Genomic DNA, 52,007 nt, shown 5'->3' with positions numbered 1-52,007 from the left:
ATATAATAAAATTGGCTGTAAATCAGAAAAATAAACCAATAGATAACAAAAAAGAATCGGAATCCAAAAATCTTTTTAAGATTTTCGAATTTCGATTCTTTTATTTAAGAACTGTAACTACTTATGTTACAGCCTCGCTTTTTTTATTTCTTCTGTAATGGCACTAAAAGCTCAGTCACAAAGTCGTTAATATTAGTTGTTGACCAATAATCAACAACATATCTTTCGAATGAACCTTCTTCAAGAGCATAGTCATTTTCATCTGCCCATGTTTGAATCATTTCATATTTTTCATTAATAGTTTTAGGATCACCAATATGATACAAAGAAGCATACATGGTGTAATTGATTTCTTGACACGGTATGGTTTTGCTTAATTGCCCTACAGGTTGTTGGATGATATTTGCTTGGGTGATGGTACCAGCCATTTTCTCTTGAAAAGAGGAGAAATTGAGAATCACAGGTCCAGTTATTTCACAGTTGTTTTTTTCTAAGTAATTAACCCAAGGTATATTAATAACAGATTCTTGGTATTGATAATCAAAAGGTTGCTCTAAATAATAGTATTTAGTAGGAGGTAAAAATTTGATATTGATATGTGTTAAGTTGTTTTTAATCACCATTGAAGCTTCTCTTAATAGATTGTACCAATCGTTGATTGCTGTATGGCAGTCAACGATTCTTTGTTTTTCAATCGTTAACTCATCTAGTTTTGAAATGAAGTTTTGTTCGTGGTAAAAATAAGTTTTATTATTTTGAACACCATGCATTTCTTGGAGCTTAAAACCGATTTGTTTGTAGTATTTAATAACAGGAATTAAGTTCATAGTATCACGGGTATAATAACGATAGCCATTAACAGGACAAATTCTATCTGGAATGACAACACCGATTTCTTCATAAAAACGAAGGGCTTTTTTTGATATGTGACATTCTCTTGAAACTTGACCAATCGTAAAAAGTTGGCGTTTACACAATTGACAGTACTCTTCAGCTTCTTTAGGAGCTAGTTTATCTTTTAAACACATTTCCACGCCGACATGAGTCATTTTAATGTTCCTCCCCTTAGGTAATCCCTTTCAAAATAAGTAACTAATTAAATGTAAATCATACTATCTAGTAGTTATAAAAAAATGTATTTCTATCTTCTATTGAAAACTTAAGTCTATTCTAACCCATCAATATAGGCTTTTGCAAGATGAGAAGGTAACTGTGACGTTAAGGGGACAGTTTTATTTATGTTATTTTATATAACTGTAAACGCTTGCTTTTAACGTGTTTTTTATAGATAGCGTTATTTAATAAAATAAAAATTTTTATAAAAGCTGTTTTTGTGACTAAAAAGAGAATACTTTTTAAAAATAAAATCAAAAGTAAGTGATCCAAAGAGTAAAAAAGACTGTGTTATCGTTGAAAGTGAAGTTTTTAACAAATAAATAATGATTGTTGTTGACCTTCCATCTAAGGGGATGATGTAAAGTAACATTATAAATTAAATAACCAAAAAGATGGAGGAAAAAAAGATGGCTTATGATGCTTTAGGAATGGTGGAAACAAAAGGTTTAATCGGATCTATTGAAGCGGCAGATGCAATGGTAAAAGCAGCAAATGTTTCTTTAGTAGGTAAAGAAGTAATTGGTGGAGGCTTAGTAACTGTTTTAGTACGTGGTGATGTTGGTGCGGTAAAAGCAGCTACTGATGCTGGAGCAGCTGCAGCTCAACGTGTTGGGGAATTAGTATCTGTTCATGTCATTCCAAGACCACACGGCGAAGTTGAAACTATTTTACCGAAAAAATAAGAACATCATCAAAAGGAGAACAGCATGGAAAGTAAAAAAACAGATGTAAGAATGTCATCTAAACCAGTGTCATATGGAACTGCAGATGACAAAATGAAAGCGCTGAACAAAAAATTTAGAAGAACAGGGATTTCCAATGGTTTAATCTCAGGTTTGACTTACGGAATTTATTCAACCTTAGTAATGGTGGCTAGTGGTTATGATCCATTAGTTAGTGCAGCGGGAATTTTAGCAGCACCTTTTATATGCTCAGGTTTAAATGATTTATTTGCAGGTATTTTCTTACTCTTTTTCAATGCTAAAAAAGGACGCCTTAAAGAAATGCGTCGTACATTAAAAACGAAACCAGGTAAGTTATTAGTTTTAGGATTTTTATTAGGAGGTCCAATTGCTAATGGAGCTTACCTAATTGGGTTAGCTTTAGCAGGTGTATATGCTATTCCAATCTCAGCGACTTGTGCTTTATTTGGAGCTTTGTTTGCTTGGATTTTCTTAAAACAACGTCCAACAGCTCGAGTAATTGTCGGAATGCTTATCTGTGTGGTAGGTGCAATTGTTATTAACTGGACCAAACCAGAAGGAGCTGAAAACTTCACATTAGGTATTATTTTTGCTTTAGTAGCAGCTATTTGTTGGGGATTAGAAGGCGTGTTATCAAGTTTTGGTGGAGCTATGATTGATACAGACGTTGCGGTAAATATGCGTGAATTAATTTCAGGATTAGTTGTTTTAGTATTAATTGTTCCAGCAGTTGGGGCATTTCCATTATTAGGAGAGACATTTTTAGCGATTAAACCTGTTTATTGGTTAATCCTTTCAGGACTTAGCGCAGCTGTTTCATTCTTAACTTGGTATAAAGCTAATTCAACAGTTGGGACTGCTATTGGTATGTCACTTAATGTTACCTATGCTTTCTGGGGTGTCTTATTCTGCGTCCTATTCTTAAATCAACCATTAACAACAACAATTGTTGTCGGTTCAATTGTCATTGTGTCTGGAGCTATTTTAGTAACAATGAATCCACTAGATCTTTTAAAAAAGGAGAGTGAATAACATGTTACTACCAACAAGAATGGCCGTTTTAAATCACTTAGAAAAAGTAGAGATAGCTAATTTAGATGAAGTAATGGCTAGTTTGAAATCTGATTATGGTTCAGAAAAACAGTTCAACAAAGAATTGTATTTAGATCATTTAATGGCTCTTGAAGCAAATGGCTATCTTTCTTTAAAAAATTACAAATTAGGTACTGATGATGAGTTGGTTTTATCTTTTGAAATAACGGATGATGGTCGAGCTGCAGTGGACAAGTATGTCCCTCAAGCTTACCGATAAGATAATGGAGGTTAAGCGATGAAATATCATGGTGAAGAAGCTCTTGGGCTAATTGAAACAATAGGATTAGTACCAGCTTTAGATGCAGCAGATAAAATGCTTAAAGCATCTAATGTGGAATTAGTTTCTTATGAAAATATAGGATCAACCCTTGTGACAATTATGGTTAAAGGTGATGTAGCCGCTGTTGAAGCCGCTGTTGAAGCTGGGGCTCAAGCAGCCTCAGCAATTGGAACACTTACAGCAAGAAATGTTATGCCAAGACCAATTCCAGCAGTTGGAGAAATCGTTTCAATTTATGATGTGGATATCGAGGAGTAAGGAGAAAACTATATGAGAAGTTATGAAGCAATTGGTGCGATCGAAACATTTGGTATTGTTTTTGTACTAGAAGCAGCTGATGCGATGTGCAAATCAGCTGACGTTGAGTTATTAGGATTTGAAAACGTGGCTTCAGGGTATATCTCAGTTATTGTACGTGGAGATGTAGCAGCTTGTAAGCAAGCCGTTGAAACAGGCGTAAAAGCAGTGGAAGCAATGGGAGCTGAAGTTTATAGTTCAGTGGTTATTCCTAGTCCTCATTTAGATTTAAGAAAAATAATTGATCGTTACCAGTTAACAACAGAGCTTTAAGAAATGAGGGAATGAGATGTCTTTTGAAGATAAGGATTTGCAATCCATTCAAGAAGCTAGAATTTTAGTTGAGAGGGCAAAAGTAGCTCAAGAAACCCTAAAAGAATATGAACAATCTTACTTAGATAAATTGGTAATAGGTTTGATTGACTGCTTCAATTCAGAATCAACTAAAGTTATTAAACAAATAAATGAGTCTCTTCGATTAGGAAATGAGAAAGATGAAATCGAATTATACCAACGATTCATTAATAGTTTTAAAGAAGACTACGAGTTAAAACAATATGTTGGTTTATTACATTTTGACAAGTCAAATAATCCAACAGAAGTTGGTATTCCACTAGGTGTTATTGGCGTTAAATTACCAGCAACTAATTTGGTTCTAAATTTAATGTATACAACATTAATTTGTCTTAAAACGGGGAATTCACTAGTTGTAATACCGGACAAACAGGCTGTTGAGGAAACAAGTCAGTTAGTCCATATGATAAGTCAACTTATTACTAAAGTTCATGGACCAAATAATGTTATTAGTTGCATGCAAAGTGTCTCTAAACTTGGGATAAGAGAGTTATGTAATCATGAGTTTCTTGATTTATTTATCAATATTGGATCGACAGATTGTATTGAAGTTATTGAAACAAGTAAAACACCATACATTTTTGGTGGTGTTGGTTCTTCACCTGTTTTTATTGAAAGAAGTGCCAATATTAATCAAGCTTGTCAGAGTATTATTACAAGTCGTTCTTTAAATAATGGTTTATTACCTGGAGCTGAACAGTATGTGATTGTCGAAAATACGATCGCAGAATTAGTAAAACAGCAACTGATTTCTGAAGGTGCTTATTTTATGAATCAAGAAGAGGAAGGACTACTCTTAAATCTAATTTTCCCAAATCACGATAAGTTAGCCTCCAATTACATTGGAAAAACGGCTATTTATTTGGCTCAAAAAGCGGGATTTAATGTTCCTAGTACCACAAGAGTATTAGTTTCTGAACAGCCTTATATCAATGATGAAAATCCATACGCTGAAGATTTACCCATTCCTTTATTAACTTACTATCTTGAACCGGACTGGTTAAGAGCATGTGAAAAGTGTATTGCCTTATTAGAGTATAAAAAGAATGGTCATACTTTAGTAATTCATTCAGAAAATGAACAGGTTATTACAGAATTCATTTTAAAAAAACCAGTGGGTCGTGTCATTGTTAATGGATTAGGTGGATTAAATAGCATTGGAATCGATTCTAAATTGGCAACGTCAATGATCTTAGGTGGCTTAACAACTAATAAAGGTTTTTCAGCAGAAAATGTGACACCAAAAGACTTAACTTACCGACGTCGTGTCGCTTATCAAAATGGAAATCATTTAAGTCAATCAAAAGAAACGACTGAAAAAGTGATTGATGGTTTAGATGAGTTGAACGTATTTGCAGATTTATTAAAAGAAATAATCAATTAAAAGAAAAGCGAGGGACTTTAATGGATATCAAAGAGTTTTCAGAAAAGTTAGCTGAAGCAACTAAAGAGCTTGGCGTAGATGAAAGAGAAGCTTTATTAAAAATGTTTTCTTCTGTAACACGAGAAATCGAACAAGAAGAAGCAAGTGGTGTTTATGTAGGTGATGGTGGTCAAACTGAGTTACCTGAAGGCATTACAGATCGTTTACAAGCCTTAAAGGACAACTATTTAACAAAAGTACCTACCATTACAACTCATAGAGCACGTGCAATTACTAAAATTGCCAAAGAAAATCCTGGTATGCCTAAGAGTGTTCTTAGAGCGAAATGTTTTAAATATTGTTGTGAAACAGCACCATTAGTGATTCAAGAAAATGAATTAATTGTCGGGGCACCAAATGGAGCGCCTAGAGCTGGAGCTTTCTCACCTGATATTGCATGGCGATGGATGGAAGAAGAGTTAGAAACAATCGGAAGTCGTCCGCAAGATCCATTCTTCATTTCAGAAGAAGACAAAAAAATCATGCGTGAAGAGTTATTCCCATTTTGGAAAGGTCAATCAGTTGATGAATATTGTGAAGACCAATTCCGTGATGCAGGTGTTTGGGAATTATCTGGTGAATCATTTGTATCAGATTGTTCTTATCACCAATTAAATGGTGGTGGGGACTCAAACCCAGGATACGATGTCATTTTAATGGGTAAAGGGATGTTAGACATCCAAAACGAAGCGAAAGAATATTTGGAAAATTTAGACTATGAGAACCCAGATGATATTGAGAAAATCTACTTCTATAAATCAATCATTGATACGACTGAAGGGGTAATGATTTATGCGCAACGTTTATCTGACTATGCTTTAGAATTAGCCAATAAAGAAAGTAATCCAAAACGTAAAGCTGAACTTAAAGAAATTGCTAGAATCAACGCAACAGTACCTAAATACAAACCATCTTCATATTGGGAAGCGATCCAAGCAGTTTGGACAATTGAATCATTACTTGTTGTTGAAGAAAATCAAACAGGTATGTCAATTGGACGTGTGGACCAATACATGTATCCATTCTTTAAAGCTGATATGGAATCAGGTCGTATGAATGAATTCCAAGCATTTGAATTATCAGGTTGTATGTTAATTAAAATGTCTGAAATGATGTGGATTACAAGTGAAGGTGGCTCTAAATTCTTCGCTGGTTACCAACCATTTGTCAATATGTGTGTTGGTGGTGTGAATCGTCAAGGAATAGATGCAACTAATGAATTAACTTATCTATTAATGGATGCTGTTCGCCACGTAAAAGTCTATCAACCGTCATTAGCCTGTCGTATTCATAATAAATCACCTCGTGAATACTTGAAAAAAATCGTGTCAGTGGTTCGTGCGGGTCTAGGTTTCCCTGCTTGTCACTTTGATGATACGCATATCAAGATGATGCTTTCTAAAGGCGTTAGTATTGAAGACGCTAGAGATTATTGTTTAATGGGTTGTGTAGAACCTCAAAAATCTGGCCGTTTATACCAATGGACTTCAACAGCCTATACACAATGGCCAATTTGTATTGAGCTAGTTCTTAACCAAGGTGTGCCATTATGGTACGGCAAACAAGTGACACCAAACTTTGGTGGAATTAATGATTTCAAAACTTATGAAGAGTTTGAACATGCTGTTAAAGAACAAATTAAACATGTTACTAAATGGTCTTCAGTTGCAACTGTTATTACTCAACGTGTGCACCGTGATTTAGCACCAAAACCATTAATGTCATTAATGTATGAAGGCTGTATGGAAAGTGGTAAAGATGTGTCTGCAGGTGGAGCGATGTATAACTTTGGACCAGGTGTAGTTTGGTCAGGTTTAGCAACTTATGCTGATTCAATGGCAGCAATCAAAAAATTAGTTTTTGAAGATAAAAAATACACTTTAGCTGAGTTAAACGAAGCTTTAAAAGCTGATTTTGTTGGTTACGATCAAATCCGTACGGATTGCTTAAATGCACCTAAATTTGGTAATGATGATGATTATGCTGACTTAATTGCTTCAGACTTAATTCACTTTACTGAAACAGAACACCGTAAATTTAAAACATTATACTCAGTTTTAAGTCACGGAACATTATCTATCTCAAACAACACACCTTTAGGTCAACTAACAGGTGCATCTGCCAATGGACGTAGCGCTTGGACGCCTTTATCAGATGGTATCAGTCCAACTCAAGGTGCAGACTATAAAGGACCTACAGCGATTATTAAATCTATTTCAAAAATGTCAAATGACACAATGAATATTGGTATGGTTCATAACTTTAAAATTATGTCTGGACTTTTAGATACGCCTCAAGGTGAAGAAGGCTTAATTACGTTATTAAGAACAGCAAGTATTTTAGGAAACGGCGAAATGCAGTTTAACTACTTAGATAACGAAACGTTAATCGATGCCCAAGCTCATCCTGAAAGATACCGTGATTTAATTGTTAGGGTAGCAGGCTACAGTGCCTTCTTCGTTGAGCTATGTAAAGACGTTCAGGATGAAATCATCAGTAGAACAATGTTAACAAAAATTTAGTACATCATATATAAGGAGTTGAAACAAGTGGTAAATGAAAAAGCAAGCGCAATCGAAAGACAAGCGATGGTGTTTAATATTCAAAAATACAATATTTATGATGGACCAGGTATTCGTACCATTGTGTTTTTAAAGGGCTGTCCTCTTAAATGCCAGTGGTGTTCGAATCCAGAGGGAATCTCTCAAAAGTATGAAGTAATGTATAAACAAAATAATTGTATTGATTGTCATGCTTGCGTAGATGTTTGTCCACTAGGAATTCACTATATTGATGAAGAGGGGCATCATCAAGTCAGAAGAGATATTACTTGTAATGGCTGTAAAGCCTGTGTTGCTGTCTGTCCCAAAGCAGCGCTAAACATTACAGGTGAAGCTAAAACAATTTCTGAGTTAATGGAAGTTGTTCATGAAGATGATGCTTTTTATGAAATGTCAGGTGGTGGTATTACACTCAGTGGTGGTGAGTGTACTGCCCAACCTGAAGTAGCTTTAGCGTTACTAAAAGCGTGTAAAGAAGACGGAATAAATACAGCCATTGAGACATGTGGTTATACTCGAATGAAAAAAATGTTTGAAATTGCTGAATATGTAGATTTATTCTTGTTTGATTTAAAACATATGGACCCAGTTCGCCATAATGAGTTAACAGGTGTTAGTAATGAGCGTATCTTAAAAAATTTACAAGAGTTATTAAGACTTGGCTACGACATTCAAATTAGAATGCCAATGTTGAAGCAAGTGAACTGTAGTAAGGAAGAAATTAAAGCCGTTATTGATTTTTTATTACCTTATAAAGATTATGAAAACTTTAAAGGAATTGATTTATTACCTTATCACAAAATGGGTGTAGCTAAGTATGGTCAACTAGGACTTGAATATCCAGTTGAAGGAGATCCAAGTCTAAGTGATCAAGAATTAGACCAGATCGAAGAATGGATTAAAGAATATGATTTTCCAGTACAAGTCGTTAGACATTAGGAAGGAGGAGTTAGGATGGCCAATATAGAGCGAATCATTCAAGAATCTGTCCCAGGTAAACAAGTTACAATGTTACATGTTATCGCCTCCCCAATCGAAGATATCTATGAAGCTTTAGGGATTGATTCAGATGGTGCTATTGGTATTTTAACTCTCTCTCCTTATGAATCAGCAATAATTGCAGCAGATATTGCTACTAAATCAGCAGATGTTTCTATTGGTTTTTTAGATCGTTTTACAGGTTCAGTTGTTATTAGTGGTGATGTTCAAAGTGTTGAAATTTCTTTACAAGCTGTTTCAGATTTTCTAGCGAGAACTTTAAATTTTACAGTTTGTGACGTTACAGTTTCATGAAGGACAAAAAAATATTACTGATTGGACCAAGGAATAGCGGGAAAACAACATTAGCCCACTTCTTAGAAGAACTTGATAAGCCAATCAGAAAGCAAGCCCATATTGTCTATGGGAAAAAAACAATAGATACACCTAGTACTTATTTAGAAAGTCCCTGGATGAGACAGCATATTATATCTTTACAACAAAATGCTTCGTTAGCTCTTTTTCTATATCCCTTAAATAATCAAAGGAAAAGTTATCCGCCAGGCTTTACGCAGGTGTTTAGAATTCCAGTGTACGGAGTTGTTACTTATACTCACAAAGATTGTTTAAATCTAGAAGTAAAAGAAGACGTTGTAAAAAAATTAAAAGAAGTAGGTCAGTTTGAAGAAATTATTTTTATCAATGTAGAGAATCAAGATGAGATGGCAAGAAAATTAAAAATTATCAAGAAAGGAGGTAAATAAATGAATTATTTTCAAATGGGAACACAAATTATATCTGGAAATGGTGCATTAAACGCATTAAAAGATATGGATATGACATCTGTTTTAATCATTTGTGATCCTTATATGGTTGAATCAAACAAAGTAGAGGATATTACAACTATTTTAGCTGAAAAAGGAGTTACATTTAATATTTTTTCAGATATTATTCCAGATCCGACAATTGAGGTCGTGGTTCAAGGTGTTGGAGCAATTTCATCATGTCAAGCAGACACAATTATCGCTTTTGGTGGTGGTTCTGCTATTGACTCAGCAAAAGCAATTAAAGAAGTTTATAGTCAGTCTTCGACTCAAAGAATTCAATTAATAGCGATACCAACAACTAGTGGAACAGGAAGTGAAGTAACAGCTTTCTCAGTTATTTCAGATAGTCAAAAAGCAGAAAAATACGCTTTAGTAGATGCAAGTATGATTCCTGACATTGCTATATTAGAACCGAAATTAACGGAAACTGTTCCAAGTCACATTACAGCCGATACTGGGGTTGATGTGATGACTCACTGTTTTGAAGCTTATGTTTCCTTAAAGGCAACAGACTTTACTGATGCTTGTGCTGAAAAAGGATTAAGAATTGCTTGGGAAAATTTGGTTCAAGTTGTAGAACATGGTGAAGATTCATTAGGACGAGAAAAATTATTAAATGCTTCTTGTTTGGCAGGTATTGCTTTTAATGAAGCCTCACTGGGAATTTGTCATAGCTTGGCTCATGCTTTAGGAGCTAAGTTTCATATTCCACATGGGAGAGCCAATGCTTTATTACTTCCCCATGTTATTGCATATAACGCAGGAATGGACTTGAATCAAGAAACAGAAACTCTATTAAAATATGAAGCAATGGCTAAGTTATTAGGCATTCAATCAGGCACTAAAAGAGGGACTGTTCAAAGTATGATTGCTCAATTAAATCGTCAAACAAAAAGAATGGGTATCCCTAAATATGTGACAGATTGTGGCGTTGACAAAGAAGTTTTTGTTAATGAAATTCCTGAAATGGCAAGACTTGCTATGGCAGATACATGTACACTAACTAACCCTAGAATTCCTACAAGTAAAGAATTAGAGCAAATTTACTTACAGCTATGTCAGGGGGGCTATTGATGAAATTTATTACTGAAATTGATTTACGAAATGAGTATCGTCAACGCCCTTTTGAAACTTACCAGTTAGGAAAGTTGGATAGATTAACTTCGGAAGCTAAGCAATTTTTACAGGATAGACAAGTAGAGATAATTAGAGAGGATCACTCAGCAGCTTCTAAAGTGATTAATGAAATGAACGAGGAGAAGCAGTGTTTAGACAAGTCTTTTTACTTAAAAGCACAGTTACTTTATATATCAACTCTTCAGGTCATTCTATTAGCTAAAAATTATCATTCAGACATTTGTGAAGAGCTTTACTCAATTAGCTTGATTATTAAACAACTAGCTAGTGATAAAAATCAAGAATTTAGTTTACAAATGCCAAATGATAATCAGTTACCAAAGCAAGATAATATCACTTTAGATAAGCTATTTAGTCAAGAAGGAGAGCTTCTAGTTATGCTTTTTAATCTCGATACGAAGCTTAATCTGTTTATGTTAGAGCATGAAGATTGTTTCACTGAGGAGCAACAAAAACAATTAGACATAATTAGTTTAAGAGTAAAACATTTAACGGCACACTTAATAGGAGAATAGGCATGAAAAAATCCCACTATGATATATCTCAATCCAATCAATTCATTAATGAATTTGAAGAAGTCATGGTTAAACCTAAATTAAATACATCAACAACCTACTTTACTGGAGTTGATTTAGGAACAGCTTGTGTAGTATTAGCAGTTCTTGATGAATCAGGGAAACCAGTGGCTGGAGCTTATGAATACGCAGATGTGGTCAGAGATGGGATGGTTGTCGATTATTTAGGAGCCATTGAAATTGTGACAAGGTTAAAAAATAAAATCGAAGCAAATTTAGGTTGTGAGCTACTTTATGCTGCATCTGCTATTCCACCAGGCACGCACGCTCTTGATTCAGGAGCTATTAAAAATGTGATTGAAGCATCTGGATTTGAGCTTGTAAGTGTTTTAGATGAACCCACAGCTGCTAACCAATTATTAAATATTAAGAATGGTGCAGTTGTTGATATTGGTGGTGGTACAACAGGAATTTCTATTCTAGTTGATGGCGAAGTGATAGATGTTTCAGATGAAGCAACAGGAGGGACTCATTTTTCTCTTGTGGTATCTGGTTCTTACGGAATACCTTTTGAAGAAGCAGAAATTTACAAACGAAATCCCAAAAATCATCAAGAGCTTACAACTACTTTAAAGCCAGTGATTGAAAAAATAGCATCTATTATCAAAAGGCAAGTGTCTAGTTATCCAGTAGATGAGGTTTATTTGGTCGGAGGAACGGCTTGCTTAACTGGAATGGAAGATATTATTGAAAGTTACTTAGGTATTCCAACTCATAAACCAATTAATCCCATGTTTGTGACGCCACTGGGAATTGCTAAAAATTGTTATAACGAACAAAACAAATAAAGGAGGTTGCTATCTATGGATTGTCGCATTATTAAAGCTCCTGGAGAAAATACTCTAGCTATACTAAATAGAAGAAAAGGTTCCAGAGGAGATATCGAAAATCCAGGTGCTGTCGGTTTAGTACAAGGAAAACTAATTGAAATGGTCTGTGCTTCTGATATTGCTGAGAAGGCAGTAGGTGTCACAGTTGAAGATATTAGAGGAACTTGTCCACAAAATATGATAATGTTGGCTATTTTTGGAGATGTAGCTTCTGTAACAGCAGCAATTGAACAAATTAAGTTGAGGGAGAAGAAAAGAGAATGGTTATAGCAGAATTAATAGATACTGTTTGGGCTACTCGAAAATCTGATCAACTTAACGGCATAAAGTTTATGTTAGCAGAAATTAAGGGTGGCACAAAAGAAGGTGAACGCCTAGTAGTTTGTGATGTGATTGGGGCAGGGATAGGTGATAGAGTCCTTGTTACTTTTGGATCAAGTGCTAGAAGAATGTTAGAAAATGACTTAATACCTGTTGATGCTGCAGTTATTGGCATTATTGATGAGAGTTGTGAATCAGTTTAAGGATTAAGAAAAGAGGATGTCCATGAAAAGATTAATTTGTTGTGCAGACATTGAAACAGCGCATAAACAAGGTGAAACCTATCTAATCATAAATGAAGAAACGATTGTGACACCTTTAGCAAAAGATTTAATGGAAGAATACCAAATTGAAATTCAACACGAAAGCGATTGTATTCAACAGAACCTACGTGAAGGAGAAGATATGGGTTTAAGTTTTTCTAAGGAATCATTGATTGCTTTACTTAGAAAGGTTTTAACCGAAGGAAATGCTCCTACAAGTTACTTTGAAGCAAAAACTCACAAAAATGGGTTGAAAGTAGTTAATGGTGAAACAGTTAAATTATCTAAATTTGAAACAGGCAAAGAAGGAGATAAAGTTTTTTATCAAGAGCTTATCGGAAAAAAAGAAATGTCTGTTAACGCGGGTATGTTAGAAATAACAGACACAACCTTTGATTTGGAATTAACTGAAAATGAAATTAATTACGTTATTTCAGGTTCACTATTGATTATTATCGACGGTATAGAATTTCATGCTAAAGCAGGTGATACACTCTTCATTCCAAATCAATCAAAAATTACATGGTGTGTTAAAGATCACGCAAAACTATTTTACGTGACTGGGCCTACTAAGTGAAGCAAGGAGTAGAAGATGAGAGAATCAATAGGATTAATCGAAACGATGGGAATAGTAGCAGCAATTGAAGCTAGTGATGTCATGCTAAAAACATCTAATGTAAGGCTCCTTAACAAAGAAATTGTTAAAGGCGGCTTAGTGACGGTTATGATTACAGGTGATGTTAGCGCAGTTAAAACAGCAGTTGATTCTGCAGTCGTAGCTGTTAATCGCTTAGGTGAAGGTCTATTAGTTAGTTCGCATGTTATCGCTAGACCAGACAAAAGCATTGATTGTTTGCTTCCTAAAGTAAATCAGAAAACTAGTGTGGATCTAAAAGAAGTAGAAGAGATTGTAGTCGAACAAACAGTGGAAGTTATTACTTTGAGTGATGAATCAGAAGAAATAGAGATAGACTTACAAAGTGAGTTATCTCAAGAAGATATAAAAAACTTATTAGATAACAGTCAAAAGGAAGCAGCAAGAAATTATTTACTAGATAAAACAGTTGCTCAACTAAGAGAAATGGCTAAGCAACATAGTGATTTTGTTATTGAGAGAAAAGAGTTGTATCGTACCAATAAATCTGATTTGGTAGATGGCATTATTGACTATTTAAGTAACAAATCATAAATGAAATGAGGAAGTGTGAATGGTGAAGTTAGATAAAGATTTGTGTTCAATTCAAGAAGCACGAAACTTAGCTGAAAATGGGAAAAAAGCAGCCAATGAATTAGCTGATTTTTCAAATGAACAAATAGATAAGATTTTAAAAAATATGAGAGATGCCATTGAGAAACAAGCTTTATCACTAGCTAAATGGGCAGTTAAAGAAACAGGTTTTGGTAAAGTTGAAGATAAAGCTTATAAAAATCATGCGGCATCTACACTTTTGTATGAAGAAATCAAAGATCAAAAAACAATTGGAATTATAAATGAAGATAAAGAAAAAGGAACATTCGATGTAGCAGAGCAGGTTGGACTAGTTCTAGGAATTGTTCCATCAACTAACCCAACATCAACAGTTATTTTTAAATCAATGATTGCAATTAAATCACGAAATGCGATTTGCTTTGCACCACATCCAACAGCTGCTGAATGTACTAAGATGGCAGCAGATATATTAAATCGTGCAGCAATTGAAGCGGGAGCTCCTGAGAACGTGATTGGTTGTGTGTCTACACCGACAATGGCTTCCACTAATGAATTACTACATTCACCGCATATTTCACTTATTATTGCAACTGGTGGACCAGGGATGGTAAAAGCAGCTTATAGTTCTGGAAAACCAGCAATTGGTGTAGGAGCAGGTAACTCACCAGCTTATATTGAATCAACTGCAGATATTAAAAAGGCAGTTGCTACTATTATGGCAAGTAAAACTTTTGATAATGGAACCATTTGCGCCTCAGAACAATCGATCATTTGTGAAAGAAAAAATGAATTAGAAGTTGTTAAAGAGTTTGAGTCGCAAGGCGGTTATTTCATGTCTGAAGATGAAACTAGTCGTGTGTGTCAGCTATTATTTAAAGCTGGAAATGCAATGAATGCTAAATTTGTTGGTCGAGATGCTCACGTGATTGCTGAAGCTGCGGGAATTACTATTCCAAAAGATACAAAAGTATTACTTGGTAGACAAGGTGGAGTAGGAGCACAATATCCGTTATCATTTGAAAAATTAACAACTGTTTTAGCCTTTTATGTGGTAGATGATTGGGAAGAAGCGTGTCAGTTAAGCATTGATTTATTACAAAACGGTATTGGGCATACGATGAGTATTCACACAAATAATCGTGATATTGTCTTGAAATTTGCGGCAAAACCAGCGTCAAGAATTTTAGTAAATACTGGTGGTAGTCAAGGTGGTACTGGTATTAGTACAGGTTTACCAATCTCCTTCACATTAGGTTGTGGTACAAGTGGTGGTAGCTCTGTCTCTGATAATGTTAGTCCTAAAAATTTATTAAATGTCAAAAAAGTCGCATATGGATTAAAAGATGTGACGACACTAGTCCAAGATGACAAGACTTTTAATATTGGTCAAAAAGAAACGGTAACACCATCGACTTGTTCAGCAAAAACATCAAGTTATCTGAATGAATCAATTGATATGGATGAATTAACGAAAGTAGTAAGAAATGTCCTAATGGGAATGAAAGATTAGTAAAGAGGTAAAATGATGGCCAATTATGAGGAATTATTAGAATGTATCATGAATGAAATCAAGAATACAGCAAGTAAACAAATGGTACCTGTAGGGATTTCTAATCGACATATTCATTTGTCTAAAGAAGCTGTCACCAAATTGTTTGGTGAAGGTTATGAGTTAACCGAGTTAAAACCCTTATCTCAAACGGGCCAGTTTGCTTGTAAAGAATGTGTGACTTTATGTGGACCTAAAGGTGTTATTGAAAAAGTACGTGTTTTAGGTCCAGTTCGTTCAGAAACACAGGTAGAAATATTAATGTCAGACACCTTTAAATTAGGTGTGTCAGGTATTATTCGCTTATCAGGTGATATCCATAACACACCAGGATTGACACTTGTTGGGTCTAAAGGATCTTTAGAGTTAGAAGAGGGTGTCATTGTAGCAAGTCGACATATTCATATGTCACCGCAAGATGCTGCAAAATTTAATGTAGTAAATAATCAAGAGGTTAGTTTAAAAGTACCAGGAATTAGAAGTGGTGTATTGGAACACGTGATGATTCGGGTAGATGATAGTTTTAAATTAGAATGTCATCTTGATACAGATGAAGCAAATGCAATGGGAATAACTCCAGGATTAAACCTAGAGATAATAAAAAAATAAATTAGATAAATATTTAGGAGGAAACAATAATGAAATCAGATGCACTAGGAATGGTTGAAACTAAAGGATTAATCGGTTCAATTGAAGCAGCAGACGCAATGGTGAAAGCAGCTAATGTAACACTTGTAGGAAAAGAACTAGTTGGTGGCGGAATTGTAACTGTTATGGTACGTGGTGACGTGGGAGCTGTAAAAGCTTCTACTGATGCGGGAGCTGCAGCAGCACAACGCGTGGGCGAATTATTATCTGTTCACGTGATTCCAAGACCTCATGCTGAAGTAGAAACTATTTTACCTGAAACAAAAGCATAGTTAAAAGCTACAAGACACACTTCTATTACTTATTAAGGTAGAAGTGTGTTTTTATTAGGAGGGAAAAATATGACTAAAACAATTATTATTGGTACTAATCATTCAGGCATAGCGGCGGCAAATACAATACTTGATAATGATCCCAATCATGAAGTGGTGATGATTGATCGAAATGATCATATTAGTTACTTAGGAACAGGTTCAGCTTTATGGATTGGTCGTCAAATTGACTCATATGACCAATTGTTTTATACAACTCCAGCTGATTTTGAGAAGAAAAAAGCAACTGTTTATATGAAGACGGACGTTAAACATATTAATTTTGAGGCTAAAATAATTACTTGTTACTCAGATGAGAAGGGCGAATTTTGTGAATCTTACGACCAATTGATACTAGGTACAGGATCAAAACCAATCGAATTAAAAGTTCCAGGTAGTCAATTAGACAATATTTATTATTTGAAAACCTTTCAAGAAGCTAAAAGAATTGATAGTTTGTTAGACCAAGACGATATTGAGGTAGTAGCAGTTATTGGTGCAGGGTATATTGGTATTGAGATGGCGGAAGCTGCAAAACTTAGAAATAAAAAAGTTCTTTTATTTGATGTAGCAGATAGATCAGTACCCGCTTACTTTGATGAGTGGTTTACTAAAGATATGGATAAAGTTTTATCAGATAATGGGGTAGAGCTACATTTTAATGAGCCGGTTATGTCTATTGAAGGATTTAATAAGGTCGAGAGAATCACAACTAATAAAGGAAGTTATAAAGTTGATTTAGTTCTTAATGCGATTGGATTTTTACCCAATAGTCAATTGGCTCAAAACAAATTAGAAACTTACTCAAATGGTGCTTATTTAGTTGATAAGTATCAACGAACTAGCGAACCAGATGTTTATGCGATTGGAGATTGTGGAACAGTTTATTCTAACGCACTTAATAAATCAACCTATATTGCTTTAGCAACAAATGCGGTTCGTACGGGCATTGTTGCTGGATTAAATGCTGTTGGAATAAAAGCAAAATCAAATGGTGTTCAGGGATCCAATGGTATTTCTATTTTTGGCCTTAATATGGTGTCTACAGGTCTTTCTGTAGAATCAGCATTAAAAAATAATATGGAGATCGAGTACACAGACTTTGAAGACTTCCAAAAACCACAATTTATGAAAAAAAATAATCTTGTTAAGATTAGAATTGTTTTTGAAAAAGGAAGTAGACGAGTTGTGGGAGCTCAACTCTCATCTTTTGAAGATATTTCCTCTGTGATTCATATGTTTTCTTTAGCGATTGAAAAACAAGTCACTATTGATGAGTTAAAATTACTAGATATTTTCTTTTTACCTCATTTTAACCAGCCTTATAATTACATAACGATGGCATCTTTAGGCGCTAAGTAATAAAAAACAATTGAATATAATAGATACATAAACTTTAATTTTAAAAAGAGGGTTTTTTAATATGAAACCTTCTTTTTTGTTGTTAAGAGTCTTTTATAACTAATAGGTTGTATGAATTCATATTATGTAGTTTCGAAAAAATAGGGGGTTGATGATGTTCATTAAGCTTGTTTTTTTAAACTACTTTTATTGAAATGATTAAAATTTGATAAAAAAAAGACAGTCATTTTTCTCTTAAATCACTTGTGATAATAAAGTTTAGTTGGTAATATTATTAGTTGGGTATCATAGTTTGACTGATGGAACTTAGGTGTCAATCAAATTATGAGTTATGTTTTGAAGATTAAAAGAGAGTGTTTTGAAACGATACATATACAATAAAATGTTATTTGAACTAAAGCAGTAAATTGCTATTTTTTAACAAATAAAAGATTAGGTTGAAATGTAGTATCCAATCACTTGGAAAGGATTATAAATTGAAAAAGTATTATCACGGATTAGATGGTTTGAGAGCATTTGCTATTATTAGCGTTATTCTCTATCATTTATTACCAAATGTTTTTAGAGGTGGTTTTTTAGGAGTACCACTATTTTTTGCTATTTCAGGATTTTTGATTGTATCTCCATTAGTCACTGAAAAATTTGAAACAGGTAAACTTGATTTTAAAAAGTTCTATCTTAAACGATTAAAACGAATATATCCTTCCCTTATAATAATGGTATTAGTAGTAGGTATAGTCGGTTTTGGTTTTTATGGAGATAAAGATTATTTGAAAGAGAGTTTAAGTGGCCTTTTAGGGGTTAATAATTATTGGCAACTGTCTAATCAAGTTTCTTATTTTGATCAATTTAAAGATGTCAGGTTGTTAAAACATCTCTGGTCATTATCTGTAGAGCTTCAATTTTATTTACTAATTCCATTTTTTATTAACTGGCTGATTGTTGGGAAAAGATATTCCATTATGAAATTAAAAGAAGTGTTTGTTTTATTATCACTTGCTTCATGGTTATTGATGATGGTTGTCTTTTTATTTAAAGGCCCTTCTGTGGTCTATTATTTATTTACGACTCGATTCTTTTCTTTTTCTTTAGGTATGTTAGCTAGCTATTTTTGCTTTTATGAAAAAAAGAAATTACCAGAAAAAGTTGGTATTGCAGCTGTAGCTTTAATGTTATTAATGACTTTTACAGTTAGGGATTATCAAGTGAGTACCTATATGTTTTGGATTTTTCTTTATAGCTGTTTAGGAAGTCTATCAATTTGGGCAATTGTTACGAATAAACGATTAAACAGTTATTTATCAGTTATCCCTTTAAGAGTCATTGGTGTAAGAAGTTACGATATTTTCTTATGGTACTATCCAGTGATTACTATTTATCAAAAATTCTTTAAATGGGATGGCAGTTTGCCAGTTTTTCATATTTTACTTCAATGCACGATTATTTTTCTTTTGAGTCATGTCAGTTTTCATTTGTCGCGGGTTATTACTGGTAAAAGAACAAAAGCTGAATATTTTAGATTATTGATTGCTTGTGAAGGCGTTTTGTTGATGGGTGTTTCAATAGCTGTTTATCAAGTGGTAGACGCTAAAATTATTAACCCTCCGTTGACTACAGCGGTAGAATCTACAGTACCTTCTGAAACTAAGAATAATGTCAATGATGCTACAACTAAGGAAACTAAAGAGACAACAGAAGAGACAGTTGAGGAAGTCAAAAAAGAAATTCCAGCGATTACTGAGGATGTGTTATTTATTGGGGATTCGGTGATACTTGGTACAGAGCATTATGTTTATCAAGAATTCACGGGACCTAATACTTATGTGAGAGCTAAAGTTGGTAAGCAACCTTATGAAATATGGGATGACTTTAATGCAATTAACTTGTCACTTTATAAAAAGGTAGTCATTGCTTTAGGTAACAATGGTTTAATGGAGAAATCAGATTTTGATCAGATAATGACATATCTAAAAGATAAAGAAGTTATTTTTGTGAATACTGCAGTGAGTAGACCGTGGAAGAAATCTAATAATGATTTAATTGATTCTTATGTTAAAAAATATGACAATGTCCATTTAGCAGATTGGGATAAAAAAATAGGCAATGTAGATGAAAGTACTCTTTTAGTAGAAGATGGTGTTCATCTGTCTGAAGAAGGCTGTCAAGAATATACGTATTTATTAAAAGAAGCAGTGTTTAATTTACAATAAAAAAACAGGATTAGGAGTCTTTTGAACAGACTTCTAATCCTCTTTTTTATTGTCATGATGGACTTCTTTTTCCCAGATACGTGATTTAAAAACAAAGGTAAAAATAGCAAAGAAGGAAATCATACTTGTTACGGTCGTAAAAGACTGCACATCTAGAGATCCAGCAAGAAGTAGTGTTGGAAAGAGGGCAACAATTAATTTTTCGCAAAATAAAACAGAACGCTCAATCATCTCTTTAGGTTGCTTAAACAAAGTTCCAATCAACCATATTAAGCCTGAAATAATAAGAAACAAGCTAAAAAATAAAATAATTAAAAAGACTCCAAGTGAAGCTAGTTCAGAAAAATCAATTTTTAATACTTCGATTAATACAGATTCATTAGAAATACGATAAATGAAGACATCAATGACTTTTTTTAGAATAAATAATAAAAAGATAATCAACAAAAAAGACAGTATCATGTGCCAAAGAGAGCGTGTTAAACGAGTGAGTTTTTTCTTCATTTTTTTCCTCCAGTAGGTATTATCTTAATTATACCGTAAACCATAATATAGGCCATAAATATGCTAAAATATAGTTTAAAGATGGTTTCAAGGAGGGACAATAAATGACTCAAACATATATGATTTTTGGTGGAAGTAAGGGCCTAGGAGATGCTTTTGCTCAAGGTTTACCTCAAAAAGGAGACAAGGTGTATATCTTATCTAGAAGCTTACCGCGCTCAATTGATTTATTAGATGATGGTGTTGAGAGAATCTGGTTACAAGCTGATTTGTCTGACTACAAAGGCATCGATGCTATTAAAGAAAGACTACAAGATGAGCCGATTGATGTCTTGATTTACAATGTTGGAATTTGGGAAGAACGTGGATTTGAAGATGATTATGATTTTTCAAAAGATAAAGCTGATGCGATTAATACATTGATTCAAACTAATATCACTTCACCTATCATCTATTTACAAGGGTTATTACCAAATGTTATTAAAAGTCAGAATAGGAAAATTATTTTGATTGGTTCAACAGATGGTTTAGAAAATAACCAGTCAACTCAAGTGTCATTTGTGGCTTCTAAGTTTAGTATGCGAGGTATAGCTCATGCCTTAAGAGAGCATTTACGTGATGATCAAGTTGCTGTGACGTGTATCAATCCAGGGAATATGGCAGCTGAAATTCCGTATGAAGAGGGCGCTGAAGTAGCCTTAAAAACGTATGATCAGGAAAGAATTCCTGTCCAAGACGTTGTAAATCTAGTAAAAGTTGTATTAACGATGTCTCCAGCAACAGCAATTAAAGAAATAAATATACCCGCTATGAAAGATACTAATATTTAAAAAGTGTGTTAAGGAGGAAGAAATGAGAACACAAGAAGAGATGTTAGAACTATTCACACAAGTTGCAAGAGAAGATGAGCGTATTCGTTTATCTGTTTTAGAAGGTTCTTTAACCAATCTAAGTATTCCAAAAGATAAGTATCAAGATTACGATGTTACTTTTTTTGTTACTGAAAAAGAATCTTATTTAAAAAATGATGATTGGTTAGCTATTTTTGGGAAAGTTGTCTATATGCAAAAACCAGAAATGATGACATTATTTCCTTCAGAATTCCCAAAGATGTTTTCTTATTTAATGTATCTAGATGATGGTGTGAAAATAGATTTGAGTTTAGTTTTAGTAGAAGATTTAGAGTGGTATTTAAGCGAGTCGGACGGTTTAGTTGAAAGTATGGTTGATAAAGATCAATTATTAACTGAAATGTCTCCAGCAACAGATAAAATCTATTGGTTAAAACAGCCAACGCAAGCAGAATTTAATGATTGCTTAAATGAATTTTGGCATGTTTCGACATACGTGGCTAAAGGGCTTGCGAGAGATGAACTGCTATTTGCAATGGATCATCTGAATGAAAATATTAGAAAAGAGCTACTCCGTATGATGTCTTGGCATGTTGGAAATCATCATGGCTATCATCAAAGTTTAGGTAAAAACTATAAGTTTATTAACAACTTTTTAACTGAAGAAGAATGGGCTGAGTTTTTACTGACTTTTGATTTATCTACGAAAGAAAAGATGGAAACCTCATTTTGGTTAACACTAGATTTATTTAAAGCATATGCTAAAAAAGTAAGCAGTGAGCTGTCTTTTGTTTATCCAAATGATGATGAAATAATAATTGATTTTATTGAGAAATACTATTTAAAAAGAAAAGAGAAGTAAAGGAATAATCCTTACTTCTCTTTTCTAAGCATTTTATTTGTTAGCATTGTAACTGGTTTATAAAGTATCGTTACAATAATAATGGCAGCAGTTGCGTTAATGACAGTTATATACAAAGTGCTGATACTTGCAGTGGTTGCAACTCCTAAAGAAGCTCCCATCATTAATTGCATCACAAGATTTTTTAAAAAGGTCATTCCGATTTTAGCTATTGCTGTAAAAATCATGATAGTTGGAATAAACCAAACCTTATCTTTGAATTTTTTGAGTTGATAAAAGCCTAGCGTTAAAACAGCACCTAAGACAAAGCTTTCTAAAATAAAATAAGGTGCTTCAATCGCAAAACCATTTAATACATCAAATATCGCAAACCCAATACCTCCAGCTAATGAACCTTTGATAAATCCTAAAGTTAAAACAGCTAAGCATAAAATAGGCATTCCAAAATGAAAAAAGGGATTTCCCATTAGTGCAGGGAGTGGTACCCGTATGCTAGTTCCTATTACTGTTAAAGCGGCAAATAATCCCATTAATACTACTTCACTGACTGCCCATTGATTTCCTTTTTGTTTATTAATTTCCATTTTTCATCCTCTTTTCTCCTTCTTGATAAGCTCCGTGCCAAACGTAGCCTGTAAAATCATTTAAATAAATACCATTTTTAATAGCGCTCAAGACATATTTTTTTGCTAGTTGAACAGCTTCTTCCACAGACAATCCTTTTCCAATTCCTGCTGTAATGGCAGCGGCAAATGAACAACCAGCGCCGTGATTTGTTGGGGTGAGTTGTTTTTGACTTTCAAACCATAAAAAATCTGAACCATTATAAAGCAAATCAATTGCTTTATCTCCTAGTAATCGATTGCCGCCTTTAACAACAACATTTTTTGCTCCTAATTGATAGATTTTTTTGGCAGCAACTTCCATATCCTCTTTTGTTGTAAGACTAGTCATATCAGCGAGAATACGAGCTTCAACTAAATTAGGTGTAATAACATCTGCTAATGGTATTAACCTGTTAATCATTTCATTTAATAACTCAGGTTGCAAGACCTCATTTCCCACTTTAACGGCCATAACTGGGTCTAGAACGATTTGTCTTTGCTTATTGTTTAACAAGTAAGATTCTATTAAAGTCACAGTTTCCGTACTTCCTAATAAACCTAGTTTAACAGCGTCAAGACTTCCACCAGAAAAAGCAGTCCTTAGTTGATTAGCCATTACATCATAAGGAATTGGAAAGATATTAGGTATTCTAGTTTGCGGATCAACACTTAACAGACTAGTAATAGAGCTTATACCAAAAGTTCCGTATTCTTGAAATGTTTTTAAATCGGCTTGAATACCTGCACCACCACCAGAATCTGACCCAGCGATTGTTAGGATTTTTTTTATCATAAAACTCACTCCAAATTTTCAATAAAGTTAGTTTAACATGTAGTTATTTAATTAAAAGAGCCAATTAAGATAAAGTGGACCCATCCAATTTGTGCTATGATAATGAAAAGAGGTGAGTCAAGATGTTTCAAATTGATAAACAAAACTCAATTCCGTTATATCGCCAGTTGATGAATGAGATTATTATTCAGATTAAAGATGAGGAATTACAAAAAGGTGAGAGATTACCTTCAGAGCGTATTTTAGCCAAAGAAGTTGGTGTCAATCGGAGTACAGTTGTTAGAACTTATGATGAGTTAGATGCACAAGGTTTTGTTGAGAGAAGGCCAAACAGTGGGACATATGTTTTAGGCACACAGAGTGAATCTTTTTCTATCAAAAAAATGAATACAACAATATTTTCATCTATCCATCAAAGTGAAAAAATAACTCAGTTTTATTCTGACATTAGAAAAGCAATTCACACTAATTCTGATAAGCTTATCGATACATACACAGGTGAGCTCCCTTCAGAATTGATTCCAAATATTGATTTACCACAATTGAAATGGCAGGAATTTTTAAATGAACGAAATGATAGTTTAGGTTATTATCCTTTGAGACAAGAAATCAGACAGCTGATGAATGAGGGAATTGAAACTGAAATCATGCTAACAGCTGGAGGACAACAAAGCTTATTTTTACTCCTTCAAGTATTATTAAAACCAGGAGATACAGTTGCTATCGAAGCACCGTCATTTTTTAATGGCTTATCTTTGCTGCAATCAATGGCAATTAACATCATTGAAATACCAGTTGATAGTGATGGAATGAAAGTCGCTTATCTTGAAGAAAAAATGGAAAAAGAAACGATTCAATTAGTTTTAACTAATCCTAATTTCCAAAATCCTACAGGTAGTTCGATGACATTAAAACGACGAAAACAGTTGGTTTCATTGTGTCAATTGTACCGAATTCCGATTATTGAAGATGATGTGTTTGGGCAATTATTTTATAAAGAAAATAGCAGCTTACCGCGCTTAAAATCATTAGCACCAAAGCAAGTTATCTACTTAGGTTCTTTATCTAAAGTTTTAGGTAAAGAAATTCAATTAGGTTGGATAGAGGCTTCAAAAAAAGTGTTGGATCAAGTGAAAAAATTAAGAGATGAATCGGAGAGTCAATTAAGTATTTTTCCGCAAGTTTTAGCTGCCCACGCTTTACAGAGTGAGACTTTTAAAGAAGAGTTAATTGAGTTGAGAACTCATTTATTGGCATTAAAAAGTCTTTTTATAGAGACTTTAGAGCAACAGTTAAAAGGAGAATTTACTTATATCAACCCTCAAGGTGGTTATTATATTTGGTTAACCTATAGAGGTAGAAAATTAATGGAAACAGATTGGTATTATTTTTTAGAAAAAGGAATATTGATTTTTCCAAGTTTTTTCATTTCAAGTGATGTACAAAGTTGTCGAATTAATCTATCTCGATTAGATAACAAGAGTATTCCGGAATTTATCAGTCGATTAAGTGAAATAGTAGAAATTTGGCAATCTGAATAGACTTATTATTTGATTTAATCTATAAGTGTCTTGTAAGAAACGAGTTACCACGCTATCATGGTATTAAATAACGAATGTTAGGAGTTTTTTTATTGAAGGAGTATGAAGAGGCTTTGTTGCTTTGTAAGAAACAAAAAAAGCAGAATAAGCAACTAATTATGTTAACAGTTTTGTTAATTGTTTTAGGAAGTATGTTTGTTTTGGTTGATATTATCAGAATTAATCCAATGGTTGTTTTTTTATTATTATTGTTGATTGTAATTGGATATGCGATAAAAACGAGAGTTACAAGTACTCAATATGATAATTTATTAAAATTTTTAAAACGTTATCAACCTGCTGTTTTAAAGAAAAAAGAAATGGTTATGTTTATTGATCAACAACTTTCTAAAAAATATGAAACAGTGGAGTTAAGAAAGTTATTAAAATCAAAAGAAGCTGATAACAAATTCATTAGCAAAATTGAAGATATGATTTTTTTATTCGATGCATTGGAAAATGGAGACATAGAGAAAGTGTCATCCAAAAAGAAATCAAGAAAGAAGAAAAGCAAAAGTAAGAAGCGAACACGAGGTAAGAAAAATGACATTTAAAAAGCAACTATTAGGTGTGATATCTTCATTTTTACTAGTTGGTACAATTGTTTCAGCATCTTCAGAATCGGCCTATCAATCTGTTTATGAAGCACATGAAAAGGAAGCTTTACGTATTGAAAAAGCAATTGACTCAGAATTTATTACGTTAACTGATAAACAAGATTTATCTAATAAAGTGTCAGAGTTTAATCAAGTGAAAAATTATAAAACGAGAGCTGAACTTAAAAAAATAATCAATTCTGAGAAACAACAAGTTGCAAAAGTTGAAGAAAAATTAGTTGAAAAAGAAAAAAAGATAGCTAGTAAAGAGTATGATTATTTAAAAATTGATATCGAAGACCTTGAAAAAAAGAGTAAAGAAGCATTTGTCTTAGGAAGTGACTCAGATGAAACAGCGCAGTTGAAAAAGGAAATCATTCGTTTAACTGATATTGAAACAGTCCATTCAATTAGAGAGTTATCAAGTCAAGTATCAGAGCTAGATAAGAAATTAGCAAATAATCAAGCCAAAGCTAAAGAATTAGTCAATCAATTAACAGAGTTAAATAAAACCAACAATAAGTTAGCAAAAAATGAATATTTACTAGCATCTGATAAAAAAGAATTAGGAAATGATCTAAAAAAGAATAGTGTTTACTTTAAAGATGCAGATGATTTAACTGTTCTTGAAGCGCGTTTTTCAGAGTCTAGTCAGGTGTTAGAAGTTGTTCAAACTAATGTTAAAGAGACAGAAAAAGACTTCAAAGAGAATAAAAGTGAAGCAACAAAATTATTGAGTCACGTGAAATTATTAGTTGAAGAAGGCGACTTAACTAAGGAAGAAATCGCTAGTATTAATAAACATATGGGGTCATTAATAGACCGTTTAGATTTGAAAAACTACCAACCTGGAGATTTAAAGAGACATCAAGCTGCATTAAAAGCTGATTATGAAGATTATGGAAAGTTAAGTAAAGAACGAATAGAAAAAGCCAGGAAAATAGCCGAAAAAGAAGCCAAAGAGCAACAAAAACGTGAGGAAGAAGCTCAAAAGAAAGCTGCACAGGAAGCGCAACGTCAAGCACAACAAAATCAAAATAATCAAAGTGTCGAGCAACCTACAACAAATGGTGAATGGACGCAAGCACCTAGTGGACATAGGTACTTAAAAGTAGAGAGTGGTAAGACATATAGGCAAGTGAAAAACCCAAATAATTTCCAGTTAATTACTGATGAAGAAGCAGCGTCGTATAGTCCAGGTCATGGTAACGGATCTGCGAAACAATGATTATTGATTGACGAAAAGAAGTTAATCTGATAATCTGTCAATAACAAATCAACTAAAAAAACGAAATGAGTGAACTTTGTGAGTGCCGTAGGTATCTAAACAAACAATAATTGAAAAAACAAAAAAACTACTAATTCAGTAGATTTATTTGTTGTACCCAATAATTAAGTTTGAGATATCTGTCATTTATAGGCACCATTTTCCATTTCTTTAAGAAGAGGTTATAATCCTGTTCTTTTTAAGAAAGGTTATTTGACTATAATTAAGAAGATAAAAAAAGCGTTTGGGTAACAATACCCGAACGCTTTTTATGTTGAGTTGATTTGTTACGGCAGACATCTCTTTATTAGAAAGAGAGACAAAATGAAAAATCAAGCAATTAAGCAAACTCAGTTTAATGAGATCAAAAATAAAATAAGTAACTATGCGACAAGTAAAACAGTAAAAAACAGAATTGAGAATTTTGAACCTTCTAGTATTTTAGAAGACGTGTTAATGTTTCAGAAAGAAACAGGAGAAGGAATCATATTAATTGAACAAGAGAAAAGTATTCCGTTCATGGCAAGTGAAGACATTGATAGAATTTTAAGAAAAATAGAAGAAGGATTTATATTAGAGCCTAAAGAATTACTAGAAATATCCGAATTTTTAGCTACTATTAGAAAAATGAAACTCTTTTTTGATACGAATAAAGAAATAGCACCAACCTTATATAGTTATTCAACACATTTAAAGAGTTACAAAGGAATTGAAGAGAAAATCAATTTGTCGATTCAACATAATCAAGTCACATCAGAGGCTTCAAGAGAGTTGAAAAAAGTACGTCAACAAATAACTCGTTATGAATCAGATATAAGGGATAAACTAAATAAATTTTTAGTTCATCCAAGTAATAAGTCTAAAATTCAAGAATTTATGACAATAGAAAGAGAAGGCGTTTTAACGATTCCACTCAAAAGCTCTTTCAAACATAGTGTTAAGGGCAGCATCATCTCAGAATCAAGTAAAGGAGCGACGGCGTTCATTCAATTAGATACAACAAAAGAATTGAATCAAAAATGGCAATTAGCTCAAGCTGAGGAAATAAGTATAATCTATCAAATTTTAGCGGAATTAACGGAAGAAATTGCTAAAGAATTAGAGGGAATCAAGAAAACAATTGAAATTGTATTTTCTTTAGAAATGATTGTAGCAAAAGCCAAGTATAGTGTTGCTATAGGTGGTCAGAAAGTATCAATTAACAATAAAGGAAAGATACATTTAATTGAGGCAAAACATCCTTTATTAGGGAAAGAAGCTGTTCCATTGACCGTTAACCTTGGTGAACAAGAACGAGGACTTATTATTACTGGATCCAATTCAGGTGGTAAAACAGTTGTTCTTAAGACAATAGGATTATTGACATTTATGACCATGATGGGAGTTTTTATTCCAGCAAATAAATCAAGTGAGATTAGCATTTTCGAACACGTGTTAGTAGACATTGGTGATTATCAAGACTTTGATAACGCCCTAAGTACGTTTTCAGGTCATATGAATAATATGGCAGAAATGCTTACTATTGCTAATAGTAACAGTTTAGTGTTGGTGGATGAAATAGGTACAGGTACTGAACCTAGCGAAGGAGCAGCTATCGCGATTGCTATTTTAGAAACATTGGTAGATAAAGGCTCTATCGTTTTAGCATCTACCCACTACGGAGAAATCAAAGAATTTGCGGTTCAAGATACTAATTTTTTAACTGCCGCAATGGCTTTTGATATGGAAACACTAGAACCGCTATATCAACTATTAATGAATCAAGTAGGAGCTAGTAATGGTTTCTTTATTGCTGACAAAATGAATTTAGGTTCAGATATCTTAGCTAAAGCTTATCAGCATTTCAATCATTTTAATGTGTCAGGAGAAAAATAATGAAAACTCTTGAGAAAATAAGAAACAATTTAGAAATCGAAGAATCAATCGAAGTGTTAAAAAAAGGTCTTGCCTGTTTATATTTAAAGAAGACAATTTCAACAAAAGAGTTAGCTAAATTAATGGAGATTCCAGTTCCACTGGCAACTGCTTTTAAAAAGGAATTGGTTAAAGTGGGGTGGCTTAAAAGGGAAAGCTTTTATTTCTTGACTGAGTTAGGACGAAATTTTGTTTTAGATAACTTACATTTTTCAGGCATAGATAAAGGGTTATATATGGAAATAGTATCATCTGAAGAATCACTCTCTGATTTTCTAATTGAGGTTTCAAAGGAATTAGAACCATATATGGAGAAACGACCTCAAGTAAAAAGAAACTTAGACCAAGCCCATGCTACAAAGGAAACTGTCATGAAGAGAGTGGCTTTATTATTAAAAGACCCACTAATATTCTCTAAAAAGATATGTTTTGTTGGAGATGATGATTTAGTGTCGGTTTTCCTATCACTCGTTTTGAAAAAATTGGGTTCTAAAAATGATAATCAAATAACTGTACTTGATATAGATCAAGAGATACTAACCTTTTGTGCAAAGAACAAATGGCATGGTTTATCCATTACAACAAAATATCAAGATGTCAGATTTATTAATCATCAGATGAATCAAGAAGTCGACATCATTATGACAGATCCACCCTATACTACAGAGGGACTATTATTATTCTTAAAAGTAGCTGACAGTTATTTGAAAGAGAATGGATATATTTATTTATCTTTTAGTCATAAATCACCTCATATCCAACGCTTTTTACAAGGCGAATTAAATGCGTTAGGTTATCATTACGTAGAAATTATTCCTAATTTTAATACTTATTTAGGTGGAGGTATAATTGGTAATGTTAGTAATTTATATATATTACAAAAAACTAAATTATCTAGATCACTTGAATCAACGACAAGTATTTATACCCAAGCCTTTAAGAAAAAAGAATCTATTAAATTAGGTTTTCACACGTTATTTGAAGTAAAAGGTTGTCAGGAGAAGAGTTTAAGAAATGTTAAACAAGTTAAGGACAAAATGAAAGCATTAGTCGATATGTATCACTTAAAAGCAGTAGACGAAACTTTTCATCAATTCAAACCATTTGGGGTTAGTGGAGTAATTGTTCTGAAAGAATCTCACTTTACTATTCATACATGGCCAGAATATGGCTATGCAGCAGTGGATTTATTTATTTGCGAGGACATTGTCAATGAAAAACAATTTGCGAATAGTTTAGTATCCATTTTTGAAGCAGAAACTTGTCTGTATCAAAAAGTTTATCGAGAAAACTAAAAAGGTAGGATGACGAATGAAGAGTCATCCTACCTTTTTAGTTATGAAGAAGTTTTTCTGAAAATTTGTCTAATCGAAAATAGCATAAAAAAATGATGACCATAAGAAAAGACCAAGAAGCATTAAAATCTTGAGTTTGTTGTGAAACCCAACCGAAAATAAGTGGCCCCAGAGAACCAATCATAAAGCCACCAGATTGCATAAAGGCAGAAAGATGAATGACTTCATTTGAATTTTTGGCAAGAATCAATGGTAGTGTTAAAGCTAATGGGAAAAGTCCGCCAGCACCAATTGCTAAAAAGATGACAAATAACCACGGAGAGACACCGAGTACCATTAAAAGAATACCAAATAATTCTGAAAAAGAACAAATAAGTAATGATTTTTTAGTTGATTGACTATTTTGGGCTAATCTAGGGACAATAAAACTTACTGGTAGTTGAATGAGGGTAAATGTACTTAATAATAGTCCTGATTCAGTAGTCGAAAAACCAATCGTTTGAACAAAAGGGGCTAACCACGCTGTAAGGGAATAAAAGATAGCTGCCATTGAGGCAAAAAACCACATTAACCAATAATTATTTTTTCGAATGGTATTATTACTTTGCTCTTTTTCAGGAGTTATTACCTTATTAGTAACCAAAGTAGGCAATAATAAAATAGCTGCTAAAAGGGCAAGTAGTCCCCAACAACTTAAAGCAATGTGCCAAGATGAATCAAATTTTTCATAAATAGGAAATGCAAATGTTGAAGCAATAGCAGCTCCTGCTACCATGGAACAAGAGTAAAAACTCATTAACATGGATTCGTTAGGGTAATATTTCTTAATTAATCCTATAATTAGGGGGGCAGAAATACCAATACCAATACCTGCTAATAAAGCAGTAACGATTAACCCAAATGAAGTACTAACAAATAACCGGCTAGATAAAGCGATAAAAATAAAAGACAATGCTATCATTAGTGCCCCTTCAACTTGTAACTTTCTGCTAAGGTAAATAGAAAAAATAGAAGCAGCCCCATAAAAAATACTGGAAACGTTGTTAGCAAACTAGCACTCACATTTCCCATAGTTAAATCGTTTTTTATAATGCTAAGTAAAGGCCCAACTGATGTAATAGCAGGTCTTAAGTTAAGAGACAGGGCAATAATTAATAAAGTAAAATATCGTTTGTTCATAAAATTCCTCTTTTCATGTGTTTCTAAAGAGAAGTATAAAATAGACAAAATGATTAAACCATACTATTGTTATTATAGATATCATAGGAAAAACCTATTGAAAGGAGTTATTTATGGAATTACGACAAATTCACTATTTTTTAGTTTTGGCTAAGGAACTTCATTTTTCAGAAGCAGCTGTTAAACTAGGTATTAGTCAACCTAGCTTGAGTCAGCAAATTAAAGTATTAGAAAGTGAAATAGGGATGCCTTTGTTTGATCGGATTGGTAAAAAGAATAGTTTAACAGAAGCAGGACGTTTACTGTATAGGTATGCTGTAGAGATGGAACATGTACTTGATAATTTCGAAGGAGAATTAGCTGATTTAAGAGAAGAGAATCGAGGAGAAATTAGAGTAGCTATGTTGCCATCTGATTTAGATTACCGAATGGGCGATTTACTATCAGAGTTTTATCAGGATTATCCAGAAATAAAAATAAAAATAATTGCTTCAATCGAAATAGAAAAATTACTTCTCCAAAATGATGTAGATTTTGGGCTTGGAATCAAACAACAAGTTAATAATCAATTAATTCAGAAGAGTGTTTTCACTGAAACATATGACTTGTATATCTCTAAAAAATTAGAAAAAACATTTCAAGAACCAGTGCTGGCTACTGATATTGAGGAACTACCATTGATTATGTTTCCATCAGGCTTTTATGGAAGAGAACTATTAGATAGTTGGGTAAATCAAAAAAAATAACTTTGAATCCAATTATGGAAATTAGTTCTGCTATGAGTCAATTTCAACTTGCAGAGAAAGGCATTGGAATGACTATTCAACCTCAACAATTAAAAAATGAGATTATTCATCAAAATATTGTCGCTTTAGAGATTGAACAACCACCTACACGTGAAGTTGTGATAACGCATATGAAAAATAAATACTTAACAAAAGCTATGGCTGATTTTATGGAACGTTTAAGCTTTTTATTTTAATTCATCAAAAAAAGACAAAAATCATTTAAGTGATTTTTGTCTTTTTTAGTTATGCTATTGACGCATTGTAAATACTTTCGATTGAAGCACCTAATGTCTTATCGAACTCTTCAGCTGTTTGTTGATGAGTTAATCCTTCTGCTAAAGCACGAGAAAAACTTGCGATTAAGTGTTTGTTTCGGCTTAATAATTCATTAGCTTCTTCACGAGAATAACCACCTGATAAAGCAACAACTCGGATAACATGTTCGTGGTTTGCTAAATCTTCATAAAGATTTTCCACAGTTGGAATAGATAGTTTCAACATAACTTTTACATGACTATCAAGTAAATTAAGTTGTTTCATCATTTCTTCTTTTAAGATACTTTCAGCAGCTTCCTTTTCAGGACTGTGAATATCTATTTCTGGCTCAATAATTGGAACAAGTCCTGCTGCAGCAACTTCTTTAGCTAGTTCAAATTGCTGCTCAACAACAGCTTGAATGCCTTCTTTATTTGCTAATTTGATTAATGAGCGTTCTTTTGTTCCGAATACATGATTACTTACTGCTTTTTCAAGTAATTCTTTTAAATTAGGGATTGGGTTTAATAATTGAACGCCGTTGTTTTCCTCAGCTAATCCTTTATCAATTTTTAAGAAAGATAAAATACCTTTGTTTTCCCATAGATAATCAGCTGTGGGAATATTATCGATTGATCTTTCCATTGTACCTTCAAAAAGAATAGCACCTAAAATATGATCTGAATTAAAAACAGAACTTTTAATAATTCGAGTACGCATTTCGTGAACTAAATCAAACATTTCTTTTTCAGTTTGATAACTAGTCTCTTCAATACCGTAAGCTTTTAGTGCTTTAGGTGTGCTACCTCCACTTTGGTCTAGGGCTGCAATGAAGCCTTTACCGTTACTCATTCTGATTAATTGTTCTTGATTCATTAATAAATCCAACCTTTCTTTTTCACAATTAAGAACGCTTTCAAGTTCTTGGTTCTTATTATAACCTATTTAATTATATAATACATACTAAATGGTCTGAAAAAGTTATTTGTTGGTATAATGTATGTAAAATAAAAGGTATAATACGTATTATATAAGGTTGACTGTTATGCTGATAACAAAGTAGTTATTAGAGTTTTATAGGTTTATTTTTGAAAGGTATAGTACCTTTTAAAAGTATTTAAATTATTTTAAGGTAGTCAAGTTTATGTGAAATTATAATATAATACCTTACTCATAAATAATAAATTTCCTTCGACTTTGTTAAATATAATTAATATTATTAATTATATTTACATCGTTTAGTTGATTTGTTACCATATCAGTGTATAAGGAGGGAAATGATGAATTTAACAGCAATTTCTCAAAAAGTAACAGCATATCGACAACAAAATCAATTAACTATTGCCAAAATGTCCGAAGAAACGGGGATAAGTACAGCATTAATCAGTCAAATAGAGAGGCAATTAGCTAATCCAACTTTGTCAGTTCTAGAAACATTAGCAACTACTTTAGGAATAACGGTATCAGAATTGTTGATGGAAGAAGAAAAAGAAGAATCACTTGTATTAAGAGTCGATGAAAGAAAACAAATCTTTTATAATGATGAAGATAAAAAAACATATCACTACATTTTAACACCAGAACCTATGAAAGCTAATTTAAGATTAGCTTTAGTTCATCTTGAACCAGAAAGTATGAGTCTTAATGGTGTATTTTTTGTTCATAAAATCGACGAAATAGTTTTCATTTTAATGGGAGAAGTGACTGTTATTTATGAAAATAGTCAAATATTACTTAAAGCCGGAGATACATTAAGAATACCGGCTAACAAGAAACATCGTTATTTTAATGAGTCTCAAGAACAAGTAGAAATGTTAACAATCAAAACTAATAGATACTTTTAAGGAGAGAAGAATGTCAGAAAAAACACAAAAAAAATACCGTTACTTACTTATGTTGGGTCACATGTTTACGGATATTAACCAAGGAGCTTTACCAGCAATTATTCCTTTTTTGATTATTGAACAACATTTGAGTTATGCAGCTGCAGCTAGTTTAGTGCTAGCTGCCAATCTCGTTTCATCATTTATTCAACCTTTAGTTGGTTACTTAGGGGATAAAAAGTCACGTCCATGGTTTATGGCTGTTGGTATTTTTTTAGCAGGATTAGGTGTATCATTACTGGGGTTTAGTTCTTCGTACTGGCTGAGTTGTATTTTCGCAGCCATTTCAGGTATTGGAATAGCAATGTTTCATCCAGAAGGAGGTAAAATTGCTAACTACGTTTCAGGTATGAATAAAGGTAGTGGAATGAGTATTTTTGCTGTCGGAGGTAATTTAGGGTTTGCTATTGGCCCAATACTTGCTTCAATAGCATTATCGATTTTTGGGATAAAAGGTAGTATTTTATTACTTGTTCCAGCTACATTAATGTCTGTTATTATGTTACTTTTTAATAGTAAGTTAAAAAGTTTAACTCCAAATAATCAGAGCCATATAATAGAAGAAACATCAGCAACTGTTAAAGATGATTGGCAATCATTCTCAAAAGTAATCAGTCTAGTCTTTTGTCGTTCTATCATACTATATGCCTTAACGACATTTATTCCATTATTTTTTATCAGTAAATTTATGGTTTCTGAATCAGTTGCTAACATTAATCTAACAGTTTATTCATTTGTAGGAATTATTTCTACTTTAGTTGGTGGTCAATTAGCGGATCGTTTCGGACTAAGTCGATTAATTAAATTTGGATTTGCGATTCTTGTACCGCTATTATTTTTGATGTTAAATGTTAACAATATGAATGTAACTACTATATTAATAGTTCCTATTAGTTTTGCGATGAATTGTAGTTATGGTTCTTTAATTGCTTTAAGTCAATCATTTGTTCCTAATCGAATAGGTCTTGCTTCTGGAATCTCTTTAGGTCTTTCAGTTAGTATCGGAGGACTATTTGCACCGATTATAGGTCTTATTGGTGATAAATATGGTTTGATGGTAGGTATGTATGTCATTTTAGCCTTCGCGTTATTAGCTTTTATTTTAACTTTTATTATTCCAAAAGAAGATACCTTATTATAGAAGGTATCTTTTTTTGTATTGAAATGCTGAATCTTATTAGATTTTAAGACAAAAAGGGTGTATTTTTAGATTAAGTTGTTTTATAATAAGAAGGTTGTTACAAAATTATTACAAATATGACCAATGTAACGGAAAACTAGGTCTTAGGTCGTAGATAACTTTACACCAAATGCTTGATAAAAAAAGTTTGATTTTGGGTTAAAATCATCTTAAGAAATCACAAGAGAGGATGTTTACAATGGAAATGAAAAATATAGTAAAAAATGAAGAATCTAGAAATTGGTTAGGTTTTGTTGGAAAAACCCTTTTATATACAACTATTTTACTTGGTTTGGTTTATTTATACCACTATAGTTCAGTGGGCGGCGGCTCATTTATTTACAATCAATTTTAAGAGGGGCTGTTGGTATCATGAAGAATAAATTACTTACAACAATAAAAGAGTGGTCTGAAAAAACACCTAATACTTTCTTTTTTGATGAAGGCTCGTCAAGTTTGACATATAAAGAGTTAGAACAGTATTCAGACGCACTAGCTTCTTATTTAGAAGAAGCTTTTCCAGAAAAACAAAATATTTTAGTTTATGGTGGCCAGGACAGTCGTATGATAATCAGCTTTTTAGCGTGTACGAAATCTGGTCACTGCTATGTCCCAGTGGATATTCATACACCAAATGAAAGAGTTCAAATGATTTTGGAAGAATCAGATGCTAAAAGTGTTATTTCGTTAGGAGATTGGCCACTAGCAAATGATAATGTTATAGATGAAAAACATTTTAATGAGTTAATTCAATCAGAGAAACAACCTACTTTAGAAAGTGTTGTTTCTGGTAATGATAATTACTATACAATCTTTACTTCAGGAACTACTGGTAAGCCAAAAGGTGTTCAGATTACTTATGACAACTTAGTTAGTTTTTGTGAATGGATGACAGAAGAATTTCAACTAAAAATAGGTCAACGCTTCTTGTGCCAAGCACCTTTTTCATTTGATTTATCGGTAATGGATTTATACCCTTCTTTATTAACTGGTGGGACATTAGTTCCATTAGATAAAGACGAAGTCGACAACTTCCCTAAATTATTTAGTAAATTACCTGAAATGAATTTAAATGTATGGGTATCAACGCCATCATTAGTAGAGATTTGTTTGTTAAGTCCTGATTTTAATGGTGAAAAATTACCGGATTTGGAGAATTTCCAATTTTGTGGTGAAGAACTACCTCACGCAGTAGCAGAAAAATTATTAGATAGATTTCCGAATGCAGTAGTCTTTAATACTTATGGACCTACAGAAGCAACAGTAGCAATTACATCAGTTGAAATTACAAAAGAGGTCTTAGAACAAACAGAGCGTTTACCTCTTGGAAAAGTAAAAACCGATACTCGACTAGTTATTTTAGACGATAATGGAATTGAATTAGCGGAGGGTGAAATTGGTGAAGTAGTCATTGTAGGACCTGGTGTTTCAAAAGGTTATTACAATCAACCTGAAAAAACAAAAGAAGCATTTATTGAGTATAACGGAATGCCTGCTTATAAAACCGGGGATGCTGGACTTATTAAAAAGGGATTACTTTTTTATAAAGGACGACTTGATTTCCAGATTAAATGGCATGGTTACCGAATGGAATTAGGTGACATTGATCATCATATAATGGCGATTGATACTGTCAGAACAGCTTGTGTTATTCCAAAGTACAATAAAAATCATAAAGTACAACAATTGATTGCCTATGTTGTTTTAGAAGAAACTGGTGAAGTTGACTCAAAAGAAATGAGTAATCAAATTAAAGAGTCATTAAAATCAACTTTAATGGAATACATGGTTCCTCAAAGATTTGTTTTTGTTGAACAATTACCTTTAACGCCTAATGGCAAAGTTGATAGAAAACAATTGATTGCTGAGGTGAATGCTTAATGGACTGGTTAGCAACTTATATACCTTTCCTTTCACCTTATGAGAAACCTTTTTATTTTATTTTATTAGGAATTCTATTTATTCCTTCTATCTTAATGTCATTACAAGGTAAACGAGCGTATTGGTATCAAAATTTTTTAACAGTTTTCTTTTTATGGGTTAGTTTTGCAGGCCCTAATTTAAATCAAGGCTACGCTTTAATAGGTTACATCATATGGCAATGCTTATTAACGAAAACCTATTTTACTTATCGTCAAAAGGATAACAAAAGTGGTTGGTTTTACTTGTCAATCTTCCTAAGTTTAATTCCGATGTTTATTATGAAGATTGGACCATTAACAGGAAGCGATAATTATCAAATATTTTACTTCTTAGGTTATTCGTATCTAACTTTTAAATCAGTACAGGTTATTATGGAAATTAGAGATGGCATGATTAAAGATTATAAAACAACTGATTACATTCAGTTTCTATTATTCTTTCCTACCATATCATCTGGACCGATTGATCGTTATCGAAGATTCTTAAAAGATATGAAAAATCCACCAAGTAAAGAGAAGTACACCGAAATGCTTGGAACAGGAATTCATTACATCTTTTTAGGATTTTTATACAAGTTTTTAATTGGCTATGTATTAGGAAGTCATTTACTTCCGCTAGTACAACAATTTGCTTTATCTCCTAGTGGAGTTGTTTTGGGAACACTAGGTTATATGTATGTTTATAGTATGTATCTGTTTTTTGATTTTGCAGGATATAGCTTGTTTGCGGTTGGAACAAGTTACCTCTTAGGATATGAAACACCAATTAACTTTAATAAACCTTTCTTAAGCCCAAACATCAAAGAATTTTGGAATAGATGGCATATGTCACTTTCATTTTGGTTTAGAGACTATGTTTACATGAGATTAATGTTTACTCTCATGAAGAAAAAAGTATTTAAGAGTAGGATCGTAGCTTCTAACATTGGCTACTTAGCCTTATTCTTAATTATGGGAGTTTGGCACGGTATAACATGGTACTATATTGTTTATGGTATTTTCCATGCGACATTAATTATCGTTAATGATGCCTGGTTAAGATATAAGAAAAAACATAAAGATAAACTACCAAGCAATAGATGGACAAATGCATTAGGGATTTTTATTACATTTAATGCCGTTTGTTTTAGCTTTTTAATTTTCTCAGGGTTCTTAGACACCCTAATCAAACATTTAATGAATATTTAGGAGATGGAATTTATGGATATCAAAGAAACAGTATTAGCAATTATTGAAGATTTAACAGGACAAGATGTATCAGGAACAATGGATTTAGATTTATATGAAGATGGTTTATTAGATTCAATGGCAACTGTTCAAATGCTAGTTGAAATTGACGGACAATTAGGAATTACAGTTCCAGTATCTGAATATGAACGTAGCGAGTGGGGAACTCCACAACAAATTATTAACCAAGTTACAGCTCTAGCTTAATGAAAAAGAAAAAGTTACTGTTAGCTGTTGGTCCATTTCTCGTGGCTTTGTTGATTATTGGACTAATTATTTTTTCCCCGATTAATTTGTTTAAGAAACCATCAGCTAAAGCTGTGCACCATTCGGCTTCATCGATGTCAGTTAATGTATTAAAAGGAAATGCTTTAAAAAATGAAGCAATGGCTAGTGGGCATTATTTACCTATTTTTGGTTCTTCAGAACTGAGTCGTGTAAATGAATTTCACCCTTCTGTATTAGCACAAAAATACAATAGAAATTATGAACCATATCTTTTAGGAGCAGCTGGGACTCAATCTTTAACCCATTACTTTATGTTGAACTCTATGAAAGACGAATTAAAAGGTAAGAAGCTAGTCTTTATTATCTCGCCACAATGGTTTGTAAAAGAGGGTGTGGGAGATCCGATGTTTTCTCTCTTTTATTCACCATTGCAAACAAATCAATGGCTAATGGATGTTGATCCAAAGGATATGAACAACCAATACCTGGCTAAGCGCATGAAAAAGTTTTCAAGTGTTAAGAGTGATACGCAATTAAATAAAGAAATGAAATTAATTGCCAAAGGTGAGGAACTTTCTAACTTCGACAAGAAACAAATAGCTGCGAGATATAGAATGTTATCAAAAGAAGATTTTTTATTTAGTCGAATAGGTGTAAAAAGTAAGCTAAATCGAATTGATCGTTCAGCTGGAAATTTACCAACAGATTATTCTTATGAAGAGTTAGACAAACTTGCCTATGAAATTGGCAAAAAAGAAACTAATAATAATGAATTTGAAGTGGCTAATGGGTTTTACACTAAACGAATTTTACCTGTAAAAGCTAAAATGAAAAATGCTCAAACAGACTTTGATTACCTTTCTTCACCAGAGTATTCTGATTTTCAATTATTATTAAATGAAATGGCAAAACAAGAGATGGATGTCTTATTTGTTATTCCGCCTGTTAATAAAAAGTGGGCTAACTACACAGGACTATCTCAAGATATGTTAGATAGTTTTAGTAAGAAAATAAATCATCAATTAAGTTCTCAAGGATTTAATCATGTAGTTGATTATACAGATAAACATTCGGAAGAGTATTTTATGGAAGATACTATCCATATTGGTTGGAGAGGTTGGCTTAATTTAGATAAAGATTTACAAGAATTTTTAAAAGATTCAAGCAAACCTAATTACAAAATTAACTCTGAAGAGTTTCTAACAACTGAATGGCAAAAAAATCGTGATTATTAAAAAAAGTGAGTTGGATAATGCTTGTTTCAAGTGTTATTCAACTTCTTTTTTATAAAAAATGACGAATGTTTCATTTGAAATATAAGGTGAAACATTAAGATAACAAGAGTTAAATATATATTAATTAATTGGGTTAAAGCTTGAAAAATAGCCGGAATTATGACAAAATAATGCTTACCTATTAAATTTAAGGGAGCAATAAAAGAATTGAAAAAAAAGAAGAAACACACATTCAAAAAGATTTTATTACTTTTATTGCTAATAGGACTTATAGCCGGATTTTTCGTATATAAAAAAGTATCAGCTCAAGTAGAAGATGTTTTACATTGGGAAGATCAGGTTAGTAAAGCAACAAAGGAATATGGCATAGAAAGTTATACAGACATTGTGTTAGCTATTATTTTTACAGAAAGTAAAGGTAATCATGTTGATATTATGCAAAGTAGTGAAAGTAAGTATGGTCAACGAAATTTAATTATGTCTAGCGAAGAAAGTATTGATTCTGGCGTAGAACATCTAGCTGAAGTCCTTAAAGAAGCTGAAGAAAAAGGTTGTGATGTTTGGACAGCAGTTCAAGCGTATAACTTTGGTTCGCAATATATAAGTTATGTAGCTGAAAAAGGACAAATTAATTCTTTAGAATTAGCTGAAACCTATTCAAGAGATGTATTAGCTCCATTATTAGGAAATACGACTCAAGAAACCTATACTTACAAACATCCATTGGCACTTATTTACAATAAAGGGAAATTGTACCGTGATGGTGGCAACTTCTTTTATGCTGAAAGTGTGAAATGGAATTTAAAATTGATTAAATTATTTAAATGAAAAGAGACAACCCGAAAAATGGTTGTCTCTTTTTTTATAATTCAAAAGCTAACATGTATTGTCCAAAACTTTCTCCGTCATAACCAGGAGAAACGCGAACTCTTTTTAAAGTATATAAACCATCAGATTTACTTGCGTAGCCAGGTTCTGTTGTCACAGCCATTTTATAACCTGTTTCCTCAGCAGATTTTATAACGCGTTCGTCATATCTTCCAGCAGGATAACACAACAGAGTTGTTGTTTGTTCTAATTCTTTATCAATCCAGTTTTTTGAGTCTAATAATTCACTTTCGATATGCGAATCTTCTAGGGTATTTAAATCTAAATGAGAGACAGTATGACTTTCAATCGACATCCATTCACTTTGTCTCATTTCTTTCATTTGATCTAAATTAAAATAAGAATCAGATCCTAATTTTGAAGTAATATAGTTGATAGTAGCTTTCATTTCATATTTTTCTAAAATAGGAAAGCCTTCAGTATAATTATTTAGATAACCATCATCAAATGTAATCCAGACAATTTTTTCAGCAGGTTTTTTATTTTCAGTTAATACAATATAAGCCTCTTCAGGAGTAAGTGTATAATAATCATTTTCCTTTAACCATTTAACATGTTCTTCAAATTCTCTAGGTGGTATTTTTAAAGAATTACCTTCGCTTTCAGCAAGGCTATGATACATTAAAATAGGAAAACTAATTTCGCTATCACTTTCTATCCAATTCTCAGAGTCACTTGATTTGTCTTCAACTGAAGAACTCACAGTACTTGTTATAGTTGCTACTTCAGACGTTGAAGTACTCTGGTTTGTTTTATTTTGATTGTTTGAAGGTTTTAAGAAGAACCAACCTACAAGGGCCACTTCGATAATAATCAGGCTCGTAAGCAACCATAAACCACTCTTTTTCATTCGGAAAACACCTTCCTTTTCTCTCCTTTAAATTTTAACAAAGCTGTTGGAGTGTTTCAAGATAAAGAGTATGAATGCGTTTCTCTTTTTGCTTAGATATGCTAAACTGTTCTAGTGGCTAGAGAAACAAGTGTACGAAAAAACGCTGAAGATCAGGAGTGTTATTTTGAAAGAATCACAATACATATGGAAAATAAATAAAAATGAACCAGAAAGCGCCTTGTTAAATGAAGAATTAGAACGACTAAATCTTCCGGTAGAACTTGCGCCTTTTTTATGGAGTCGAAATATCAAGGATGCTGAAAGAATTAACTCTTTTTTTAAACCTCAAATAGCAGATTTTAATGACCCGTTTCTTCTGTTTGATATGCATAAGGTTATTGAAAGAATTCAAGTAGCTGTTGAACAAGGGGAGAAAATATTAGTTTATGGTGATTACGATGCTGATGGAATCACTAGTACAACTGTTATGAAAGAAGCTATTGAGTTAATTGGCGGTGATGTTATCTTCTATCTACCCAATCGTTTTACTGATGGATATGGACCTAATAAAGATGTCTACCAGAGAATGATAGAAGAAGAGGGTGTTCAATTAATAGTAACTGTTGATAACGGTATTAGTGGTCATGAAGCTATTAACTACGCTATGAAACAAGGCGTAGATGTGATTGTCACAGATCACCATGAATTACCTGAAGAATTACCTAATGCTTTTGGTATCATACATCCAAGACATCCAAATGGAGAGTATCCTTTTGGTGATTTGGCAGGAGTAGGAGTTGCTTTTAAAGTAGCCACAGCTCTTCTTGGAGAGGTGCCGGTGGAAAGTCTTGACTTAGTAGCGATTGGAACGATTGCTGACTTAGTGTCGTTAACGGATGAAAACCGTAGCATGGTGAAAATTGGTTTAGAAATGATGAAACAAACAGAGAGAATTGGTCTACAAATGCTAGCAAATGAAGCAAAAGTAGATTTATCTGATGTTAGTGAAGAAACAATTGGTTTTACGATAGCTCCAAGACTAAATGCTATTGGACGCTTGGGAGACGCTTCACCAGGTGTCCACCTATTAAGTACTTTTGACGATGAAGAAGCTTCAGAGTTAGCTGTATTCATTACACAAAAGAATGTTGAACGACAAGGTATTGTTAAGAAAATTACAGCAGAAGCATTAGCGATGGCTGAAACTAAATTAGATGATAGCCTTTTAATTTTAGCATCAAGTGGTTGGCATGAAGGTGTATTAGGAATTGTTGCTAGCCAAGTGGTATCAAAAACTGGTAAACCAACCATTGTATTAGGGCTAGATGAAGCTACTAACATTGTAAAAGGTTCTGGACGAAGTATTGAATCTGTCGATTTATTTCAAACATTGTCATTAGTTAAAGATGATTTGATTAGTTTTGGTGGGCATCATATGGCGGCAGGATTAAGCTTTTCATATGAGTTACTGCCTCAAATCCAAACTAAATTAGAGAAACATTTGTCTGAACTAGGTATTGGTAAAGAATCAAAAGAAACCCTGAGTATCGACGCAGAGTTACCTATTAGTAAAATCACTGTTGAGTATATTGAAATGTTAAAATCATTAGCACCGTTTGGAACAGATAATCCGTCACCTTACTTTTTAGTAAAAGGGGAAAAGATCGATCAATTAAAGCAAATTGGCGCTGATAATGCTCATCTGAAATGCCAAATCAAAGAGGGTGATATAGGTGTTGATTGTATAGCTTTTAATCGAGGAAGAGAGATAGCTGAATTTTCTCAAGAAGATATTAGTTTAGTAGGGCAACTTTCAATTAATGAATGGAATGGGTTTAGAAAACCGCAATTTATGCTTTCTGATTATGAAGTAACTGGCTTACAATTGTTTGATATTCGTGGAAAAAAAGGATTAGAAGTTAAACCACAGACATCTTCAATAGCTTATCTTCTATTTAATAAAGAGCACGAGATGATGTTAAAAGGAAAAGATGAGGCTGATATTTTTGATGTTTCTAAATGGGATGAGAGTGAGCAAAAAAGAATCAATACGTACCAAGAAGTTGTCGTTGTGGATTGTCCTTATGATTTAGAACAAGCAAAAGGAGTTTTTTCTAGCATTAAAACAAAACGCGTTTATTTAAGAGCTCAGGTAAAAACAGAGCACTATTTAACAGGTTTACCAACTAGAGATCAATTTGGTCAGTTGTTTAAGCTAATTGCTTCTCAACCATCTATTGATGTGAGACATAAAATAGGTGATATTTCTAACTATTTAAAAATTGAAAAGAATTTATTAATTTTTATGATTCAAGTGTTTTTTGACTTGGGATTTGTTACAATAGAAGATGGCTTGATGGCAAAAGTAGAAAATCCTACTAATCGACCGTTACAAGAAAGCAAAATTTACCAAAACTATGAACATAAGATTGACATGGAAAAGCTGTTTTTATACAGTGACATCAAAGAAATCAAAGAGTGGATTTTGCAACAGGAGGACATATGATGAATTTAGAAAATTATATTGCTAGTATACCAGACTACCCACAAGAAGGTGTTATCTTCAGAGATATTTCACCATTAATGGGAGACGGGGCAGCTTACCAAGAAGCAACTAGACAAATTGTAGCTTATGCAAAAGAACGCGGTGCTGAAATGGTTGTTGGACCTGAAGCTCGAGGTTTTATTATTGGATGTCCAGTGGCATATGAGTTAGGCATTGGTTTTGCACCAGCCCGTAAAAAAGGGAAATTACCAAGAGAAACAATTGAAGTTGATTATGGCTTAGAATACGGTGAAGCAACATTAACGCTTCATAAAGATGCTATTAAACCAGGTCAAAAAGTTATTATTTGTGATGACTTATTAGCAACAGGTGGAACAATCGCTGCTACAATCGAATTGGTTGAAAAATTAGGTGGAGAAGTTGTTGGTTGTGCCTTTTTAATTGAATTAATGGACTTAAATGGCCGTGATAAAATTAAAGGTTATGATATTTTAAGATTAATGGAATACTAAGAAAAATAAAAAGAACTCATCATTAAAATGAGTTCTTTTTTTTGTGTTTTCAATCAGTTGTTTTTGCTTGTAAGATATATATGTCTATAATAAAAAAACAACTATCTATAGTTTGTTACGGAACATCTATAGTTTGTTTCTTATTTAATTAAAAAGAAAGCGTTATAATTTGGATGTCAATGAGGGGAGGGAAAAAATAGTGAAACAAAAGAAAAAAGGATTCTGGGCAGATGTTTATCGCTTTAGAGCTTTGATTTTAATGGCAATACCAGGGTTCATTTGGTTTATTTTCTTTTTTTATATTCCAGTACTTGCAAACGTGGTGGCATTTAAAGATTTTAAAATTTCTCCAGATGGATTTATTGCTAGTTTAACTCAAAGTCCTTGGGTAGGGTTAGATAACTTTAAATTCTTATTTGCTTCGAGTGACGCTTGGTTAATAACAAGAAATACCATTCTTTATAACGTTGTCTTTTTAGCTTTTAACTTATTTTTTGCAGTAGCATTTGCCATTGTAATGAGTGAATTACGTAATAAAAAATTAGTTAAAGTCTATAATACGATGTCATTATTACCATACTTCTTATCATGGGTTGTTATTTCATACTTTGTATACGCCTTCTTAAGTCCTGATAAAGGGATTCTTAATCAATGGTTAACACAAAATGGTGGGTTAGCAGTTCAATGGTATACAGATCCAACATGGTGGCCACTTATTTTTGTGGTATTAAACGTTTGGAAGTCTCTTGGTTACAATAGTATTATCTACTATGCTTCAGTTATGGGGATTGACCCAACATACTACGAAGCAGCTATGGTGGATGGAGCAAGTAAATGGCAGCAAATTAAAAATGTAACGATACCTCAGTTATTACCGATGATGAGTATTTTATTAATACTAAACATTGGAGGAATCTTCAAAGCTGACTTTGGTATGTTCTATAATGTCCCTAGACAATCAGGTGCATTATACGAAGTAACAAGTGTGTTAGATACTTACATCTATAATGGATTAACTACAACAGGTGACTTAGGTATGACAGCAGCAGCTGGTTTATATCAATCATTAGTTGGATGTATTCTATTAATTGGTGCTAATATGGTCGTTCGTAAGATGGATCCAGATTCATCATTATTCTAGTAGGAGTGTGACAAATGAGTAGAAAAAAAGTAGCTAGAGTAGAGGTTCGAGCTTTTAGTCCAAAAGTAGATTTATTTTTTAACATTTTGATTGCTCTTTTTGCAATTTCTTGTTTAATACCATTTATTTTTGTTATTATTATTTCTTTAACAAGCGAAACCTCTTTAGCAGAACACGGATATAGCTTCTTCCCGCAAGAATGGTCCTTTGCTGCTTATGAGTATATCTTTGCAGGTCAAATGTCTGAGAAAATATTTAGGGCATTTGGGGTCACTATTTTTGTAACAGTTTTTGGTACATTGATTAATGCGTCATTAACATCACTTTATGCGTATGCAATTTCTCGTTCGAATTTTCCATTTAGAAAATTCTTTACGATGTTTGCTTTAATAACAATGTTATTTTCTCCAGGTATGGTAGCTAACTATATTGTTATGACAAACATGCTACAATTAAAAGATACGATTTGGGCATTAATTTTACCGATGGCTTTAGGGCCATTCAACATTTTGGTTATGCGTACTTTCTTCTTAAAGACAGTACCAGATAGTATCATTGAATCAGCTCGTATTGATGGAGCTGGCGAAATGAGAATCTTCATGAAAATTGTATTACCTTTAGCGGTTCCTGGTATTGCAACAATTAGTTTGTTTGCAGCATTAGGTTACTGGAATGATTGGTTCAACGCACTACTTTACGTTCAAAATGATAACTTAGTGCCGTTACAATACTTATTAATGAAGATTCAAAATAACTTAGATTTCTTGGCTAAGAACTCTGGAATGGGGTCTCAAATTGCTGGAGGTTTAGCAGCATTACCAAGTGAATCAGCCAGAATGGCAATTGTTGTGGTTTCAACTCTACCAATCGCGTTAAGCTATCCATTCTTCCAAAAATATTTTGTTGGTGGATTAACTATTGGTGGCGTGAAAGAATAAAAGAAAATATAGGGGGAATAATTGTGAAAAGCTTTAAAAAAGTAGCAACACTAGCAGGAGCTGCGCTTTTATTAGCAGGTTTAGCAGCATGTGGTAACGGTGCAAGTAAAGAAGGTAAATCTGATAAATCAGGAAGCAAAGATGATACAACAACACTTTTAATGTATCAAATTGGTGATAAACCAGAAAATTACGATCAATTAATGGAAATCGCAAACAAACGTATTAAAGAAGAAATTAATGCTGAAGTTGATTTACAATACATTGGTTGGGGTGACTGGGATCAAAAAATGAGTACAATCATCGCTTCAGGTGAGAACTACGATATTGCTTTTGCATCTAACTATGTAGCTAATGCACAAAAAGGTGCTTACGCTGATATAACTGAATTAGCTCCTAAGTATGCCAAAGAAGCTTATGAACAATTAGATGAAGATTACATCAAAGGTAACACAGTAGACAATAAATTATATGCTTTCCCAGTGAACGCGAATATTTATTCTCAACAAATGTTAACTTTTAACAAACAATATTTAGATAAATATAATTTAGATATTGAAGGAATCGAGTCTTATGCTGACGCTGAGAAAGTCTTAACAGAATTCCATAAAAAAGAACCAAATATCGCTGCTTTTGCAATTGGACAAGGTTTTAAAGTTTCAGGTAACTATGACTATCCATTAGGAAAAGATTTACCTTTTGCTATTAAATTAGATGAAACTGACAGTCCAAAAATCATTAACCAATATGAAGATAAAGAGTTAATGGATAACTTAAAAGTAATGAGAAAATGGTATGAAGCTGGATTAATTCCAACTGATGCTGCAACAAACACAACAGGTTTCCCATTAGAAGGAAATACTTGGTTTGTTCGTGAAGAAACACAAGGACCATTAGATTATGGTGATACTGTATTAACAAATGCTGCTGGACAAGAAATTGTTTCAAAAGCAATTACTAAACCATATAGAACAACAGCTCAAGCTCAAATGGCTAACTTTGTTGTTGCTAATGTTTCTAAAAACAAAGAAAAATCAGTTGAATTATTAGGATTATTAAACAGTGATCCAGAATTATTAAACGGTTTAGTATGGGGTATTGAAGGCGAAGCTTGGGAAAAAGCTGGCGACAACAAAATCAAGTTATTAGATGGTTACCAACCAAACATGCATATGGCTGCTTGGAACACTGGTAATAACATGCTTCTTTACACACAAGATACTTTATCTGATGAGTTAGTTAAAGAGCGTGATGAAAACATCGCTAACTCAATTTCTTCTCCTACATTAGGATTTAACTTTAAAACAGACAACGTTAAAACTGAAGTAACTAATATTTCAAACGTTATGAGTCGTTACAAAGACAGCTTAAACACTGGTTCAGTAGATCCAGAAGAATACGTACCAAAAATGGTTAAAGATTTAGAAAAAGCTGGTTGGAATAAAGTTCAAGAAGAAATGCAAACTCAATTAGATGAGTTCTTAAAAGAATCAAAATAAACTTATCTTAAAGATTGAGACTTTATTAAGTCTCAATCTTTTTATTAAAAAGAAACGATTAATATCGTATAATAAACTGAGAATAAATGAAAGAGGGAATAAAGATGCTAGGAACAGGATTAGAAAAAGGATTCAAAACAATCTGGCTGATTATGAAATTAAATTTATTTTTTCATTTGTTCAGCTTAATGGGAGGTTACATTCTAGGGATAGGCCCCTCGATTCAAATGGTGAGTGATTTATTTCAGGAGTCAAAATTTGATTATAAAGAGATCACATTTAAGCGTGCTTTTGAGTTATGGAAAAGCCACTTTATCCGTAGCAATGGTCAGTTTTTATTGTTCTTTGGTGTCTTTGCGTTGTTAGCTTATAATTTATATATATCTGTCCAATTAGTTGGATTAACGTGGTTAATTATTGACTTTATTCTTATTTCTGCGATATTATTTATTTATGTAGCTTATCAATATGTTATTTCATATGAGACAAACTATGAAATGCCATTTTTACAAGTGATTAAACTAGCTTGTATTAGCGTATTTTTTGGTTTTGGTACATTTTGGAAGTTATTATTGGGTGCAGTTGTCATTATAGCTGTTACTTGGCAAATGAAAGGTTTAATCTTATTTGCTACTATTAGCTTACTTATTATTTGGAGTGTTATTGCAACGAAAAAAATAAGAGATGTCGTTAATGAAAAGTTGGGATTTAGTGAAGAAGAAATGGTTTAATTTTTTTAATAAAGGATTTTTAATTAATCAATTAATGCAATTATATAGCTTAATCCTCGTGATAGTCATTATGGTTATCATGTTAGGGTTAAGTTTATTTGTGATTAGAACCAATTCAATTGATGCAGCAAAGAGAATTGATAATATTACTGCTGAAACTACCACAAGTTTGAAAAGTAAGGATAGGGATGTCATAACTAGTGTTGTGGGGGAAATTGCAGGAACAGCTTCTCATTATGAAAATATGTATAATTTTCTAACAATGGATCAACAAGACTATTTTGAATACATGATTAATTTAGGAGAAGAAACAGAGGTTAGCACTTATTTTCCATATATCATGCGTACCATATTCTCTAATTACCCGGATGTGAAATCAATTGATATCGTTTTTGATGAAGAAGATAACTATTTACATGGGGATAAATTAAGTGTCATGGGGAAAAAAATTCCTATGCCTTATTATAAACCTAATAGTGATTTAACACTGGTTAGATCTATTAGAGACCCTGGAAGTTCAGCTATTAAAGGTGCTGTTTATATCACATTTACAGAAGAAAGTTTAACGTCTTTTTTTAATGAAAAACAAGAAGATAGAAGATCAGTTAGTCAGTTTATTTTTAATTCTCATGGGGATGTTATTTTTAGTAATGGCCAACATATTCCTGATGCAGACTTAGAAATTCTTTATAAGCAAATTGATGAAAGAGCGTATGTTACAGAAGCTGATTTGAATAATCGTTACTTAGTTAGAGATACCTCAGTGAAAGATTTAACTTTAGTGACACTGTTAGATAAAAAAGAAGTAAGATGGATAACTTTACTACAAATTCTACCTATATTTTTAATAGGTTTTAGTGTCATGATTTTCTTGTTAGTCTTCTTAAATAAAGTGTTTAAGAAATATTCTAATCAAATGGCTCAGATTGTGCATGTCACTAATCAAGTTAGTCAAGGAAACCTAGAAGCACAAGTGGATACATCAACGATGGAGCTTGAATTAGAAGACTTAGCTGAAGCCATTAATCAAATGGTGATTAATTTAAATCAATACATAGATGATATTTATACTTTAGAGGTTAAACAACGAGACGCGCATATGAGAGCCTTACAGTCGCAAATCAATCCTCATTTTTTATATAATACATTAGAATACATTCGCATGTCAGCTATTAGTAAGCAACAAGATGAGCTAGCAGAAGTTGTCTATGCTTTTTCAGCTTTACTACGAAATAATATTACTCAAAGTAAAACAACTACTCTAAAAGAGGAACTTGATTTTTGCGAGAAATATGTCTATCTCTATCAAATGCGTTATCCTGATAGTATTGCCTATCATTTTAAAGTTGATGAAGGATTAGATAAATTTATTATTCCTAAATTTATTATTCAACCATTAATTGAGAATTATTTTGTACACGGAATTGATTATGAAAGACAAGATAATGCGATTAGTGTGAAAGCTTTTGATAAGAACAAATTTATTGAAATTCAAATTATTGATAATGGTTTGGGAATGGACGAGACACGTTTGAGAGAAGTTAACCAAAAACTACATGATAAAAATGATGTATTACAAGATTCTATTGGGTTAGTAAACGTCTATCAGCGTATTAAAGGATTTTTTGGAGAGAATTCAGAGATGTGGATTGAATCTGAAGAAGATAAAGGTGTTACGATAGTGATTAAGATTGAGAGGTAGGAGATTTTCATGTATAAAGCTATGTTAGTTGATGATGAGTACATGATTTTAGAAGGATTAAAACAAATCATTCCTTGGAAAGAGTTGGGATTTGAAATTGTTAAAACAGCTAAAAGAGCAATGGAAGCTGTTGATTATTTAAAAGAAAATGAAATAGATTTATTAATTACAGATGTGACAATGCCTAAAATGAGTGGCATTGACTTAGTTAAAATGTCTAAAGATATTCAACCTGACTTAGCGGTGTTAATTTTGTCAGGCTATCAAGAGTTTGAATATGTGAAACAAGGTATGGAGTTAGGTGTTAAAGGTTATTTAGTTAAGCCAGTCAATAAAGAAGAACTTGCTGAAAAAGTGTCGTTGATAAAAAATGAATTAGACGAAAGAAAACTTGTTGATTCGCAACGTGAGATGTATCAAGGAAGTATGATTCAAAAGTGGCTGAATGATGAAATGAATGAGGATGAGTTTAGACATCTATTAAAAGAGTTAGATGTAACGGAATCAGACGAATATTCGGTTGTCATCGTTAATCAGATAGAGACTTGGACGAGTTTGAAAAATTACTCAAAGAAATATAAACAATTTTTTACAGTTGAAACTAAGAGTTCTAAAGACTGTCAAACTGTTATTATCTATCAAGGATCTAGAACAGATCTAACTTTATTTATTAGAGGTTTAGAAGAGATGTTAAAAGGGAAACAATTTAGAATTATTTTAGGTGAATCTGTTTCAGAATGGGAAAATGTTTATGAAAGTTATGAAAAAGCTAAAAAGTTAGCTCAGTTTCAATCCTTTTATGGACCAGAAAAAGCCTCTCAAATGGTACTAAATTTAAGCGAAACAGAAGGAGCCGAAACGACTCTGCACTTTTTATCATTTAATAAGGCATTAATTATTGGGGATATGCCGACGATTCAAGAGGAACTTCATCATGTCTATCAACAAATGGCTAAATTTGGTTACCCTCCTGAGAATGTGCGACATGTGACATTTTTATTGTTTACTGATATCTACCGACAATTTCCTTCTTTAGATAAGGA

The 52,007-nt window shown here is 32.8% G+C and carries 53 protein-coding genes and 1 pseudogene (1 of these 54 only partly in view); 46 read left to right on the top strand and 8 right to left on the bottom strand.

Annotated features, from left to right (window positions below):
• Nucleotides 1-143: 143 nt before the first annotated feature.
• A complete protein-coding gene (locus ACODH8_RS09285) occupies nt 144-1,049 on the bottom strand; it encodes a MerR family transcriptional regulator (RefSeq protein WP_332465912.1) in 906 nt (301 codons plus the stop codon).
• A 474-nt stretch (nt 1,050-1,523) separates the two neighbouring features.
• Between ACODH8_RS09285 and eutM the strand changes: the two genes are divergently transcribed.
• From eutM to ACODH8_RS09175, 22 genes are all read left to right on the top strand, one after another.
• On the top strand, nt 1,524-1,799 hold the full coding sequence (gene eutM, locus ACODH8_RS09280; RefSeq protein WP_086341666.1) for an ethanolamine utilization microcompartment protein EutM: 276 nt from the start codon (nt 1,524-1,526) through the stop codon (nt 1,797-1,799).
• Between the two features lie 24 nt (nt 1,800-1,823).
• Entirely contained in the window at nt 1,824-2,852 is a 1,029-nt protein-coding gene (locus ACODH8_RS09275; RefSeq protein ID WP_420517681.1) for a DMT family transporter, read from the top strand.
• Between the two features lies 1 nt (nt 2,853).
• A complete protein-coding gene (locus tag ACODH8_RS09270) occupies nt 2,854-3,132 on the top strand; it encodes a hypothetical protein (protein ID WP_332465911.1) in 279 nt (92 codons plus the stop codon).
• Between the two features lie 18 nt (nt 3,133-3,150).
• Nucleotides 3,151-3,453: a BMC domain-containing protein gene (locus ACODH8_RS09265; protein WP_332465910.1), complete on the top strand. Its 303-nt coding sequence runs from the start codon at nt 3,151-3,153 to the stop codon at nt 3,451-3,453.
• Nucleotides 3,454-3,465: 12 nt separating this feature from the next.
• On the top strand, nt 3,466-3,765 hold the full coding sequence (locus tag ACODH8_RS09260; protein WP_332465909.1) for a BMC domain-containing protein: 300 nt from the start codon (nt 3,466-3,468) through the stop codon (nt 3,763-3,765).
• A 16-nt stretch (nt 3,766-3,781) separates the two neighbouring features.
• Nucleotides 3,782-5,230 (top strand): aldehyde dehydrogenase family protein, encoded by a 1,449-nt coding sequence (locus ACODH8_RS09255; RefSeq protein WP_332465908.1) that lies wholly within the window; start codon nt 3,782-3,784, stop codon nt 5,228-5,230.
• A gap of 20 nt (nt 5,231-5,250) precedes the next feature.
• A complete protein-coding gene (gene cutC, locus ACODH8_RS09250) occupies nt 5,251-7,791 on the top strand; it encodes a choline trimethylamine-lyase (RefSeq protein ID WP_332465907.1) in 2,541 nt (846 codons plus the stop codon).
• Nucleotides 7,792-7,818: 27 nt separating this feature from the next.
• A complete protein-coding gene (cutD, locus tag ACODH8_RS09245; RefSeq protein WP_332465906.1) occupies nt 7,819-8,769 on the top strand; it encodes a choline TMA-lyase-activating enzyme in 951 nt (316 codons plus the stop codon).
• 15 nt (nt 8,770-8,784) lie between these two features.
• Complete coding sequence (eutS, locus tag ACODH8_RS09240; RefSeq protein ID WP_332465905.1) at nt 8,785-9,123, top strand: ethanolamine utilization microcompartment protein EutS; 339 nt, start codon at nt 8,785-8,787, stop codon at nt 9,121-9,123.
• On the top strand, nt 9,120-9,572 hold the full coding sequence (locus tag ACODH8_RS09235) for a EutP/PduV family microcompartment system protein (protein WP_332465904.1): 453 nt from the start codon (nt 9,120-9,122) through the stop codon (nt 9,570-9,572). Before eutS ends, ACODH8_RS09235 begins: the two co-directional genes overlap by 4 nt.
• Nucleotides 9,573-10,709, top strand: a complete 1,137-nt coding sequence (locus ACODH8_RS09230) for a 1-propanol dehydrogenase PduQ (RefSeq protein ID WP_332465903.1) — start codon at nt 9,573-9,575, stop codon at nt 10,707-10,709. It abuts the gene before it with no gap.
• Nucleotides 10,709-11,287 carry a hypothetical protein gene (locus ACODH8_RS09225; RefSeq protein ID WP_332465902.1) on the top strand — a complete coding sequence of 193 codons (579 nt, stop codon included), beginning with the start codon at nt 10,709-10,711 and terminating at the stop codon, nt 11,285-11,287. The genes ACODH8_RS09230 and ACODH8_RS09225 overlap by 1 nt, the downstream gene beginning before the upstream one ends.
• Before the next feature lie 2 nt (nt 11,288-11,289).
• The gene (gene eutJ / locus ACODH8_RS09220) at nt 11,290-12,135 is read left to right on the top strand and encodes an ethanolamine utilization protein EutJ (protein WP_332465901.1); all 846 of its coding nucleotides are present in this window, start codon (nt 11,290-11,292) and stop codon (nt 12,133-12,135) included.
• Between the two features lie 15 nt (nt 12,136-12,150).
• Entirely contained in the window at nt 12,151-12,447 is a 297-nt protein-coding gene (locus ACODH8_RS09215) for a BMC domain-containing protein (RefSeq protein ID WP_207059432.1), read from the top strand.
• Nucleotides 12,438-12,701 carry a EutN/CcmL family microcompartment protein gene (locus tag ACODH8_RS09210; protein ID WP_332465900.1) on the top strand — a complete coding sequence of 88 codons (264 nt, stop codon included), beginning with the start codon at nt 12,438-12,440 and terminating at the stop codon, nt 12,699-12,701. Before ACODH8_RS09215 ends, ACODH8_RS09210 begins: the two co-directional genes overlap by 10 nt.
• A 22-nt stretch (nt 12,702-12,723) precedes the next feature.
• Entirely contained in the window at nt 12,724-13,338 is a 615-nt protein-coding gene (locus ACODH8_RS09205) for a cupin domain-containing protein (RefSeq protein ID WP_332465899.1), read from the top strand.
• Between the two features lie 15 nt (nt 13,339-13,353).
• Nucleotides 13,354-13,950 carry a BMC domain-containing protein gene (locus tag ACODH8_RS09200; RefSeq protein ID WP_332465898.1) on the top strand — a complete coding sequence of 199 codons (597 nt, stop codon included), beginning with the start codon at nt 13,354-13,356 and terminating at the stop codon, nt 13,948-13,950.
• Between the two features lie 19 nt (nt 13,951-13,969).
• Nucleotides 13,970-15,481: an acetaldehyde dehydrogenase (acetylating) gene (locus ACODH8_RS09195; RefSeq protein ID WP_332465897.1), complete on the top strand. Its 1,512-nt coding sequence runs from the start codon at nt 13,970-13,972 to the stop codon at nt 15,479-15,481.
• Between the two features lie 15 nt (nt 15,482-15,496).
• Complete coding sequence (gene pduL / locus ACODH8_RS09190; protein ID WP_332465896.1) at nt 15,497-16,129, top strand: phosphate propanoyltransferase; 633 nt, start codon at nt 15,497-15,499, stop codon at nt 16,127-16,129.
• Nucleotides 16,130-16,158: 29 nt separating this feature from the next.
• Nucleotides 16,159-16,440: a BMC domain-containing protein gene (locus ACODH8_RS09185; RefSeq protein WP_288394569.1), complete on the top strand. Its 282-nt coding sequence runs from the start codon at nt 16,159-16,161 to the stop codon at nt 16,438-16,440.
• Nucleotides 16,441-16,509: 69 nt separating this feature from the next.
• Nucleotides 16,510-17,841, top strand: a complete 1,332-nt coding sequence (gene nox / locus ACODH8_RS09180; RefSeq protein WP_332465895.1) for a H2O-forming NADH oxidase — start codon at nt 16,510-16,512, stop codon at nt 17,839-17,841.
• 476 nt (nt 17,842-18,317) lie between these two features.
• Nucleotides 18,318-20,051, top strand: a complete 1,734-nt coding sequence (locus tag ACODH8_RS09175; protein ID WP_332465894.1) for an acyltransferase family protein — start codon at nt 18,318-18,320, stop codon at nt 20,049-20,051.
• A 33-nt stretch (nt 20,052-20,084) separates the two neighbouring features.
• Here the strand turns inward: ACODH8_RS09175 and ACODH8_RS09170 are convergent, their stop codons facing one another.
• Nucleotides 20,085-20,555, bottom strand: a complete 471-nt coding sequence (locus ACODH8_RS09170; RefSeq protein WP_332465893.1) for a hypothetical protein — start codon at nt 20,553-20,555, stop codon at nt 20,085-20,087.
• Nucleotides 20,556-20,659: 104 nt separating this feature from the next.
• Between ACODH8_RS09170 and ACODH8_RS09165 the strand changes: the two genes are divergently transcribed.
• Both ACODH8_RS09165 and ACODH8_RS09160 read left to right on the top strand, forming a co-directional pair.
• Entirely contained in the window at nt 20,660-21,385 is a 726-nt protein-coding gene (locus ACODH8_RS09165; protein WP_332465892.1) for an SDR family oxidoreductase, read from the top strand.
• A gap of 22 nt (nt 21,386-21,407) precedes the next feature.
• Nucleotides 21,408-22,268: an aminoglycoside 6-adenylyltransferase gene (locus ACODH8_RS09160; RefSeq protein WP_332465891.1), complete on the top strand. Its 861-nt coding sequence runs from the start codon at nt 21,408-21,410 to the stop codon at nt 22,266-22,268.
• Between the two features lie 11 nt (nt 22,269-22,279).
• On the opposite strand, the gene ACODH8_RS09155 is transcribed toward ACODH8_RS09160, so the two are convergent.
• Together ACODH8_RS09155 and thiD are read right to left on the bottom strand one after the other, a co-directional pair.
• Nucleotides 22,280-22,852 (bottom strand): ECF transporter S component, encoded by a 573-nt coding sequence (locus ACODH8_RS09155; RefSeq protein WP_332465890.1) that lies wholly within the window; start codon nt 22,850-22,852, stop codon nt 22,280-22,282.
• Nucleotides 22,842-23,666 carry a bifunctional hydroxymethylpyrimidine kinase/phosphomethylpyrimidine kinase gene (thiD, locus tag ACODH8_RS09150; protein ID WP_332465889.1) on the bottom strand — a complete coding sequence of 275 codons (825 nt, stop codon included), beginning with the start codon at nt 23,664-23,666 and terminating at the stop codon, nt 22,842-22,844. Before thiD ends, ACODH8_RS09155 begins: the two co-directional genes overlap by 11 nt.
• 122 nt (nt 23,667-23,788) lie before the next feature.
• Here thiD and ACODH8_RS09145 point away from each other — a divergent pair, with 122 nt between their 5' ends.
• The 5 genes from ACODH8_RS09145 (at nt 23,789) to speD (ending at nt 30,318) form a co-directional block, all read left to right on the top strand.
• A complete protein-coding gene (locus ACODH8_RS09145) occupies nt 23,789-25,207 on the top strand; it encodes a PLP-dependent aminotransferase family protein (RefSeq protein ID WP_332465888.1) in 1,419 nt (472 codons plus the stop codon).
• Between the two features lie 92 nt (nt 25,208-25,299).
• Nucleotides 25,300-25,800, top strand: coding sequence for a hypothetical protein (locus ACODH8_RS09140; RefSeq protein WP_332465887.1), 501 nt, complete (start codon nt 25,300-25,302; stop codon nt 25,798-25,800).
• A complete protein-coding gene (locus ACODH8_RS09135) occupies nt 25,790-27,070 on the top strand; it encodes a hypothetical protein (protein ID WP_332465886.1) in 1,281 nt (426 codons plus the stop codon). Before ACODH8_RS09140 ends, ACODH8_RS09135 begins: the two co-directional genes overlap by 11 nt.
• Nucleotides 27,071-27,433: 363 nt before the next feature.
• A complete protein-coding gene (locus tag ACODH8_RS09130; RefSeq protein ID WP_332465885.1) occupies nt 27,434-28,984 on the top strand; it encodes an endonuclease MutS2 in 1,551 nt (516 codons plus the stop codon).
• On the top strand, nt 28,984-30,318 hold the full coding sequence (gene speD, locus ACODH8_RS09125) for an adenosylmethionine decarboxylase (RefSeq protein ID WP_332465884.1): 1,335 nt from the start codon (nt 28,984-28,986) through the stop codon (nt 30,316-30,318). The genes ACODH8_RS09130 and speD overlap by 1 nt, the downstream gene beginning before the upstream one ends.
• Nucleotides 30,319-30,355: 37 nt before the next feature.
• Here the strand turns inward: speD and ACODH8_RS09120 are convergent, their stop codons facing one another.
• Together ACODH8_RS09120 and ACODH8_RS09115 are read right to left on the bottom strand one after the other, a co-directional pair.
• Nucleotides 30,356-31,318, bottom strand: a complete 963-nt coding sequence (locus ACODH8_RS09120; protein WP_332465918.1) for a CynX/NimT family MFS transporter — start codon at nt 31,316-31,318, stop codon at nt 30,356-30,358.
• On the bottom strand, nt 31,279-31,497 hold the full coding sequence (locus ACODH8_RS09115) for a hypothetical protein (protein WP_332465883.1): 219 nt from the start codon (nt 31,495-31,497) through the stop codon (nt 31,279-31,281). Before ACODH8_RS09115 ends, ACODH8_RS09120 begins: the two co-directional genes overlap by 40 nt.
• 113 nt (nt 31,498-31,610) lie before the next feature.
• On the opposite strand from ACODH8_RS09115, the pseudogene ACODH8_RS09110 reads away from it, so the two are divergent.
• A pseudogene (locus tag ACODH8_RS09110) lies at nt 31,611-32,479 on the top strand (LysR family transcriptional regulator).
• A gap of 49 nt (nt 32,480-32,528) precedes the next feature.
• Here the strand turns inward: ACODH8_RS09110 and ACODH8_RS09105 are convergent.
• A complete protein-coding gene (locus ACODH8_RS09105; protein WP_332465880.1) occupies nt 32,529-33,416 on the bottom strand; it encodes a fructose bisphosphate aldolase in 888 nt (295 codons plus the stop codon).
• 404 nt (nt 33,417-33,820) lie between these two features.
• Here ACODH8_RS09105 and ACODH8_RS09100 point away from each other — a divergent pair, with 404 nt between their 5' ends.
• The 8 genes from ACODH8_RS09100 (at nt 33,821) to ACODH8_RS09065 (ending at nt 41,043) form a co-directional block, all read left to right on the top strand.
• The gene (locus tag ACODH8_RS09100) at nt 33,821-34,384 is read left to right on the top strand and encodes an XRE family transcriptional regulator (RefSeq protein WP_332465879.1); all 564 of its coding nucleotides are present in this window, start codon (nt 33,821-33,823) and stop codon (nt 34,382-34,384) included.
• 10 nt (nt 34,385-34,394) lie between these two features.
• Nucleotides 34,395-35,564: an MFS transporter gene (locus ACODH8_RS09095; protein WP_332465878.1), complete on the top strand. Its 1,170-nt coding sequence runs from the start codon at nt 34,395-34,397 to the stop codon at nt 35,562-35,564.
• 238 nt (nt 35,565-35,802) lie between these two features.
• Nucleotides 35,803-35,958, top strand: a complete 156-nt coding sequence (locus tag ACODH8_RS09090) for a teichoic acid D-Ala incorporation-associated protein DltX (protein ID WP_420504190.1) — start codon at nt 35,803-35,805, stop codon at nt 35,956-35,958.
• Nucleotides 35,959-35,975: 17 nt separating this feature from the next.
• Complete coding sequence (gene dltA, locus ACODH8_RS09085) at nt 35,976-37,484, top strand: D-alanine--poly(phosphoribitol) ligase subunit DltA (RefSeq protein ID WP_332465877.1); 1,509 nt, start codon at nt 35,976-35,978, stop codon at nt 37,482-37,484.
• On the top strand, nt 37,484-38,713 hold the full coding sequence (dltB, locus tag ACODH8_RS09080) for a D-alanyl-lipoteichoic acid biosynthesis protein DltB (RefSeq protein WP_332465876.1): 1,230 nt from the start codon (nt 37,484-37,486) through the stop codon (nt 38,711-38,713). The genes dltA and dltB overlap by 1 nt, the downstream gene beginning before the upstream one ends.
• Nucleotides 38,714-38,725: 12 nt before the next feature.
• Complete coding sequence (dltC, locus tag ACODH8_RS09075; RefSeq protein ID WP_332465875.1) at nt 38,726-38,959, top strand: D-alanine--poly(phosphoribitol) ligase subunit DltC; 234 nt, start codon at nt 38,726-38,728, stop codon at nt 38,957-38,959.
• Nucleotides 38,959-40,215: a D-alanyl-lipoteichoic acid biosynthesis protein DltD gene (gene dltD / locus ACODH8_RS09070; protein WP_332465874.1), complete on the top strand. Its 1,257-nt coding sequence runs from the start codon at nt 38,959-38,961 to the stop codon at nt 40,213-40,215. Before dltC ends, dltD begins: the two co-directional genes overlap by 1 nt.
• Nucleotides 40,216-40,422: 207 nt before the next feature.
• A complete protein-coding gene (locus ACODH8_RS09065; protein ID WP_332465873.1) occupies nt 40,423-41,043 on the top strand; it encodes a lysozyme family protein in 621 nt (206 codons plus the stop codon).
• 34 nt (nt 41,044-41,077) lie between these two features.
• On the opposite strand, the gene ACODH8_RS09060 is transcribed toward ACODH8_RS09065, so the two are convergent.
• On the bottom strand, nt 41,078-41,953 hold the full coding sequence (locus ACODH8_RS09060) for a polysaccharide deacetylase family protein (RefSeq protein ID WP_332465872.1): 876 nt from the start codon (nt 41,951-41,953) through the stop codon (nt 41,078-41,080).
• Between the two features lie 166 nt (nt 41,954-42,119).
• Here ACODH8_RS09060 and recJ point away from each other — a divergent pair, with 166 nt between their 5' ends.
• The 8 genes from recJ to ACODH8_RS09020 all read left to right on the top strand — a co-directional run.
• Nucleotides 42,120-44,441 carry a single-stranded-DNA-specific exonuclease RecJ gene (recJ, locus tag ACODH8_RS09055; RefSeq protein ID WP_332465871.1) on the top strand — a complete coding sequence of 774 codons (2,322 nt, stop codon included), beginning with the start codon at nt 42,120-42,122 and terminating at the stop codon, nt 44,439-44,441.
• Complete coding sequence (locus ACODH8_RS09050) at nt 44,441-44,953, top strand: adenine phosphoribosyltransferase (protein WP_332465870.1); 513 nt, start codon at nt 44,441-44,443, stop codon at nt 44,951-44,953. The genes recJ and ACODH8_RS09050 overlap by 1 nt, the downstream gene beginning before the upstream one ends.
• 259 nt (nt 44,954-45,212) lie before the next feature.
• Nucleotides 45,213-46,094: an ABC transporter permease gene (locus ACODH8_RS09045; RefSeq protein ID WP_420517683.1), complete on the top strand. Its 882-nt coding sequence runs from the start codon at nt 45,213-45,215 to the stop codon at nt 46,092-46,094.
• Between the two features lie 14 nt (nt 46,095-46,108).
• The gene (locus tag ACODH8_RS09040) at nt 46,109-47,032 is read left to right on the top strand and encodes a carbohydrate ABC transporter permease (RefSeq protein WP_332465869.1); all 924 of its coding nucleotides are present in this window, start codon (nt 46,109-46,111) and stop codon (nt 47,030-47,032) included.
• A gap of 23 nt (nt 47,033-47,055) precedes the next feature.
• Nucleotides 47,056-48,531, top strand: a complete 1,476-nt coding sequence (locus ACODH8_RS09035; protein WP_332465868.1) for an ABC transporter substrate-binding protein — start codon at nt 47,056-47,058, stop codon at nt 48,529-48,531.
• A gap of 104 nt (nt 48,532-48,635) precedes the next feature.
• Nucleotides 48,636-49,262 carry a YesL family protein gene (locus ACODH8_RS09030; protein WP_332465867.1) on the top strand — a complete coding sequence of 209 codons (627 nt, stop codon included), beginning with the start codon at nt 48,636-48,638 and terminating at the stop codon, nt 49,260-49,262.
• Entirely contained in the window at nt 49,225-50,964 is a 1,740-nt protein-coding gene (locus ACODH8_RS09025; protein WP_332465866.1) for a sensor histidine kinase, read from the top strand. The genes ACODH8_RS09030 and ACODH8_RS09025 overlap by 38 nt, the downstream gene beginning before the upstream one ends.
• Nucleotides 50,965-50,973: 9 nt before the next feature.
• Nucleotides 50,974-52,007 carry the 5' portion of a response regulator transcription factor gene (locus ACODH8_RS09020; RefSeq protein ID WP_332465865.1) on the top strand. The gene runs 460 nt beyond the window's last position, so the window shows 1,034 of its 1,494 coding nt (coding positions 1-1,034); the start codon lies at nt 50,974-50,976; the stop codon falls past the right edge of the window.

The organism is Vagococcus fluvialis, assembly GCF_048815235.1.
Classification (GTDB): Bacteria; Bacillota; Bacilli; order Lactobacillales; family Vagococcaceae; genus Vagococcus.
The sequence above is the reverse complement of the archived record's forward strand: the minus strand, read 5'-3'. Positions and strand labels throughout refer to the sequence as shown.

Coding starts and splice junctions, on each gene's coding strand:
- ACODH8_RS09200 (WP_332465898.1), top strand. CDS start 13,354: ATGAGAGAATCAATAGGATTAATCGAAACGATGGGAATAGTAGCAGCA.
- eutM (WP_086341666.1), top strand. CDS start 1,524: ATGGCTTATGATGCTTTAGGAATGGTGGAAACAAAAGGTTTAATCGGA.
- dltB (WP_332465876.1), top strand. CDS start 37,484: ATGGACTGGTTAGCAACTTATATACCTTTCCTTTCACCTTATGAGAAA.
- ACODH8_RS09100 (WP_332465879.1), top strand. CDS start 33,821: ATGAATTTAACAGCAATTTCTCAAAAAGTAACAGCATATCGACAACAA.
- ACODH8_RS09215 (WP_207059432.1), top strand. CDS start 12,151: ATGGATTGTCGCATTATTAAAGCTCCTGGAGAAAATACTCTAGCTATA.
- ACODH8_RS09090 (WP_420504190.1), top strand. CDS start 35,803: ATGGAAATGAAAAATATAGTAAAAAATGAAGAATCTAGAAATTGGTTA.
- ACODH8_RS09265 (WP_332465910.1), top strand. CDS start 3,151: ATGAAATATCATGGTGAAGAAGCTCTTGGGCTAATTGAAACAATAGGA.
- dltD (WP_332465874.1), top strand. CDS start 38,959: ATGAAAAAGAAAAAGTTACTGTTAGCTGTTGGTCCATTTCTCGTGGCT.
- ACODH8_RS09230 (WP_332465903.1), top strand. CDS start 9,573: ATGAATTATTTTCAAATGGGAACACAAATTATATCTGGAAATGGTGCA.
- ACODH8_RS09105 (WP_332465880.1), bottom strand. CDS start 33,416: ATGAATCAAGAACAATTAATCAGAATGAGTAACGGTAAAGGCTTCATT.
- ACODH8_RS09145 (WP_332465888.1), top strand. CDS start 23,789: ATGTTTCAAATTGATAAACAAAACTCAATTCCGTTATATCGCCAGTTG.
- ACODH8_RS09155 (WP_332465890.1), bottom strand. CDS start 22,852: ATGGAAATTAATAAACAAAAAGGAAATCAATGGGCAGTCAGTGAAGTA.
- ACODH8_RS09270 (WP_332465911.1), top strand. CDS start 2,854: ATGTTACTACCAACAAGAATGGCCGTTTTAAATCACTTAGAAAAAGTA.
- cutC (WP_332465907.1), top strand. CDS start 5,251: ATGGATATCAAAGAGTTTTCAGAAAAGTTAGCTGAAGCAACTAAAGAG.
- dltA (WP_332465877.1), top strand. CDS start 35,976: ATGAAGAATAAATTACTTACAACAATAAAAGAGTGGTCTGAAAAAACA.
- speD (WP_332465884.1), top strand. CDS start 28,984: ATGAAAACTCTTGAGAAAATAAGAAACAATTTAGAAATCGAAGAATCA.
- ACODH8_RS09205 (WP_332465899.1), top strand. CDS start 12,724: ATGAAAAGATTAATTTGTTGTGCAGACATTGAAACAGCGCATAAACAA.
- ACODH8_RS09225 (WP_332465902.1), top strand. CDS start 10,709: ATGAAATTTATTACTGAAATTGATTTACGAAATGAGTATCGTCAACGC.
- ACODH8_RS09040 (WP_332465869.1), top strand. CDS start 46,109: ATGAGTAGAAAAAAAGTAGCTAGAGTAGAGGTTCGAGCTTTTAGTCCA.
- ACODH8_RS09045 (WP_420517683.1), top strand. CDS start 45,213: ATGGCAATACCAGGGTTCATTTGGTTTATTTTCTTTTTTTATATTCCA.
- ACODH8_RS09170 (WP_332465893.1), bottom strand. CDS start 20,555: ATGAAGAAAAAACTCACTCGTTTAACACGCTCTCTTTGGCACATGATA.
- ACODH8_RS09130 (WP_332465885.1), top strand. CDS start 27,434: ATGAAAAATCAAGCAATTAAGCAAACTCAGTTTAATGAGATCAAAAAT.
- ACODH8_RS09285 (WP_332465912.1), bottom strand. CDS start 1,049: ATGACTCATGTCGGCGTGGAAATGTGTTTAAAAGATAAACTAGCTCCT.
- ACODH8_RS09275 (WP_420517681.1), top strand. CDS start 1,824: ATGGAAAGTAAAAAAACAGATGTAAGAATGTCATCTAAACCAGTGTCA.
- ACODH8_RS09235 (WP_332465904.1), top strand. CDS start 9,120: ATGAAGGACAAAAAAATATTACTGATTGGACCAAGGAATAGCGGGAAA.
- nox (WP_332465895.1), top strand. CDS start 16,510: ATGACTAAAACAATTATTATTGGTACTAATCATTCAGGCATAGCGGCG.
- ACODH8_RS09115 (WP_332465883.1), bottom strand. CDS start 31,497: ATGAACAAACGATATTTTACTTTATTAATTATTGCCCTGTCTCTTAAC.
- ACODH8_RS09050 (WP_332465870.1), top strand. CDS start 44,441: ATGAATTTAGAAAATTATATTGCTAGTATACCAGACTACCCACAAGAA.
- ACODH8_RS09030 (WP_332465867.1), top strand. CDS start 48,636: ATGCTAGGAACAGGATTAGAAAAAGGATTCAAAACAATCTGGCTGATT.
- pduL (WP_332465896.1), top strand. CDS start 15,497: ATGGCCAATTATGAGGAATTATTAGAATGTATCATGAATGAAATCAAG.
- ACODH8_RS09025 (WP_332465866.1), top strand. CDS start 49,225: ATGAAAAGTTGGGATTTAGTGAAGAAGAAATGGTTTAATTTTTTTAAT.
- ACODH8_RS09185 (WP_288394569.1), top strand. CDS start 16,159: ATGAAATCAGATGCACTAGGAATGGTTGAAACTAAAGGATTAATCGGT.
- ACODH8_RS09160 (WP_332465891.1), top strand. CDS start 21,408: ATGAGAACACAAGAAGAGATGTTAGAACTATTCACACAAGTTGCAAGA.
- ACODH8_RS09195 (WP_332465897.1), top strand. CDS start 13,970: ATGGTGAAGTTAGATAAAGATTTGTGTTCAATTCAAGAAGCACGAAAC.
- eutS (WP_332465905.1), top strand. CDS start 8,785: ATGGCCAATATAGAGCGAATCATTCAAGAATCTGTCCCAGGTAAACAA.
- ACODH8_RS09165 (WP_332465892.1), top strand. CDS start 20,660: ATGACTCAAACATATATGATTTTTGGTGGAAGTAAGGGCCTAGGAGAT.
- ACODH8_RS09060 (WP_332465872.1), bottom strand. CDS start 41,953: ATGAAAAAGAGTGGTTTATGGTTGCTTACGAGCCTGATTATTATCGAA.
- ACODH8_RS09255 (WP_332465908.1), top strand. CDS start 3,782: ATGTCTTTTGAAGATAAGGATTTGCAATCCATTCAAGAAGCTAGAATT.
- thiD (WP_332465889.1), bottom strand. CDS start 23,666: ATGATAAAAAAAATCCTAACAATCGCTGGGTCAGATTCTGGTGGTGGT.
- ACODH8_RS09135 (WP_332465886.1), top strand. CDS start 25,790: ATGACATTTAAAAAGCAACTATTAGGTGTGATATCTTCATTTTTACTA.
- ACODH8_RS09210 (WP_332465900.1), top strand. CDS start 12,438: ATGGTTATAGCAGAATTAATAGATACTGTTTGGGCTACTCGAAAATCT.
- dltC (WP_332465875.1), top strand. CDS start 38,726: ATGGATATCAAAGAAACAGTATTAGCAATTATTGAAGATTTAACAGGA.
- ACODH8_RS09095 (WP_332465878.1), top strand. CDS start 34,395: ATGTCAGAAAAAACACAAAAAAAATACCGTTACTTACTTATGTTGGGT.
- eutJ (WP_332465901.1), top strand. CDS start 11,290: ATGAAAAAATCCCACTATGATATATCTCAATCCAATCAATTCATTAAT.
- ACODH8_RS09260 (WP_332465909.1), top strand. CDS start 3,466: ATGAGAAGTTATGAAGCAATTGGTGCGATCGAAACATTTGGTATTGTT.